47 protein-coding genes (1 of these 47 only partly in view) are annotated in these 43,760 nt (G+C 54.8%); 30 read left to right on the top strand and 17 right to left on the bottom strand.

Annotated features, from left to right (window positions below; translation table 11 throughout):
- The 8 genes from frlD to nirB all read right to left on the bottom strand — a co-directional run.
- Positions 1 to 291, bottom strand: the 5' end (the start) of a protein-coding gene (frlD, locus tag KXR87_RS13775) for a fructoselysine 6-kinase (RefSeq protein WP_437432809.1). Its footprint begins 495 nt before the window's first position; the window shows 291 of its 786 coding nt (coding positions 1-291); it begins with the start codon at positions 289 to 291; its stop codon lies off the left edge, out of view.
- Entirely contained in the window at positions 288 to 1,118 is an 831-nt protein-coding gene (gene frlC, locus KXR87_RS13780) for a fructoselysine 3-epimerase (RefSeq protein ID WP_437432810.1), read from the bottom strand. Before frlC ends, frlD begins: the two co-directional genes overlap by 4 nt.
- Positions 1,119 to 1,170: 52 nt before the next feature.
- Entirely contained in the window at positions 1,171 to 2,193 is a 1,023-nt protein-coding gene (gene frlB / locus KXR87_RS13785; RefSeq protein ID WP_437432811.1) for a fructoselysine 6-phosphate deglycase, read from the bottom strand.
- Positions 2,194 to 2,214: 21 nt separating this feature from the next.
- A complete protein-coding gene (frlA, locus tag KXR87_RS13790) occupies positions 2,215 to 3,555 on the bottom strand; it encodes a fructoselysine/psicoselysine transporter FrlA (protein WP_437432812.1) in 1,341 nt (446 codons plus the stop codon).
- A gap of 238 nt (positions 3,556 to 3,793) precedes the next feature.
- A complete protein-coding gene (gene cysG, locus KXR87_RS13795) occupies positions 3,794 to 5,158 on the bottom strand; it encodes a siroheme synthase CysG (RefSeq protein ID WP_437432813.1) in 1,365 nt (454 codons plus the stop codon).
- A gap of 73 nt (positions 5,159 to 5,231) precedes the next feature.
- On the bottom strand, positions 5,232 to 6,041 hold the full coding sequence (nirC, locus tag KXR87_RS13800; RefSeq protein WP_437432814.1) for a nitrite transporter NirC: 810 nt from the start codon (positions 6,039 to 6,041) through the stop codon (positions 5,232 to 5,234).
- 67 nt (positions 6,042 to 6,108) lie between these two features.
- The gene (gene nirD, locus KXR87_RS13805) at positions 6,109 to 6,435 is read right to left on the bottom strand and encodes a nitrite reductase small subunit NirD (RefSeq protein ID WP_437432815.1); all 327 of its coding nucleotides are present in this window, start codon (positions 6,433 to 6,435) and stop codon (positions 6,109 to 6,111) included.
- Complete coding sequence (nirB, locus tag KXR87_RS13810; RefSeq protein ID WP_437432816.1) at positions 6,432 to 8,975, bottom strand: nitrite reductase large subunit NirB; 2,544 nt, start codon at positions 8,973 to 8,975, stop codon at positions 6,432 to 6,434. Before nirB ends, nirD begins: the two co-directional genes overlap by 4 nt.
- A gap of 242 nt (positions 8,976 to 9,217) precedes the next feature.
- Between nirB and KXR87_RS13815 the strand changes: the two genes are divergently transcribed.
- From KXR87_RS13815 to argD, 6 genes are all read left to right on the top strand, one after another.
- Positions 9,218 to 10,513: a cytosine deaminase gene (locus KXR87_RS13815; protein ID WP_437432817.1), complete on the top strand. Its 1,296-nt coding sequence runs from the start codon at positions 9,218 to 9,220 to the stop codon at positions 10,511 to 10,513.
- A gap of 152 nt (positions 10,514 to 10,665) precedes the next feature.
- Entirely contained in the window at positions 10,666 to 11,238 is a 573-nt protein-coding gene (gene ppiA / locus KXR87_RS13820; RefSeq protein ID WP_437432818.1) for a peptidylprolyl isomerase A, read from the top strand.
- Positions 11,239 to 11,345: 107 nt separating this feature from the next.
- Positions 11,346 to 11,510 carry a YhfG family protein gene (locus tag KXR87_RS13825; protein ID WP_437432819.1) on the top strand — a complete coding sequence of 55 codons (165 nt, stop codon included), beginning with the start codon at positions 11,346 to 11,348 and terminating at the stop codon, positions 11,508 to 11,510.
- The gene (locus KXR87_RS13830) at positions 11,507 to 12,109 is read left to right on the top strand and encodes a putative adenosine monophosphate-protein transferase Fic (RefSeq protein ID WP_437432820.1); all 603 of its coding nucleotides are present in this window, start codon (positions 11,507 to 11,509) and stop codon (positions 12,107 to 12,109) included. Before KXR87_RS13825 ends, KXR87_RS13830 begins: the two co-directional genes overlap by 4 nt.
- A gap of 30 nt (positions 12,110 to 12,139) precedes the next feature.
- Entirely contained in the window at positions 12,140 to 12,712 is a 573-nt protein-coding gene (pabA, locus tag KXR87_RS13835; RefSeq protein ID WP_437432821.1) for an aminodeoxychorismate synthase component 2, read from the top strand.
- A gap of 79 nt (positions 12,713 to 12,791) precedes the next feature.
- Entirely contained in the window at positions 12,792 to 14,012 is a 1,221-nt protein-coding gene (gene argD, locus KXR87_RS13840) for a bifunctional acetylornithine/succinyldiaminopimelate transaminase (RefSeq protein WP_437432822.1), read from the top strand.
- On the opposite strand, the gene KXR87_RS13845 is transcribed toward argD, so the two are convergent.
- Positions 14,009 to 16,087 carry a YccS/YhfK family putative transporter gene (locus tag KXR87_RS13845; protein WP_437432849.1) on the bottom strand — a complete coding sequence of 693 codons (2,079 nt, stop codon included), beginning with the start codon at positions 16,085 to 16,087 and terminating at the stop codon, positions 14,009 to 14,011. The two genes, argD and KXR87_RS13845, sit on opposite strands and share 4 nt — an antisense overlap.
- Positions 16,088 to 16,135: 48 nt before the next feature.
- The gene (gene crp, locus KXR87_RS13850) at positions 16,136 to 16,768 is read right to left on the bottom strand and encodes a cAMP-activated global transcriptional regulator CRP (protein ID WP_000242758.1); all 633 of its coding nucleotides are present in this window, start codon (positions 16,766 to 16,768) and stop codon (positions 16,136 to 16,138) included.
- Between the two features lie 308 nt (positions 16,769 to 17,076).
- Here crp and KXR87_RS13855 point away from each other — a divergent pair, with 308 nt between their 5' ends.
- Complete coding sequence (locus tag KXR87_RS13855; RefSeq protein ID WP_437432823.1) at positions 17,077 to 17,481, top strand: OsmC family protein; 405 nt, start codon at positions 17,077 to 17,079, stop codon at positions 17,479 to 17,481.
- A gap of 345 nt (positions 17,482 to 17,826) precedes the next feature.
- Here the strand turns inward: KXR87_RS13855 and KXR87_RS13860 are convergent, their stop codons facing one another.
- From KXR87_RS13860 to KXR87_RS13875, 4 genes are all read right to left on the bottom strand, one after another.
- Positions 17,827 to 18,696: a phosphoribulokinase gene (locus KXR87_RS13860; RefSeq protein ID WP_437432824.1), complete on the bottom strand. Its 870-nt coding sequence runs from the start codon at positions 18,694 to 18,696 to the stop codon at positions 17,827 to 17,829.
- 40 nt (positions 18,697 to 18,736) lie between these two features.
- Positions 18,737 to 18,955 carry a YheU family protein gene (locus KXR87_RS13865; protein ID WP_437432825.1) on the bottom strand — a complete coding sequence of 73 codons (219 nt, stop codon included), beginning with the start codon at positions 18,953 to 18,955 and terminating at the stop codon, positions 18,737 to 18,739.
- Between the two features lies 1 nt (position 18,956).
- Positions 18,957 to 19,973 carry a hydrolase gene (locus tag KXR87_RS13870; RefSeq protein WP_437432826.1) on the bottom strand — a complete coding sequence of 339 codons (1,017 nt, stop codon included), beginning with the start codon at positions 19,971 to 19,973 and terminating at the stop codon, positions 18,957 to 18,959.
- 91 nt (positions 19,974 to 20,064) lie between these two features.
- Entirely contained in the window at positions 20,065 to 20,784 is a 720-nt protein-coding gene (locus KXR87_RS13875; protein ID WP_437432827.1) for an NUDIX hydrolase, read from the bottom strand.
- Positions 20,785 to 20,976: 192 nt separating this feature from the next.
- On the opposite strand from KXR87_RS13875, the gene prs reads away from it, so the two are divergent.
- From prs to mdcH, 10 genes are all read left to right on the top strand, one after another.
- Positions 20,977 to 21,837: a ribose-phosphate diphosphokinase gene (gene prs / locus KXR87_RS13880; RefSeq protein WP_437432828.1), complete on the top strand. Its 861-nt coding sequence runs from the start codon at positions 20,977 to 20,979 to the stop codon at positions 21,835 to 21,837.
- Between the two features lie 13 nt (positions 21,838 to 21,850).
- Positions 21,851 to 23,341, top strand: coding sequence for a nicotinate phosphoribosyltransferase (locus KXR87_RS13885; protein WP_437432829.1), 1,491 nt, complete (start codon positions 21,851 to 21,853; stop codon positions 23,339 to 23,341).
- A 215-nt stretch (positions 23,342 to 23,556) separates the two neighbouring features.
- Entirely contained in the window at positions 23,557 to 25,212 is a 1,656-nt protein-coding gene (gene mdcA, locus KXR87_RS13890; protein WP_437432830.1) for a malonate decarboxylase subunit alpha, read from the top strand.
- On the top strand, positions 25,212 to 26,069 hold the full coding sequence (locus tag KXR87_RS13895) for a triphosphoribosyl-dephospho-CoA synthase (RefSeq protein WP_437432831.1): 858 nt from the start codon (positions 25,212 to 25,214) through the stop codon (positions 26,067 to 26,069). Before mdcA ends, KXR87_RS13895 begins: the two co-directional genes overlap by 1 nt.
- Positions 26,070 to 26,078: 9 nt before the next feature.
- The gene (gene mdcC, locus KXR87_RS13900) at positions 26,079 to 26,378 is read left to right on the top strand and encodes a malonate decarboxylase acyl carrier protein (RefSeq protein ID WP_006177845.1); all 300 of its coding nucleotides are present in this window, start codon (positions 26,079 to 26,081) and stop codon (positions 26,376 to 26,378) included.
- Positions 26,371 to 27,204, top strand: a complete 834-nt coding sequence (locus KXR87_RS13905; RefSeq protein ID WP_395304826.1) for a biotin-independent malonate decarboxylase subunit beta — start codon at positions 26,371 to 26,373, stop codon at positions 27,202 to 27,204. Before mdcC ends, KXR87_RS13905 begins: the two co-directional genes overlap by 8 nt.
- Positions 27,204 to 28,004, top strand: a complete 801-nt coding sequence (gene mdcE / locus KXR87_RS13910) for a biotin-independent malonate decarboxylase subunit gamma (RefSeq protein ID WP_437432850.1) — start codon at positions 27,204 to 27,206, stop codon at positions 28,002 to 28,004. The genes KXR87_RS13905 and mdcE overlap by 1 nt, the downstream gene beginning before the upstream one ends.
- 123 nt (positions 28,005 to 28,127) lie before the next feature.
- Positions 28,128 to 29,087: an AEC family transporter gene (locus tag KXR87_RS13915; protein WP_437432832.1), complete on the top strand. Its 960-nt coding sequence runs from the start codon at positions 28,128 to 28,130 to the stop codon at positions 29,085 to 29,087.
- A gap of 2 nt (positions 29,088 to 29,089) precedes the next feature.
- On the top strand, positions 29,090 to 29,707 hold the full coding sequence (locus KXR87_RS13920; protein ID WP_437432833.1) for a malonate decarboxylase holo-ACP synthase: 618 nt from the start codon (positions 29,090 to 29,092) through the stop codon (positions 29,705 to 29,707).
- An 11-nt stretch (positions 29,708 to 29,718) separates the two neighbouring features.
- Positions 29,719 to 30,615, top strand: a complete 897-nt coding sequence (gene mdcH, locus KXR87_RS13925; RefSeq protein ID WP_437432834.1) for a malonate decarboxylase subunit epsilon — start codon at positions 29,719 to 29,721, stop codon at positions 30,613 to 30,615.
- Between the two features lie 5 nt (positions 30,616 to 30,620).
- Here the strand turns inward: mdcH and KXR87_RS13930 are convergent, their stop codons facing one another.
- Positions 30,621 to 31,553 (bottom strand): LysR family transcriptional regulator, encoded by a 933-nt coding sequence (locus KXR87_RS13930; protein WP_437432835.1) that lies wholly within the window; start codon positions 31,551 to 31,553, stop codon positions 30,621 to 30,623.
- A 17-nt stretch (positions 31,554 to 31,570) separates the two neighbouring features.
- Positions 31,571 to 33,475, bottom strand: coding sequence for an ABC transporter ATP-binding protein (locus tag KXR87_RS13935; protein WP_437432836.1), 1,905 nt, complete (start codon positions 33,473 to 33,475; stop codon positions 31,571 to 31,573).
- 173 nt (positions 33,476 to 33,648) lie between these two features.
- On the opposite strand from KXR87_RS13935, the gene kefG reads away from it, so the two are divergent.
- From kefG to slyD, 4 genes are all read left to right on the top strand, one after another.
- Positions 33,649 to 34,200, top strand: coding sequence for a glutathione-regulated potassium-efflux system ancillary protein KefG (gene kefG, locus KXR87_RS13940; RefSeq protein ID WP_437432851.1), 552 nt, complete (start codon positions 33,649 to 33,651; stop codon positions 34,198 to 34,200).
- Positions 34,200 to 36,005 carry a glutathione-regulated potassium-efflux system protein KefB gene (kefB, locus tag KXR87_RS13945; RefSeq protein ID WP_437432837.1) on the top strand — a complete coding sequence of 602 codons (1,806 nt, stop codon included), beginning with the start codon at positions 34,200 to 34,202 and terminating at the stop codon, positions 36,003 to 36,005. Before kefG ends, kefB begins: the two co-directional genes overlap by 1 nt.
- 10 nt (positions 36,006 to 36,015) lie before the next feature.
- On the top strand, positions 36,016 to 36,216 hold the full coding sequence (locus tag KXR87_RS13950) for a YheV family putative zinc ribbon protein (protein WP_437432838.1): 201 nt from the start codon (positions 36,016 to 36,018) through the stop codon (positions 36,214 to 36,216).
- A gap of 94 nt (positions 36,217 to 36,310) precedes the next feature.
- Positions 36,311 to 36,910 carry a peptidylprolyl isomerase gene (gene slyD / locus KXR87_RS13955; RefSeq protein WP_437432839.1) on the top strand — a complete coding sequence of 200 codons (600 nt, stop codon included), beginning with the start codon at positions 36,311 to 36,313 and terminating at the stop codon, positions 36,908 to 36,910.
- Between the two features lie 60 nt (positions 36,911 to 36,970).
- Here slyD and KXR87_RS13960 read toward each other — a convergent pair whose 3' ends face one another.
- Positions 36,971 to 37,189: a protein SlyX gene (locus tag KXR87_RS13960; protein ID WP_437432840.1), complete on the bottom strand. Its 219-nt coding sequence runs from the start codon at positions 37,187 to 37,189 to the stop codon at positions 36,971 to 36,973.
- Between the two features lie 234 nt (positions 37,190 to 37,423).
- Between KXR87_RS13960 and fkpA the strand changes: the two genes are divergently transcribed.
- The 9 genes from fkpA to KXR87_RS14005 form a co-directional block, all read left to right on the top strand.
- Positions 37,424 to 38,260 carry an FKBP-type peptidyl-prolyl cis-trans isomerase gene (gene fkpA / locus KXR87_RS13965; RefSeq protein WP_437432841.1) on the top strand — a complete coding sequence of 279 codons (837 nt, stop codon included), beginning with the start codon at positions 37,424 to 37,426 and terminating at the stop codon, positions 38,258 to 38,260.
- Between the two features lie 163 nt (positions 38,261 to 38,423).
- Positions 38,424 to 39,146, top strand: a complete 723-nt coding sequence (locus KXR87_RS13970; protein WP_437432842.1) for a helix-turn-helix transcriptional regulator — start codon at positions 38,424 to 38,426, stop codon at positions 39,144 to 39,146.
- A complete protein-coding gene (gene tusD, locus KXR87_RS13975) occupies positions 39,146 to 39,532 on the top strand; it encodes a sulfurtransferase complex subunit TusD (RefSeq protein ID WP_437432843.1) in 387 nt (128 codons plus the stop codon). Before KXR87_RS13970 ends, tusD begins: the two co-directional genes overlap by 1 nt.
- On the top strand, positions 39,532 to 39,891 hold the full coding sequence (gene tusC, locus KXR87_RS13980; protein ID WP_437432844.1) for a sulfurtransferase complex subunit TusC: 360 nt from the start codon (positions 39,532 to 39,534) through the stop codon (positions 39,889 to 39,891). The genes tusD and tusC overlap by 1 nt, the downstream gene beginning before the upstream one ends.
- Positions 39,892 to 39,898: 7 nt before the next feature.
- On the top strand, positions 39,899 to 40,186 hold the full coding sequence (tusB, locus tag KXR87_RS13985; RefSeq protein ID WP_437432845.1) for a sulfurtransferase complex subunit TusB: 288 nt from the start codon (positions 39,899 to 39,901) through the stop codon (positions 40,184 to 40,186).
- Between the two features lie 124 nt (positions 40,187 to 40,310).
- Positions 40,311 to 40,685: a 30S ribosomal protein S12 gene (gene rpsL / locus KXR87_RS13990; protein ID WP_003023654.1), complete on the top strand. Its 375-nt coding sequence runs from the start codon at positions 40,311 to 40,313 to the stop codon at positions 40,683 to 40,685.
- Between the two features lie 95 nt (positions 40,686 to 40,780).
- A complete protein-coding gene (rpsG, locus tag KXR87_RS13995; protein WP_004106370.1) occupies positions 40,781 to 41,251 on the top strand; it encodes a 30S ribosomal protein S7 in 471 nt (156 codons plus the stop codon).
- A gap of 96 nt (positions 41,252 to 41,347) precedes the next feature.
- Positions 41,348 to 43,462, top strand: coding sequence for an elongation factor G (gene fusA / locus KXR87_RS14000; protein WP_437432846.1), 2,115 nt, complete (start codon positions 41,348 to 41,350; stop codon positions 43,460 to 43,462).
- Between the two features lie 68 nt (positions 43,463 to 43,530).
- Positions 43,531 to 43,760: GTP-binding protein (locus KXR87_RS14005; protein ID WP_437432847.1), on the top strand; the 230-nt coding region annotated here is incomplete at its 3' end.

The raw sequence follows: 43,760 nt of genomic DNA on the forward strand, positions 1-43,760 counted from the left end.
GCCTTCAGTGTAATCACCAAGCACCCGATCGTTACCTTTCATCTCCACCTGCGTTTGTGCCGTGATGCCGCATTTGACGTGCACGTGGCTGGTGTCGATACCTGTTCTGACCAAATCCGCTTTCAGCATCCGCCCGTACTCATCTTCCCCTACCCAGGTAATACAGCCGGGTTGCATACCGTAGCGGGTGCTGTAAACCGCTACGTTTACCGCATTGCCGCCGGAAAACGCTTTGCCCAGGTGAGGATAGATATCGACGCAGTTATCGCCGAGGGTTACCAGCCTTTTCATGCGACGGCCTCCGGTAGTAAGGCGCGAAAGCGTTCCAGCGCCTGGCGGGCGAACAGCCGCGGCTCATTCATGTACATAGTCACCAGCTCTATCGTGCAATAACCTTTGTAGCCGCTGGCAATAACATCGCGCATCAGCTCCGTTAGCGGCATCTTTCCTTCCCCAGGAATGTAGTGGCTATCGCTTGCCCCATCGCTGTCGACGATATGCAGGTGGCGGAGCTTATCGCCAAGCTTGGTGAAATAGCTCATGACCGGCTCGCCCTGCACCCAGGGGGCGCAGATATCTATCATGCTGTACAGATGGGGTGACGGAACAAGGGAGAAGGCGCGCAGTACGTCATTGGCGTTGCAGACCACGTTTGATTCATACGGCGTAAGCGGTTCAAGCACCAAATCCATATCAATCTCCTGCGCATAGTCGCACAGCTCGCGCAGATTATCGGCGAGGCGCTGCCAGATAATATCCGGTGTCGTCAGATACCCTGCGTGCGCGGCAGAAATGAGCGTAAAGCCTGCGTTCATCTCTTTGGCCATGTCCATTGCCAGTTTAATCATGTCGAGACTCTCGCGGCGCATCCTCTCGTCACCCAGCATCATGTTCCACGGATAGCCGTTGGTTTCCGGGGTATAGCCAATGATCGGTAAATCATAAGTTCGGGCGAGGGCTTTGATGTGCTTAATCCCGCCCGCTTTCAGATCGGGTGCGAAGGCGTGCGGACGCCCGCCCCACAGCTCAATACCGTCATAGCCCAGTTCATGCGCGTCGCGAAAGGCGTCTTCAATCGGTAAACGCTGGTGACCGCAGGTAAACATGCCTGTTTTCATTGCTGTTCTCCTTTTAAAGAAAGCCGGTCTCTGACGGACCGGCCAGATAAAATCAATATTCAACCAGACCGCCGTAATAGCGGCGTTCATCCGGGTTGTGATCTTTGTAGATGGACAGGTAGTAGCAGAGCCACTCCATAGGCACGAACATCAGGAACGGCGCCAGCCACGGGTGCAGCCCCCGGGCAATGTCGGCGTAATCAATGACGATGACGTTATCGGTACGCGCTTTCACGAAGCGAATGGCGCGTTCGGTGGTGTGGCGACTTTCGTCGTTACCCAGCAGGAAGAGGAAGGGAACGCCGGGTTCAACGACTTCGAGCGGACCATGACGGAATTCGCCGCTCTCGATGACTGAACCGTGGGTCCAGGTAAACTCCATCAGGGTGACAATCCCCTCTTTGTAGCCCAATGGACGCAGCGGCCCGGCAGACACGGTGTAGATCATCGGCCATGCGCTTGCCTGCTCACCCAACTGACGGCCTTTCTCTTCCCAGTTGCGCACCAAATGGCCCAGCGCCTGGGGCAGTTTTTGCAGGTCGGTTTTGATCTTGCCGATTTCGGCGTGCGGTGCGCGGCGGGTAATCATCTCCAGCACCACGCTATAGCAGAGCAGCAAGTGAATTTCCCAGATGCAGTCGGCCTGGTAATCCACCACATACTCCACCGGCTCGGTGATAGGGCTATCCGCTTTTTTGGTGAAAGCAGCGGTGAGTGCGCCACAGGCCCGGCCCAGTTCCAGCGCTTTAATGACCTCTTCGGTTTTGCCGTAATCCGACACGCCGATCACGGCACAGCGGCTATCCAGACGGTACGGCGTGTTATCGCAGAACTCCCAGCCGGAGAGAGCATAAACCTGAAGATCTGAAAAACGATCTGCAAGGTGCTTCGCCGTTTGCGCCGCATTTAGCGGCGATCCGCAGGCAACGAAGTAGATTCGGTCGATATCACGACGGATCATCTCATCGACAATGCCATGAACGCGAGGAACGTCCTGCTGCAGAACTTTCTCTACTTCTGCCACCATATTTTCAGTGACCAGGAAGTCCACGGTGCTTTTATCAATATTCAACATGTAACGTTTCTCCAGATGGGTTTACGAAAGTGCGGCCAGACGACGATTGCGCCTTTCCCAGAAGGCGTAGGCGGGCAAGCCGGTGGCGATAACAATCAGGGCGCAGACCAGACCAGGAATGGGCGCCCAGACAAAAGTGGAGGCGACAAGGATCAGGCTTGAGCAGATGGCAAGGAACGTCATCAGGCCAAACATGGGTGTCCGCCAGAGCGGTTTGTAGTCGTCGCGTTTGCGACACCAGATGATTGAGCCGAAGGTGAGGGTATTTTTAAAGCACATTACCAGCGTGAAGTAGCCGAGCAGGCTGGTCAGGTCGGAAACAAAGATAAAGAAGATCCCGAGCGCGCACTGGAGAACAATTGAGACATCCGGGGTGTTGTATTTGGGATGGACGTGGGCGAAGCATTTGAAAAAGAGCTTATCTTTCGCCATCGCGTACTCCAGACGCGGCTGGTACATCACGCAGCTTGAAAGGGAGCCCAGGATGACGATCATCGCGGTGACCGCTACAAAGATGCCCGCCATACTGCCCAGCGCAGGGATATAAGTCAGTGCATCAGAGATGGGGGTTCCCGAGGCGGCCAGTTTCTCAAACGGCATCAGACCGGAGATAACAAGCGCCAGCAGCGAATAGAGCACCAGTACCAGTAAGCAGGAGCCAATCAGGGCGCGCGGCATGGTCTTGCCAGGGTCTTTGATTTCGCCGGTCATATAGCAAATTGACGCCATGCCGGTATAAGACCAACTGGTTGCTGAGACACCTGCCAGCAGCGCCATGATGCCGGAGGCGGCAGTCACGGTCGCGGCGCCGGACGGGGCCGTGAAATTGTCTGTTTTGAACCAGAAAATGCCGATGCCGATAACAATGGTAAACGGAATGATCTTGGCGATGGTAATCAGGGTCTGAAACGCGGCACCGCCCTCAACGGAACGCAGGTGCAACAGCATAAACATAATGATGAGCGCGGTTGCCACCAGCTTGCCGGTCAGCGGGTCGAGCGGCATCAGGAAGCCGAGGTTGCTGACAACCGCCAGCGCCATAATGGACAGTGAAGGAGCATCATTCGCCCAGAAGCTGGCCCAGCCGGACAAAAATGCCAGCGGGCGACTGCCGGCATTTTTTAAATAGACATAATCCGCACCGTTTTCGGGGTAGGCCGTGGACAGCTCCGCATACACGCACATCTGCGGAATGACAATCAGCCCACCCACAATGAACGCCAGCACGGTTAACCACGGGGTGCCCGCCGCCTTTGCAACTTCACCTACTGAAACGAAAATACCGGAGCCGACGGTGGTTCCGACAGCGATAGCAAGCACGGCCCAAAAGCCCAGCTTGCGTTGGAGTTCCTGGCTTTCCATATCAATACCTTTTTTAGAATGTGTTGTAGGGTCAAAAGGTCGCCGTAGCCATCAGGAGGTAAAACGATGCTTTGCTATATGACGACACATAATCAATATAACAACACATGATGAATTGTATTGTGGAGAGAGATCACAAAATCAGCAGCTGGAGGGCGGGCTGGCAGAGTGTTTTTATTAACTTACTGATTAATAGATATAAAAAAGGACCGCCGGGGCGATCCTTTATCTGGATGGGTCAGAACCACTTAAGCTTGTCGCGAAGGCCGACTACCCGACCGACAATAATCAGCGCCGGGCTCTCCACCTGTTGCGCCAGTTCTCCGAGCTGCGTCAACGCGCCGCTCACCACGCGCTGTTTCACGGACGTCCCGTTTTCCACCAGCGCCACCGGCATATCGACCTGCATACCGTGCTCAATCAGTTTTTCCTGAATGGTGGCTGCCTGATTCAGGCCCATATAGAACACTAGCGTCTGTTTCTCTGCGGCCAGATTCGCCCAGTCCAGCTCGCCACCGGTTTTCAGATGACCCGTTACCAGCCGCACGCTCTGCGCATAATCGCGATGGGTAAGAGGGATACCCGAATAGGCGGAGCAGCCGGAGGCGGCAGTGATACCGGGGACCACCGAGAAGGGAATTCCCGCATGACAGAGGGTTTCCAGCTCTTCACCACCGCGACCGAAAATAAACGGATCACCGCCCTTGAGGCGCACCACGCGTCTGCCCTGTTGCGCTTCGTGCAGCAGGATCTGGTTTATCTCTTCCTGGGGAACGCAGTGGTATCCGGCACGTTTGCCAACAAAGACGCGATCCGCGTCCCGGCGCACCAGATTCATGATTTCATCGGAGACCAGGCGGTCATAGACCACCACATCAGCCTGCTGGATCTGCTGCAAACCTTTGAGCGTCAGCAGACCCGGATCGCCAGGACCGGCTCCCACCAGCACCACTTCCCCACGATTATCCAGTGGCTCGGCAATCAATTGTTCGGTAATGGCTTCAACGGCAACGCTGTCCTGGTTCGCCAGTGACTGCGCAAGGCGGTCATTAACAAACAGCTTTTCCCAGAAACGACGACGTTCAGGGACGCTGGCAAAATGCGTTTTCACGCGCCGGCGCAGTTTACCGGCGTAGCGGGCAACGTGCCCCAGGTGTTGCGGAAGAATCGATTCCAGCTTTTCGCGCAGCAGGCGGGCCAGGACAGGCGAGGTGCCGCCCGAGGAGACCGCGACCATCAAAGGGGAGCGATCAATAATTGAGGGCATGATGAAGCTTGCCTGCTTCGGCGCATCGACCACGTTACAAAAGATACGACGGGATTCAGCCGCATCGCTGACGTGCTGGTTAACCGCTTCGTCATCCGTTGCGGCAATGACCAGCCAGCATGGATCGAGCAGACTTTCATCGAAATCGCCTTCCACCAGCCTTAGCATGCCTTCCTTCGCCCAGACATGGAACTGCGGAACGAAGGCGCGTGAGTTCACGGTAAGTCGTGCACCAGCATCCATCAAAAGTCGGGCTTTACGTTCTGCGACATCGCCACCGCCGACCAACAGGCAATCGCGTTCGCGTAGTTGACAAAAAATGGGTAAATGGTCCACGACATCACCTCAAATACACGTCATTTTTCGGGCCGCAGTTTTATTGGCTGCAACCCGATTACTGGTGTCTTTATTAGTTGGTTGTAATTGGTTGGCTCTTCGCTGCCTTCTCTACGGAAGGGCGTTCGGCTTTTGGCGTAGCATACCAGTAACCCAGACCCATAAACACGGCGCCGGAGAAAGTATTCCCGAGTGTGACCCACAACAGGTTATGACCAATACCGGAGAGGGTATAAGCGTCGCTGTGATGACCAAACCAGGAGAGGGCGAACAGGGTCATATTGGCAACGGAGTGCTCATAGCCGGAAGCGATAAATGCCAGCAGACACCACCAGATTGCGAGGAATTTGGCCGCGCCTTCAGTACGAATGGCCATCCAGATAGCGAGGCATACCAGCCAGTTACACAGCGCCCCTTTAAAGAACAGCACCCCGGCCGGAGCACTGGTTTTGGCCAGCGCAGCGGTATGGACAAGACTGGTATCCAGCGGCAGCAGGCTGCCACCACCCCAGTTGTAAAGCAGCGCAACCAGAACTGAACCCAGCAGATTGCCCAGCCAGGTTTGTGGCAGGATGGTCCACATCTGGCCCTGGCTGATAGTGCCCGCTTTCACACCGAGCGTCAGGAACATGGTATGACCGGTAAAGAGTTCAGAGCCGGCGATAATGACCAGGGTTAAGGCGATGCCGAAAGTGGCTCCCATGACCAGCGGGCGCACGGACGGATCGAGCAGGTTTCCAAGGGTGAAAATTAAAATAATCCCTAAGCCCACATAAGCCCCCGCCATGGCAGAGCTTATCCAGAAAGAGAGCGGATTATTGGCTGAGAGTCGTGCAATGCGCGCAGCGTTAGCCGCACACTTATTAATAGTGTCTGTAAACATAGTGTTGATTACCCAAAGTTAAAAAAGAAAATGTTAAAAAGCGGGGGCATTGCGCCCCCACTAAAAATTACGCTTTAAGTTGCACGACGCCGTCTTTCACGCGGGCATCGAAATGGGCTACAGAACGGCTTTCATCTTCCATACAGAGCCCGTCACGTAAGCGGAAACGCTGTTTTTTCAGCGGGCTGGCGACCCACAAGTCACCGTTGTGCTCGCCAATCAGACCACGAGAAAGCACGCTCGCCTGGAAGAACGGGTCAATGTTGCTGATGGCAAAAACCTGGTCGTCATGACGAGGGCGGAAAATGGCCACCTGCTGGTCATTCAGCAGCGCACAGACGCCTGTTGCCGGGACGATATCGTCGATTTTGCAGATAGTGTTCCACTGGCTCATACGGTTTCCTCCACTAACATAACCGGAATACGTTCATACGGGGTGGCCGGACGATGTTGTTCACGCTCTGGCACCACCTGCACCGCCGGGTCGCGTTTGTCGCTGTTGATAAAGTGTCTGAAGCGAACCTGCGCCTGCGGATTGTTCACAGTCTCCGTCCACTCGCAGATAACCGCGTTGCGCAGACGGGCCATTTCGGCTTCAAGCTGATCGTTGAGACCCAGTTTGTTGTCGATGATGACGCTTTTCAGGTAATCGATGCCGCCTTCCAGGTTATCCAGCCAGGAGGCGGTACGAGTCAGTTTGTCTGCGGTACGGATGTAGAACATCATAAAGCGGTCAAGGTAGTTGAGCAGGGTTTCACGGTCCAGGTCTGCTGCCAGCAGATCCGCGTGACGCGGTTTCATACCGCCGTTACCGCACACATACAGGTTCCAGCCTTTTTCCGTAGCGATGATGCCCACGTCCTTACCCTGCGCTTCCGCACATTCACGGGTACAGCCGGAGACCCCAAACTTCATTTTGTGCGGGGTACGAATGCCTTTGTAGCGGTTTTCCAGCTCGACGCCAAAGCCCACGCTGTCGCCTACACCGTAGCGGCACCAGGTGCTGCCGACGCAGGTTTTCGCCATGCGCAGCGCTTTAGCGTAGGCGTGGCCGGTTTCGAAGCCCGCGTTAATCAGCTGACGCCAGATTTCCGGCAGGTCATCTTTCTGCGCACCGAACAGGCCGATACGCTGAGAACCGGTGATTTTGGTATAAAGGTTAAATTCGCGGGCAATACGGCCCACTTCCATCAACCCTTCCGGGGTAATTTCGCCACCCGCAGAACGTGGGATAACGGAATAGGTCCCGTCTTTCTGGATGTTTGCCAGGAAGTTGTCGTTGGTATCCTGCAGCGGCGTGTGTTCGGGTTTCAGAACATAGTCGTTCCAGCAGGAGGCCAGCAGCGAACCCACGGTCGGTTTACAGACCTCACAACCGTAGCCTTTACCGTATTTTGCCAGTAATTCGTCGAAGGACTTAATGCCTTCCACGCGAATCAGGTGGTAGAGCTCCTGACGGGAGTAGGCGAAGTGTTCACACAGGTTGTTGGTGACTTCAATGCCCTGTTTTGCCAGTTCCGCATTCAGCACCTGAGTGACCAGCGGGATACAACCGCCGCAGCCAGTACCGGCTTTAGTTTCGGCTTTCAGCGCCGCAACGGTGTGACAGCCTTTATTGATGGCCGCAACCAGCATGCCTTTGGTAACGTCGAAGCAGGAGCAGATTTGCGCGCTGTCCGGCAGTTTGTCCACACCGATGGACGGTTTGCCGCTACCGGCATGCGCCGGCAGGATCAGCGAGTCCGGGTTTTCCGGCAGTTCAATGGCGTTCAGCACCAGCTGCAGCAGGTTACCGAAGTCGCTGGTATCACCCACCAGCACGGCACCGAGCAGGGTTTTGTTATCCGGGCTGACGATAAGACGTTTGTAGACCTCTTTGCTTTCATCGAGGTAAACATAACTGCGAGCACCAGGTGTGCGACCGTGCGCATCGCCAATGCCGCCGACGTCCACGCCCAGCAGTTTCAGCTTGGCGCTCATGTCTGCGCCGGCGAAGGCGTTCGCGTTACCCAGGATATGGTCAACAGCAACCTGCGCCATTTTGTAGCCAGGAGCCACCAGGCCATAGACGTGATTATCCCAGCTGGCGCACTCGCCAATGGCGTAGATATCCGGGTCAGAGGTCTGGCAGGTATCGTTAATTTTGATGCCGCCACGCTGAGCCACCTCAAGACCACACTGGGTAGCCAGTTTGTCGCGTGGGCGAATACCGGTCGAGAAGACGATAAAGTCAACTTCAAGGTCAGAGCCGTCAGCAAAGCGCATGGTTTTGCGTGCGCTCGTCCCTTCCTGAACGATCTCTTTGGTGTTTTTGCTGGTGTGCACGCGCACGCCCATGCTTTCGATCTTACGTTTGAGCTGTTCGCCACCCATCTGATCGAGCTGTTCCGCCATCAGCATAGGGGCAAATTCGATAACGTGGGTTTCTACGCCCAGGTTTTTCAGTGCGCCAGCCGCTTCAAGGCCGAGCAGACCACCGCCGACCACTGCGCCGCGTTTGCTGCGACGTGCGCAGGACTCGATGGCATTCAGATCTTCGATGGTGCGGTAAACAAAACAGTCCTGGGTTTCGGAACCCTTGATCGGTGGGATCCACGGGTAAGAACCTGTCGCCATAATCAGTTTGTCATAGTAGACAGTACGACCGGCGCTGGAGTGGATCACTTTCTCCTGACGGTTAATGGTGATGGCACGTTCGCCCACCAGGACGTTAACGCCATGTTTTTCATAAAACCCATCACGTACCAGCGACAGTTCTTCCGCAGTGTGGTGCGAAAAGTAGGAAGACAGGTGAACGCGATCGTAGGCTTTACGGGGTTCTTCACAAAAAACGGTAATATCGAACTGACTGGCGTCGGCTTTGTCGAGAAGATCCTCAACAAAACGGTGGCCGACCATGCCGTTACCGATTATAGCGAGTTTGAGTTTGCTCATTTTTGCCTCGATTTCTTTTCTATTACTGCCTACCTTAACGATTCAGCAGGGGTAGTTATTGATGTACATCAATTACACCTTCACCTACCACTTAATGGGTAGATGTTTGATTTTTCATGGTTTTTCTAAGTGCCGGATCTGTCAGGCTTTTCAGATTTGCGGAAATTGTGTACAAAAAAGAACGTGGATTTATGGCAATTGCCTGAAACATCGTTTCAGTCTTAACCCCAGGGGGTAGAGGTATGTCAGCAGCACCGCTTTGGTTGGTCCAGAACGTTCATCTGCCGGGACGAGAAGGGTTATGGCAGATAGCCATTGAGAAGGGTCGCTTCGGTGACATCTCGCCGATGGGGGCGGTACAGAACGAAAGCTATGAAGTGTTAAATGCGCGTGGTGGCCTTGCACTACCGCCGTTCATTGAACCGCATATCCACCTCGATACCACCCAGACGGCCGGTGAGCCCGCCTGGAACCAGTCGGGTACGCTGTTTGAAGGTATTGAACGCTGGGCCGAACGCAAGGCACTGCTGACGCATGAAGATGTTAAGCAGCGCGCGTGGCAAACCCTGAAGTGGCAGATGGCGAACGGTATCCAGTATGTGCGCACCCATGTGGATGTCTCCGATCCCAGTCTGACCGCGCTGAAAGCGATGCTGGAGGTCAGACAGGAGGTGGCGCCCTGGATAACGCTGCAGATAGTCGCCTTCCCCCAGGAGGGAATACTCTCTTACCCCAATGGTGCAGCCTTACTGGAAGAAGCCCTGGTACTGGGAGCAGATGTAGTGGGTGCCATCCCGCATTTTGAGTTTACCCGCGAGTACGGCATTGAGTCGCTACACATCGCCTTTGAACTGGCAAAGAAATACGATCGTCCGCTGGACATCCACTGCGATGAAATTGACGATGAGCAGTCGCGCTTTGTGGAAACCGTGGCAGCCCTGGCGCTGAAAATGGCGATGGGCGAGCGCGTCACTGCCAGCCATACCACGGCCATGCACTCCTACAGCGGCGCCTATACGTCTCGTCTGTTCCGCCTTCTCAAACTCTCCGGCATTAACATTGTTGCTAACCCTCTGGTCAATATCCACCTGCAGGGGCGCTTTGATGACTATCCTAAACGCCGTGGCGTGACGCGCGTGAAGGAGTTGCTTGAGGCCGGGATCAACGTCTGTTTCGGTCACGATGATGTGTTTGATCCCTGGTACCCGCTCGGCACCGGCAATATGCTGCAGGTGCTGCATATGGGGCTTCACGTCTGCCAGCTGATGGGCTACCAGCAAATTGATGCCGGGCTGAACCTTATCACCCACCACAGCGCCCGTACCTTCGGCGTGAAAGAGTACGGCATAGCCACTGGCAACCCGGCCAATTTGATTATTCTGCCGGTGAGCAGTGGTTTTGATGCGGTACGCTGCCAGTCACCGGTACGCTGGTCTATTCGTCAGGGCAGAATTATTGCTACTACCCAGTTACCGCAGAGTTGGGTACAAATGGACAGCGGGGGAGAAGAAGTGCTGTTCAGCCGCCCGGCAAAGTGAAGGAGGTAACAGAATGACCATGCGGTGCGTGGTCAGTTCAGTTTACATCTGTTTCAATTGCGTAAAATTAAGTAAAAGGCTGGCCTGCTGGCGGACTGCTCTTTAGAATCAAGCCACTTGCTTTCTTACCTGCATTTCGTTAAGGAAACCTCATGGTTAAATCGACTCTGGCGGCTTTTGCGGCTGTATGTGCCCTTTCGGCGATCTCCCCTTCCGCGCTCGCGGCAAAAGGCGATCCTCATGTTCTGCTCACCACCTCCGCTGGCAACATTGAACTGGAGCTGGATAAACAGAAAGCCCCCATTTCGGTGAAAAACTTTGTCGATTATGTCAACAGCGGGTTTTACAACAACACCACCTTCCACCGCGTCATACCGGGCTTTATGATTCAGGGGGGAGGCTTTAACGAGCAAATGCAGCAGAAACAGCCTAACGCGCCAATTAAAAACGAAGCCGATAATGGGCTGAGAAACACGCGTGGCACTATCTCTATGGCCCGCACGGCGGATAAAGACAGCGCGACCAGCCAGTTCTTCCTTAACGTTGCGGATAACGCCTTCCTCGACCACGGTCAGCGTGATTTCGGTTATGCGGTGTTTGGTAAAGTTGTAAAGGGTATGGATGTCGCCGATAAAATCTCTCAGGTGCCAACCCATGACGTTGGCCCCTACCAGAATGTGCCGTCTAAACCAGTGGTTATCCTCTCTGCGAAAGTCCTGCCTTAATCCTTTTCAACACGGGTGATGCTGACCCGTGTTGCTGCTTCCTCCCTGCGTAACGCGAAAATGCTGCTTATACTTGTGGCAAATGAACGAGATATCAGGGAGGCGCAATGACCAAAAAACTCACCGACCGACAAAAATCCCGACTCTGGGAGCAGCAACGCAACGTCAATTTTCAGGCCAGCCGACGCCTTGAAGGGGTGGACAGTCCACTGGTCACGCTAACGGCCGAAGAGATTGAAACCCGACTGGCAGAGATTAAGGGGGCGCAATGAGCGATAAAGTAGGTGATGACCGCGACCCGTATCTTTACGCTGGCATTAACGTGATGCGTAATGTATTGGGAATTCGCCAGGCGCAGCGTCTTGAGAAGGCGGCATGGGAGCTGACCGCACTGCGTGCCGCTACGCTGGAACTGGGGCCACAGGCGCGTGGTTTGCCACATTTATGTGCGATCCATCGCCACATCTACCAGGATGTCTTTGACTGGGCGGGTGAAATCCGTGAAGTGGATATTTACCAGGGCGATACCCGCTTTTGCCATTTCGCTTACATCGAAAAAGAGGGCAATGCGCTGATGCGCAGTCTGGAAAGTGAGGACTGGCTACAGGGGCTTGAAAAGGAAGCCTTTGTTGAACGGCTGGCACACTATTATTGCGAAATCAATGTGTTACATCCTTTCCGTATTGGCAATGGTATTACGCAGCGGATCTTCTTCGAGCAGCTGGCACTGCACGCCGGTTATCAGCTCGACTGGCGTGGAATCGACCCACAGGCGTGGGCGGAGGCGAATCAGGCTGGCGCGATGGGCGATCTCGTTGGGCTGGTGGCCATCTTTGGCAAAGTGGTAAGCGAAGCAGGCGAAACGGAGTAGAATAGGGCGGCACAGAGTAACGAGGCCGCCATGATCCTGCTTATCGACAATTACGACTCCTTTACCTGGAACCTGTATCAATACTTTTGCGAGCTGGGCGCGCAGGTCGACGTCAGACGTAACGACGACATTACCCTGGCGGACATCGCGCTGCTCGCTCCCGAAAAAATCGTTATCTCCCCTGGTCCCTGTACGCCGGATGAAGCCGGCGTTTCCCTTGAGGTTATCCGCCACTACGCGGGTGTGCTACCTGTCCTTGGCGTTTGTCTGGGGCATCAGGCCATTGCGCAGGCCTTTGGCGCGCGCATTGTCCGTGCAAAGCAGGTGATGCATGGCAAGACCTCACCCATTACGCATACGGGAGAGGGGGTGTTTCGGGGACTTAACAATCCGCTCACGGTAACCCGCTACCACTCGTTACTCATCGACCCCGCCACATTGCCAGCGTGCTTTGAAATCACGGCTTTCAGTGAGACACAGGAAATTATGGGCATTCGCCATCGCCAGTGGGATCTGGAAGGGGTGCAGTTCCACCCGGAAAGTATCCTCAGTGAACAGGGGCATGCGCTACTGAATAACTTTTTGCATCGCACCGATTTTTAGTTGCCATTAAGTGATTTTTTATGCATATTTCGTGATTATATTTTCACTTCTGCTTCTTATTTAACAAGGGTGGGGTCACATGGCAACTCAGCACGACGCAATCACGCGCGCAACCTTCGACGACGTAATTTTACCTATCTTCGCGCCAGCCGAGTTTATCCCGGTCAAGGGAAAGGGCAGCCGCGTCTGGGATCAGCAGGGTAAAGAGTACGTGGATTTTGCAGGCGGTATCGCCGTGACGGCGCTGGGGCATTGCCATCCGGCACTGGTGGAGACGTTAAAAACTCAGGGTGAAACCCTCTGGCATATCAGCAATGTGTTCACCAACGAACCGGCGCTGCGGCTGGCGCGTAAAATAATTGATGCGACCTTTGCTGAGCGCGTGGTGTTTATGAACTCCGGCACCGAAGCCAACGAAACCGCCTTCAAGCTGGCCCGTTTTTATGCCTCTACCCGCCATAGTCCGCACAAAACCAAAATCATCGCTTTTCACAACGCGTTTCATGGCCGCTCACTGTTCACCGTCACCGTAGGGGGGCAGCCAAAATACTCCGACGGCTTTGGCCCAAAACCAGCCGATATTATTCATGTGCCGTTTAACGATCTGCATGCTGTCAAAGCAGTGATGGATGACCATACCTGTGCGGTGGTGGTAGAGCCGATTCAGGGTGAAGGGGGCGTGACCGCGGCTACGCCTGAGTTCCTGCAGGGGCTGCGTGACCTGTGCGATGAGCACAAGGCGCTGCTGGTGTTTGATGAAGTGCAGTGCGGGATGGGACGCTGCGGCGAGCTCTTTGCCTATATGCACTATGGCGTAACACCGGACATCCTCACCAGCGCGAAGGCGCTCGGCGGCGGGTTCCCTGTCAGCGCCATGCTGACCACGCAGGAGATAGCCAGCGCGTTCCATCCTGGCTCTCACGGTTCCACCTACGGCGGCAACCCGCTGGCCTGTGCGGTGGCCGGTACCGCGTTCGATATTATCAATACGCCAGACGTGTTAAACGGGGTAATGGAGAAACGCGCGCTGTTTGTGAAGCATCTGGAAAACATCAATGCTCAATACGATGTGTTCAGTGATATTCGCGGCATGGGCCTGCTGATTGGTGCCGGGCTTAAACCACAGTTTAAAGGCCGTGCGCGTGATTTCCTGCTGGCCGCAGCGGATGCGGGCGTCATGGTACTGAACGCTGGCCCTGACGTGATGCGTTTTGCGCCTGCGCTTATCGTTGAAGAGAGTGATATCGAAGAGGGCATGAGCCGTTTTGCCCGGGCGGTCGCGAAAGTGGTTAACGGTTAACGTCGTAACCGGCGAACCAGCCAGATACCGTGATGGGGGCGCTGACGCCAGGCTACCGAAGAGATGGTGTGCATGGTACTCAGGTGTCCCAGAATACGCTGGAGATGCTGCTCCAGCGTGCTCATCGGACCCTGGGTCATGGTCTCCGGTGCCTCCAGAATGTTCACATCCCCTGATTCTCCCGGCCCGTCATACTCCAGCCGTTGCTGGCAGCGTTGTAAGGCAATTTCACATGACTGCAAATAACGTTGGGCCAGGTCCGGCGTAAGCATGGTGTGTTCGCGCGCCAGCGTCGTCATGGCATTAATATGCTCAACGATAAACTGGCTGTGGGTAACCCACAGTTTCATGTCGGAGAGGTAGCGCGTATCGAAGCCGGGCTCCTGCATCGCCTGATTAAGCGAGTTGAATAACGCGTTATGTGCCTGATTAACGCGCATACGCTGGTATGCCAGCGGCGAAGCCTTGGGGTCATTGCTGAGAATAAGCTGGATGGCGTCCTGATAGGTTTCCAGCGCGTCATGGGCGTTACGACGCAGCAGTCCACTTTGCCACTGCGGCCAGAGCCAGACGACGCCGCCGAAGGCAATGAGACAGCCAATCAGCGTATCAATAAGCCGGGCAACGATAAATTGTTCGCCGTTAAGGGTCAGTAGCTGAAGCGTGTACACCGCCGTCAGGGTAAAGCCTACCATCGCCCAGCCGTAGCTTTTGCGAATGATAAGATAACTAACCAGCGTGACGATAAGCATGGTGGTGAGCGTGTAGCCTTCCGGCACGTGGTAGTGCAGCGTGGCACCGGCGATAATAAGCCCCGCCATGGTCCCCGCCGCCCGGTGCAGGATGCGCACCCGTGTTGCGCCATAGCCATTCTGGGTGACAAACATCACCGTCATCATTATCCAGTAGGGTTTAGGCAGATTCAGCGCACTGCCCATCAGACTGGCCACGCTCAGCATAACGCTGAGGCGTGCAGCATTACGCAATGCAGCAGATTTGAAGGAGAGATAACTTTTCAGCGCCGGAATGAGTGGCAGGCGTCGCTGCTTTTCCTCCATCAAATCACGAATATAGAGTGGACGCTGGGTGCGCAGGACACGGGCAATCTGACTGAAGTGCCAGGCGCAGAACTGACCTACCGGGTTGTCCGGATGCTGACGGGCAATTTTTTCCAGTGCGCCTGTCTGCTTGTCCATATTGAAGCGTTGGGGATAACGATGATAGAGGATGTCGTCTGCAATGACCCGTAGCCGTGCCGCCACGGTTTGCGCATTCCAGCGAATCACCTCTTCTGCATGGCTACGCTCTACCAGCTCCTGGACTTCCTTTGGCTGGTGCAGGCTAACGGCTATGTGCTCCTGCAGATCCAGCGCCACCTGAAACACGCGGCGCAGGCGCTTGTAATCACTGTTATGATTTGCCGCCAGCATATGCAGTTGCTGGTAGCACTGGCTTATCATATCTACCGCTTTTTGCTGGCGGGCGAGCAGCGGCGGCAGGGCCTTTTCCGGGTCCGCATGCTGAGTCAGCAGGCTGTATTTAGCCTCGCAATAATCGGCCAGTTGTCGATACAACAAACTCAGCGACTCGCGCAGTGGCTGCTCCCGCCACAGCCAGAACCAGAAGGCGTTAAACGCGCCATACCACAACGTGCCAAGGCTGTAGATGAGCAGTGGCTCCCAGACCGGCATATTTCCCGCAAGGCTCAGGGTGAAGATGGCGGCAATCAGTGAGGCGGGGAGCAACCTGCCATGCAGGGCGCTTATCTCAGCCGTCACCCCCAGCACCAGCGCCAGCAGGGTCAGAATGAGCGGTAGCGGGACGTTTTCGAAAAGGAGGAATTGCACCGCGAGACTGCTACCGGCGAAAAGCGAACCGCCAATGATCACCCGCTTGAAGAAGCGCTTATGCAGCGTGTCGAGACCGGCAATATTGCAACAGGCAGGTACTAACGAGAAGAGCAGCCCTAAATCCAGTCGACCGGCAATCAGGCCAACGGTCACAGGCAGACATAACACCAGCGTTTGTCGCAGTGCGTAGTTGATTTCGGGGTGGTAAATCAGCCTGCGCCACATCGGAAAACAAAAACGGCGCACTGCCTTGAGCAGCGCGCCGTTCGGGGATTAACGTGTTCCGTACACGACGATAGTTTTACCATGCGCGGAGATCAGATTCTGATCTTCCAGCATCTTCAGGATGCGACCAACGGTTTCACGCGAGCAGCCCACGATCTGACCAATCTCCTGACGGGTTATTTTAATTTGCATACCGTCCGGGTGGGTCATGGCGTCGGGTTGTTTCGCCAGATTCAGTAACGTCTGAGCAATACGGCCTGTTACGTCGAGGAAGGCGAGGTTGCCCACTTTTTCCGACGTGACCTGCAGGCGACGCGCCATCTGCGAAGAGAGACGCATCAGAATATCCGGGTTTACCTGGATCAACTGACGGAATTTTTTGTAGGAAATTTCAGCCACTTCACAAGCGGTCTTGGCGCGTACCCAGGCACTGCGCTCCTGACCTTCTTCGAACAGACCCAGTTCACCAATAAAATCGCCCTGGTTCAGGTAAGAGAGGATCATCTCTTTTCCTTCTTCATCCTTGATGAGCACAGCCACTGAGCCTTTGACGATGTAGTACAACGTCTCCGCTTTTTCACCCTGGTGAATCAGCGTGCTCTTCGACGGGTACTTATGAATATGGCAATGAGACAAGAACCATTCGAGAGTCGGGTCTGTTTGCGGTTTGCCAAGCACCATGCGCGGTTATCCTCTGTTATAAGCTGGCTCCAGCCTCAGGATCTGCGCCCTGTGACTGGGGTTGCAATCTGTCTTCCCGATACCTGGGAAGTGCACCGTCAGACGTGTCTGCGGCCTCTAAGATGTGATGTCCTCTGCGTACATGCAGTACATCAATATATCACTGTAGCATCCAGACTGTTTTAGCATAGGTTTTGCCGCCTGTCTCCTGGTGTCTCGCTTCAGCTTGATGCAGGTCGCCTTCCGTTGCGAGTTTTCTTATGTACGCGTAATCTGTAGAGAAAGTTGCTACTGCGGAGTGAAGAAAAATGCATGCGCGTGTGAAATGGGTTGAAGGGTTAACGTTCCTGGGGGAGTCTGCTTCCGGGCACCAGATCCTGATGGATGGTAATGCGGGCGATAAAGCGCCAAGCCCTATGGAAATGGTGCTGATGGCCGCGGGCGGATGCAGCGCGATTGATGTGGTCTCTATTCTGCAAAAAGGCCGTCACGATGTGACAGACTGCGAAGTCAAGCTGACCTCCGAACGTCGGGAAGAGGCGCCGCGTTTATTCACCCACATCAATCTGCACTTCATTGTGACAGGAAAAGCGTTGAAGGATGCGGCAGTATCACGTGCGGTAGATCTCTCTGCAGAGAAGTACTGTTCAGTGGCGCTGATGCTGGAAAAAGCGGTGAATATCACCCATTCGTATGAAGTGATTGAAGCCTGATTGGTGGTGGATATTCTTTCCTGCCCCCGCCGGGCTGAGGGATTTCCCACAAAATAATGCGAGCACGGACAGTCCCCTCTCCTCTTTGGGGAGGGGAAACATGCGGCTCTGGTAGTCATTCCGCTCACCTCAGGTTCCTGGTTTCTCCAGAGATCCAGAACCCGTGACCGAGCCAGGGTTGGCTCATCGCCACAGCCCTGCCCCCCGGCCTTACGGATACACGTCGGTGATTTTCAGCCGGACCCTGTTATCGCGGTGGCTGTATTATTCTCATCACGCAATGTTATCGCTGCAAGATGTACTATTACCGGGGATTTTTCAGCTCAAGGGGATAGGGAACTGAACTCACTCGATCTTCTTACCTTCCATTAATCGCTCTACCAGCGGCGTCATAATAAGCTCCATCGCCAGTCCCATCTTGCCGCCCGGCACTACCAGCGTATTCATATGTGAAATAAATGAACCCTGTAGCATGGCCAGTAGCCAGGGGTAATCAATGCCTTCCAGATTACGAAAGTGAATAACCACAAAGCTTTCGTCGAGAGAGGGGATAACTTTTGCGGCGAACGGGTTTGAGGTGTCAACGGTAGGAACGCGCTGGAAGTTAATATGGGTACGGGAAAACTGCGGCGTAATGAAGTTGATGTAATCCTCCATCGAGCGCACCACCGAATCCATCACGGCTTCACGTGAATGGCCCCGTTCACCCGTATCGCGCACCAGCTTTTGCATCCACTCAAGGTTAACAATGGGAACCACGCCCACCAGCAGATCAACGTGACGCGCCACATCATGCTGCGGGGTGACTACGCCGCCGTGCAAACCTTCATAAAACAGGACATCAGTGGGTTCAGGCAGCGGCTGCCAGGGTGTGAAAGTACCGGGAACCTGGTTCCAGGGAACCGCTTCATCATAGGTATGAAGATATTTTCTCGCCTGACCGGTGCCCGTATGACCGTAATCGACAAACGTCTGCTCAAGCAGACTAAAGTCGTTGGCCTCCGGGCCAAAATAGCTGATATGACGGCCCAGATCGCGTGCTTTGCGGATAGCCATGTCCATCTCTGGGCGCGTGTAACGATGAAAGCTATCGCCTTCAACTTCTGCCGCGTGCAACTCCAGCTGAGCGAAAATTTTACGAAACGCGAGGCTGGTGGTGGTGGTTCCTGCACCGCTGGAGCCTGTTACAGCGATTACGGGATGTTTTGCAGACATAGCGACTCCAGAAATTAGCGATGACTATCGCAGTGAGCTTTTAATCACGAAACTGGGTGCGGGGCATGATATTGACGCTTTCATGTAATTCCGACCACACCAGCACGGCTTCGCCACTGACTAATTGACGTTTCACGTCGGCCACTTTTTGTGCGAACGCGCGCTCATGTTCACCATAATCAGTGCCTTCGCGCAAGACAAAGCTTTCAATAAGATTATCCAGCGTTTCAGGTGCCAGATCCTGCCAGGGAATAATCATCTTAAGACTCCAGCCAGGTGTTAAGCCAGTCAGGGATGCGTTTTTCAAGCCACATCTCTGGTCGCAGCAAGGTGCCGCCCACAAAACCGACGTGACCACCATGTTCGGTCAGTTGATACTCTACGCAGGGTGGCAGCGTCGCCGGATCCGGTATGACGTGGTGATCCATAAAGGGGTCGTCTTTTGCGTGAATAATAAGCGCAGGACGAGCAATTTTATTTAATAACGGCATGGCACTGCACTGACGATAGTAGTCGATGGCATCGGCAAAGCCATGAATACGGGCAGTAATTAAATCATCAAATTCGCGCAGCCGACGGACCCGTTTTAACTGCAACAGATCAATCGGCAGCGTGCCCGGGTAGGCCCGCAGTTTTCTCGACGCGTTGGCTTTCAGTAAATTGAGCAAATAGTGCTGATAAACCCGGGAGAAACCCTTCTCAATATGCGCGCTGCACGCTTCCAGCACCAGAGGAGCGGAAACAATAACGGCGGCATCCAGCGGTGCGCGGTTTCCCTCTTTTGCCAGCAAGCAGGCAAGCATGTTGCCGCCCAGTGAATAACCGACGGCAGCGGTACGGGCCTCACCGAACTCGCGTTTCAGCCAGTGCAGGAACCAGGTGCCGTCTTCGGTTTCACCGGAATGGTAAATGCGGTTCAGACGATTAGGCTCACCGCTGCAGCCGCGAAAATGCATGACCACTCCCAGCCACCCCCGCGCTTTGGCCGCTTCAATCATGCCGTGCGCATACGGGCTGTGCAGACTGCCTTCCAGACCGTGAAAGACGACCAGACGGGGTTTATGTTTTGCCTGATGAGGGTCTTCGCTCCACGCGAGATCCACAAAATCGCCATCCGGGAGTTCGAGGCGCTGCCAGACAGGCGTAAAACCCAGCTTGCGGCGAATCACACGCGGCAGCATGGTCTGGAAGTGCGGATTACGGCCACCGCGCATCGGGCGGAAGTCGCGCCGGTTGTCTTCATGTTCCGAAAGTCGTGAAGGTGTAATGTCAGCCATTGTACTTAACTATCAATCAATGAGGGGGAGAGGCTATATCGACACGCGGCGGTTTGGTTTGTTCAGTTCAGGGCCGCGTGAGGATAACAGGCTATTCCGCCAGTAAATTTCGGGAAAAGAGATGGATGTCAACGCCCGGCTTGCGTCGCCACAGGCGCGCTTTTCGCGCCCCTGTCGCCACGCTCTCGCCTGTCTCTTCAAACATACCTGACGCCTCAAAGCGACGAATCAGGCTTTTTCGCTGGATAGGCTGGCCGAGGATAATCTCCGTCGCCTCGTGCAATTGTGTCTGGGTAAAGGTATCAGGCAGACAATAAACAGGCAGTAAAGAGTACATGGTTTTCTGCCGTAACCGTTGCAGGGCTGTCTGAATAATCTCCCGGTGATCGAAAGCGAGGTCGTTTTCGTCAAGCGCGGAGACCGGAACCCATCTGGCATCACTGACGCTCGCAATATGCGGTGCGCAGGCCACCCACGAAATGAGAGCATACCAGGCGATAGTCAGGCTCCAGCCGCGAGGGTCACGCGCGGCCCCGGAAAAGGTATCGAGCTGCTCCAGCCAGGAGGGAGAAACGCCGGTCTTCTCCGTCAGCTTGCGCAGTGCCGTTGCGCGGGTTGATTCATCCTGTTCCATATCGATAAATCCCCCCGGCAGACCCCATCGTCCTTGCTGAGGGTGACTCGCTCGCTTTACCAGTAAAACGCAAAGCGCTTTCTCATGCAGCGTAAACAGTACGCTATCCACCGTTACCAGCGGCGAAGGAAACCGGGTGGCGTCATAAGAGTCCAGATATTCTGCTTCGCTGATCATCGCTTACTCGCCGTAATAAACACGCCACAAGTTTATCAGTCCACCAGAGGGCGGCAAGATAACTTTTATTTCTTTAATAATCAGTTCGTTGAAAGCATTTTCGCAGGATTAATGAAAAAGATCTTGCCAGTAAGTGTCTTATGGACAATATTATAAGTGTCTTAAGGACATTAATTAACGGCGAGGTAACACATGACCAGCAAAATTGAACTAACCCTTGATAATCAGCACATTGAAATTGAGCGCGGTGTTTTTCCTGACGGGGCAGTATGGCTGAAAGTGGTCGATACCTTACCTCGCTTTGCACAAGTGATGCGGGTTCGCATAGCGGCCATGCGCGATATGAACGATTTTATGCTGCTCGCGCAACTGGTTGATGCCGTCCGCCATGTCACGGATGTTACGGTCAGCCATCTTGAACTGGCCTGGCTGCCCTGGGCTCGTCAGGACAGACACATGGTTTACGGTGACAGCTTTGCGTTAAAAGTCTTTGCCAGCCAGTTGAATACGCTGCACTTCAGTAAAGTCTTTCTGCTGGATCCACACAGCGATGCCGCGGCCGCAGCCATCAATAACAGCGTAGTGATTGCCCAGGAAACCTGCCTGATGCAAAGCGATACCCTGCGCGAAGCCATTGGTACGGGAAACTTGATGCTGGTGGCTCCCGATGCGGGGGCATTAAAGAAAATTCATAACGTGGCGAAAGCCAGCGGGGCGCAGGGCTATGCCATTCTGACCAAAGAGCGGGATGTCGCCAGCGGTAACCTGACAGGCTTTGCGCTGGTCTCTGGTGAGGTGGCTGGAAAAGATCTGCTGATTGTCGATGACCTGTGCGATGCCGGCGGCACCTTTATCGGCTCCGCCCAGGTGTTACGTGATGCCGGTGCGCGCAGCGTGAGCCTGTACGTGACTCATGGTGTGTTTTCCAAAGGGGTGGAAAACCTGCTCAATAATGGCATTGACGCTATTTATACCACCACCTCTTTTGCTTCAGCCACGCTGCGTGAACCGCGTGTTGAGCTTATCGATATCGATACCATTTTTAACGCATAAGGGAGATAACACCATGAAAATGAATCCAGTTCTGGCCATCGACGGTTACAAAGTTTCCCATCGTGCGCAGTATCCTGAGGGCACCACGCAGGTCTATTCCAACTTTACACCGCGCAGTGACCGCTTTTTCTCCTCACCCGTCGCCGATGGCAAACTGGTGTTCTTTGGTCTGCAGGGATTTTTAAAGTGGTTTATGGTCGATCTGTTCAACGACGCTTTTTTTGCCCGTCCGGAAGATGAAGTAGCCAATGAATATAAAACCGTGATGGACAGCTACCTCGGTAAGGATGCCGTGCCGGTGGATCACATCCGCGCGCTGCACCGTCTGGGCTATCTGCCGCTGCACATTAAATCACTTGATGAAGGCAGCACGGTGCCGATGAAAGTCCCGGTGCTGACCATCACCAATACCCGTGATGAATTTTTCTGGCTGGTGAACTACCTCGAAACCGTGCTCTCTGCTGAATTGTGGAAGGCGTCCACCAACGCCACCATCGCACACCACTATCGCAAGGTCTGCGAACAGTGGGCGACAAAAACCTGTAGCGATATGTCGCACCTGGATTTTCAGTGCCATGATTTTTCCTTCCGTGGCATGGCAGGGCTGCAGGATACGATGCAGGCCGGGGCCGGGCACTTACTGAGCTTTAAAGGTACCGACAGCATTCCCTCACTGCTCTATGCCCGCGATTATTACACCGGTGGTGAAGACTATTTTATCGGTGCCAGCATCCCGGCGACCGAACACAGCGTGATGTGTATGGGCGAAAAAGAGCATGAAATCGACACCTTCCGTCGCCTGATTGCCGAGCTCTACCCGCAGGGTTTTGTCTCTATCGTCTCAGATACCTGGGATTACTGGCGGGTGATAACGGAATATACCCGTGAGCTGAAACAGATAATCCTCGGTCGCGAAGGGCGCGTGGTGTTCCGCCCGGACAGCGGTGACCCGGTTGAGATCCTCTGCGGTACCGGCGCGGACGATGATACCCGCGACACGCGCACCCCGGAGGAGAAAGGTTCAGTGGAAGTGTTATGGGAGATCTTCGGCGGCACCGTGAATGAAAAGGGCTACAAGGTACTCGACCCACATGTTGGCCTGATTTATGGTGATTCCATTACCCTGGCGCGCGCCGATGAAATCCTGCGTCGCCTGGAGGCAAAAGGTTTCGCCAGCTCAAACGTGGTCTTCGGGGTAGGTTCATTTACCTACCAGTACAATACCCGTGACACCTTCGGTTTTGCCATGAAAGCAACCTGGGGCGCGGTTAACGGTGAAGGCCGCATGATCTTCAAAGAGCCGAAAACTGATAATGGCCTTAAACGTTCAGCGCGCGGCCTGCTGCGGGTGGAGAGGGACGCCCGGGGTGAACTGGTGTTACATGATGAACAAACCCAGGAGCAGGAAAAAACAGGGGAACTGAAAACCCGCTTCCTCGACGGAAAACTGCTCAACGCTGACCATTTTGAAGAGATTCGCCAGCGACTGGCCGCGCAACGCTAATCTTCCGCTCTACTCCATGCAGGGGGCGCACTGTGCCCCCTTCGTGCTACATCCCATCCCCCTTTAAAATGATCTTCATCACAGATTGTCGCTTTGATTATTACCCTCAGGCTAACGATTCTTCTCTACGCTTAATTGATGACTTTCTCATCAGCGTGCACACTTTGTTCAGCGTTAAGCAAATCAAAATGATTAGCTGAATCAGGAGGTTAATAATGTTATCTGGGCAAACGCCACCACGGGTATGGAACACAAGACGCAGCGAGAAGCAGCGCCGTCTGGCCTCTGTACCGGTGCAGGGCAAAGTGCTGCCGACCGACGACCTGGTCGCCATGCTGGAAAAACTCATCGCACCCGGTGACCGCGTGGTTCTCGAAGGGAACAACCAAAAGCAGGCTGATTTCCTCTCTCGTGCGCTGGCGCAGGTGGATCCGCAACGGGTGCATGATCTGCACATGATCATGCCAAGCGTCGGGCGCAGTGAGCATCTCGACATCTTCGAAAAAGGCATCGCCCGCAAGCTGGATTTTTCGTTCTCCGGCACCCAAAGCCTGCGCATTTCGCAGTTGCTGGAAGATGGCTTACTGGAAATTGGTGCCATTCATACCTACATCGAACTTTACTCCCGGCTCTACGTTGACCTCTCGCCAAACGTGGCACTGATTGCCGGTTATAAAGCTGACCGCAAGGGCAATCTCTATACCGGTCCGAGTACGGAAGATACGCCGGCGCTGGTGGAAGCTGCGGCGTTTCGCGACGGCATCGTGATAGCTCAGGTCAACGAACTGGTGGACGACGAGTGTGATTTACCGCGTGTGGACATCCCCGGCTCGTGGATAGACTACGTGGTGGTGGCAGACAAGCCGTTCTTTATCGAACCGCTGTTTACCCGCGACCCGCGCCTGATCAAACAGGAACATATCCTGATGGCGATGATGGCCATCAAAGGGATTTACGCTGAACACCAGGTACAGTCGTTAAACCACGGCATCGGCTTTAACACCGCCGCTATCGAACTGCTGCTACCGACTTACGGTGAACAGCTCGGCCTGAAAGGCAAAATCTGTAAACACTGGACGCTGAACCCGCACCCGACGCTGATCCCGGCAATTGAAAGCGGTTGGGTCGAAAGCGTGCACTGCTTCGGCGGTGAACTGGGGATGGAAGAGTACATTCGCGCCCGTCCGGATATTTTCTTTACCGGCGCTGACGGCTCCATGCGTTCTAACCGTGCCTTCTGCCAGCTGGCAGGGCAGTACGCGGTAGATATGTTCATCGGCTCCACGCTGCAAATTGATGGCCTGGCCAACTCCTCTACGGTAACCCGTGGCCGCCTGTCCGGCTTCGGCGGTGCGCCCAACATGGGCCATGACCCACACGGTCGCCGCCATGCTACCCCGGCCTGGCTCAATATGATCACCGAACCAGACCCGATGCAGCGCGGTAAAAAACTGGTGGTGCAGATGGTCGAAACCTTCCAGGCGGGTGCAAAACCCAGCTTTGTTGAAACCCTCGATGCTGTTGAAGTCGCAAAATCCTCAGGGATGCCGCTGGCACCGGTCATGATTTACGGCGATGACGTGACCCATGTACTGACCGAAGAGGGGATTGCTTACCTCTATCGCGCCAACGATCTGGAAGAGCGGCGGGCAATGGTTGCCGCCGTGGCGGGGATAACCGATATCGGTCTGGGCGTTGACGCTAAACGTGTCGCAGAACTTCGGCGTAGCGGAAAAGTGGTCTACCCGGAAGATATAGGTATTCGCCGTACCGATGCGACCCGCTCTCTGCTGGCGGCAAGCAGCGTGGCAGACCTGGTGGAGTGGTCTGACGGTCTCTACAACCCACCTGCGAAATTCCGGAGCTGGTAATGAAACTTCTGCCCCGGATCCAGGTTGAAGGCGGTGCCGAATGGCTGGCGCGAACCGCCACGCAGTGTCTGATTGACGAAGCGCGACTGAGCCCGAAACCCGGTCTGGTGGACAGCCGGGGGAGCGGCGCACATCACGACTTAACGCTCGCTTTAATGGAGCGGTCTGCTCATAGCCTGACCCCCACGTTTCAGGCGCTGGCGCTGCAAAGCTGGCAGCGTCCGGCTGATATCGCGCTCAGACAAACCATCGGGCGACTCGGTCGTGAAGGCGAACAGCAGATGATGGCGGCAACCGGCGGCGTCAATACCCACCGGGGTGCGATTTGGGCGCTGGGATTGCTGGTGAGCGCGGTGGCGATGCAGGGCGGCGGCGCCTCTGCGCAAACCATCGCAGACACCGCCGCCCGGCTGGCAACACTGCCGGATGACGCCGCACCGAAAGTGTTCAGCAAAGGGCTGCGCGCCACGCATCGCTATCGTGTACCCGGCGCGCGTGAAGAGGCGCAGCAGGCTTTCCCGCATATTTTGCACTGTGCGCTGCCGCAGCTTCGCCTGAGCCGCCTTAGCGGCAGCAGCGAAGCGCAGGCGAGACTTGATGCGCTGATGGCCATCATGACGTCGCTCACCGATACCTGCGTGCTGTCGCGCGCCGGAATGGAGGGACTCGAGGCCATGCAGCACGGTGCTCGCGCAGTCTTAAACGCGGGAGGCAGTGCAACGCCAGAAGGTGAGCAGGCGCTGGCGATGTTGGACCGTCAGATGCTGGCACTCAACGCTTCACCGGGCGGTGCCGCCGACCTGCTGGCCGCCACGCTGTTTCTCGACCGCGTCGCAACGCCTTATTCAAAGCATTAAGAGGATGTTATGGAAAAAATCACATTAACCATGCCCGCCAGCCGCGCGTTAAGCGGTAAGGCGCTGGCAGGGGTTGTCGGTTCCGGGGATATGGAGGTGCTTTTCGCCGCCGAACCGGGCCAGACCTTAACCATTGATATCACCACTTCCGTTGACAACAGCCGCGGTCGCTGGGAAGCCCTGTTTACCCGCCTGCAAACCGTCAGCAGCCTGCCCGCAGGCAAACTGACCATTCACGACTTCGGCGCGACGCCGGGCGTGGCGCGCATTCGTATCGAACAGGTTTTTGAGGGGGTGAGCCATGCGTGATGACAGCAGCTTTATCGAACTAAAAGCACGCCAGCGTGCGCAGGCGCTGCTGGATGACGGCAGCTACCGTGAACTGCTGGATCCGTTTGAAGGCATTATTTCTCCGTGGCTGGGGCCGCAGGGTATCGTGCCGCAGGCCGATGACGGCATGGTAGTGGCGAAAGGGACCATTAACGGTCAGCCTGCCGTGGTGGTTGCCATCGAAGGCGCGTTCCAGGGCGGCAGTATGGGTGAAGTCTCCGGGGCCAAAATGGCGGCGGCGCTGGAGCTGGCGGCAGAAGATAACCGTAACGGCATCCCGACTCAGGCGGTGCTGTGCCTCGAAACCGGTGGCGTGCGCTTGCAGGAAGCCAACCTTGGCCTGGCGGCGATTGCCGATATCCACGCGGCGATTGTCGATCTGCGTCGCTACACCCCGGTGATTGGCATTGTGGCCGGGACCGTGGGCTGCTTCGGCGGGATGTCCATCGCCGCAGCGCTGTGCAGTTATCTGATTGTGACCCGCGAAGCGCGTCTTGGCCTGAACGGTCCGCAGGTTATCGAGCAGGAGGCGGGGATTGAAGAGTACGACTCCCGCGACCGTCCGTTTATCTGGAGCATGACCGGCGGCGAAGTGCGCTATCAAAGCGGGCTGGTGGATGCGTTAGTCGGCGACGGCGTGAACGCAGTGAAAGCGGCAATGAACGACGCAATAGCGAAAGGCGTGCCGGCGAAACACCGTACTGATAACTACGACGATTACCTGAACCGTCTGACGCATTTCGACACCCGCAAACAGGCGGATGCCGAACAGATTAACGCGCTTTTTGCCCGGGAGGTGAAATGATGAGTAATGCAATGAGCCGTGGCGAACGCTGGCTGGAAATCCTCGCCCCGAACGTCAAACGTCTGGAAGGGCTGTGCCCGTCCGTGCAGGCGGCAGAGGGTGAGATCAACGGTGAAGCGGTGCATTTCATCGCTGTGGTCCCGGATGCCAACAACCACTATCCGCGCGCAGCAAAAGGCGAAGTTGGCCTGCTTGAAGGCTGGACGCTGGCAAAAGTGGTCAGCGAAACCGTTGCCGCCGATGCCGATAACGCCGTTAAGCGTCCGATTGTGGCGGTGATTGATGTCCCCAGTCAGGCCTATGGTCGTCGTGAAGAGGCGTTTGGTATCCACCAGGCGCTGGCTGGTGCCGCTGCGGCTTACGCTAATGCGCGCCTGGCCGGTCATCCGGTGATTGGCCTGATTGTCGGCAAGGCGATGTCCGGCGCGTTTCTGGCGCACGGCTACCAGGCTAACCGCCTGATCGCCTTCAACGACAACGGGGTGCTGATCCACGCGATGGGTAAAGAATCTGCGGCGCGTATCACCCTGCGTACCGTAGAGGCGCTGGAAAAACTGGCGGCGACCATTCCGCCGATGGCATATGACATCAGTAACTATGCCACCCTGGGGCTGCTGGAAAACCTGCTGGATATCAGCAACCCGGATGCGCCATCCGCTAACGATCTGACGCTGGTGAACACCACGCTGCACCAGGCCATCAATGACGCTCGTCAGGATACCTCACTCAAAAACCGTCTGGGTGCTGACAACCGCCGCAGTTCTGCTCTTGTGCGCGAACGCATGAAAGCAAGCTGGTAAGAAAAAAGAGACCTGCCAGATGTAACACCCCGTGGGCGCACCTGCTGCGCCCGCGCGGGTGACTGCATCTGAAAAATAATAATCATCGCGACAGTGCTTAAACTTCTTATTACAGGTGATTTTATGACTTATGTAATCGTTCATGCCCTCGCACCGATCTTCATCATCATGCTGCTGGGCTTCTGGGCAGGCAAAGCCAAAATGGTTGATAACAAAAATGTCTCACTGCTGAACATTTTTGTTATGGATTTCGCTTTACCGGCGACGCTGTTCAGCGCCACTGTGCAAACTCCCTGGGCGGGCATTGTTGCCCAGTCACCGCTGATTCTGGTACTGACGCTGGCGATGTGGGTGACCTATGCCGCCATCTACTTTCTTGCGACAAAAGTCTTCAGGAAGTCGCCGCAGGATGCTGCCGTGCTGACACTGACCGTGGCGCTGCCTAACTATGCTGCTCTCGGCTTGCCGATTCTGGGCAGCGTACTGGGTGAAGGGGCTTCAACGTCGCTCTCCGTGGCGGTCTCCATCGCCTGTGGTTCCGTGCTGATGACCCCGTTCTGCCTGTTGATCCTTGAACGTGAAAAAGCCCGCGCCGAAGGGGCAGACACCGGCTCCACTCTGGCAATGCTGCCGGTACTGATGTGGCGTTCGCTGAAAAAACCGATTGTGATGGGGCCGCTGCTGGGTGTCATTCTCTCAGCGATTGGCATCAACATGCCGGAACTGCTGCTGGCAGCCATTAAACCACTGGGGCTGTCCGCTACCGCAGCGGCGCTGTTCCTGACCGGGGTGATTCTGTCGGCCCGTAAGCTGCAAATCAACACTATGGTGATGACCTCCACCATCGCTAAACTACTGATTCAGCCGCTGATTGCCTGGGGCATTGTGCTGGTCTTCGGTCTGCACGGTAGCGTTGCGATCACCGCTATTCTGATGATTGCGCTGTCTGCGGGTTTCTTTGGCGTGGTGTTTGGTAACCGTTTTGGCGTGCAGTCGCCGGATGCGGAAGCGGTGCTGCTGTTAAGTTCGGTACTGTGTATTCTGTCGCTGCCGCTGTTTATCTCGCTGACTTCAGGAATGTAATCATGACCTCAACACCACGCCCACACGATCTGCTCTGGCTGACCACCCCCGATGCACTGGAAGACATTAGCGACCCCTGGGTGGCAAAGGCATGGCATATCGGGCTACCGGTGGTGGTGCGGCGTGATGTTGATGCTAACGGGCGCATCCCCGTGGGGGTGCGCGGCCTGAAACGCGACCAGCGTGCGGCGGGGTGGGTTCACCCTGGAAATGTCGCACGTGTGGTCTCCCCTGAGCAACTGGCGGTTGAAGATGACCTGCTGCGCTCACCCTTTATCACCCAGCCGCCGGTTCAGGTGGCAGTACAGCTTTCCCGTCAGGCCTGGCCGTGGTCATGGGGCATTACCGGCAGCACGGGCTATGCGCTGGCAACCGGTATTCCGGTGATTCATGCCGACAGCGATCTGGATTTGATTATCCGTGCGCCGCTTCCGCTCTCGGTTACCGATGTGCTGTTCTGGCAGTCGCAGCTCAACCGCGTCCTGTGCCGTGTAGATACCCAGGTGGATACCCCTGAGGGTGGTTTTGCGCTGGCAGAGTGGCTGCGCGACGGGAAAACCTTGCTGAAAACAGCCCAGGGGCCACGGCTGGTGAGCGACCCCTGGTGCCAGGAAACATAAGGGAGGCATCAATGAAAATTCTGTTTACCTTTCCGGGACAGGGCACCCAGCACCCCGGAATGTTACACAACCTGCCGGGTACGGAACTGACGCAGGCATGTGAAGTGTTAGGGGTAAAAGCGGAGGCCCTGGATTCAGCAGAGGCCCTGCACCACACCCGCGCCGTGCAGTTGTCTCTGCTCATTGCCGGTGTGGCCTGGGCGCGTGAGCTGATGCGTCGCGGCGTGTCGCCGGATATCGTCAGCGGCCTGTCGATTGGGGCATACCCGGCGGCGGTGATTGCCGGTGCGCTTGATTTCGCCGATGCGCTGAAACTGGTGGCCCTGCGTGGTGATCTGATGGAGCAGGCCTACCCCCACGGTTATGGGCTGACGGCAATCATGGGTCTGACGCTGACGCAGGTGGAAACGCTGCTGGAAGGAAGCGGGGCTTATGTGGCTAATCTCAATGCCGAAACGCAGATTGTGATTGCAGGCCGCGATGAGGATATGGCGCGCGTGGGTGATAAGGCGCTGGCGAAAGGGGCAAACAAAGTCCGCCGTCTCGACGTGAGCGTCCCTTCCCACTGCGAGCTGCTGACTGAACCGGCGCAGAAACTGGCGGCGGCGTTTGCAAACGTGAACCTTAATCGACCGACCCGGGCCTATCTCAGCGGCAGTACCGGGCGCGTATTGTGGCAACCGGAAAAGATTGCCGAGGATCTGGCGATGAACATGGCGCGCACGGTTCGCTGGCAGGAGGCGGTGGTGGCCGCGAACGAGCGTGAGGCCAGACTCGCCATTGAGATGCCTCCCGGTGGCGTGCTGACCTGTCTGACACGGCAGGCGCAGTGGGTCGGCGAGTCAATTGCGCTGGAGCGTAGCGGCGTGGAGGTGGCGCTGCACCTGGCGCAGCGGCTTACCGCGTAACGCCATCAGGTCGCTGAATGAAACCTGCGGGCGTACATGCGTCCTTCTGCGGCGAGCGCCAGCAGGTTCGGGTCATGTTCGCGATTGCGGGCGAAGACAATCGCTATCTGCTGCTGCATCTGGTAAGGCGTGGCGAGGGTTAATAGCTGCACTGAATTTTCATAGGCTCTCTTCATGCGCCCCGGCATCAGTGAAAAACCAATGCCTGCCTGTACCAGACTCAGCATCGAGAAGATATCGTTAACCCGGGTGACGATTTCCGGTTCAAAACCGGCAATATGAAAAGCGTCCTGAAAACCGGCGTACGTGGCAAAACCTTCCGCAAGCGAGACGAACTTCTCGTGGCGATAATCGCGCAGGTCGGCGGGCTTTGCGGTGTCCAGCGAGGCAGACGCGGGGGCGGCTAAATAAATTTCATCATGGAACAGCGGCAGCACTTCAAGATTTGACCTGTCGATCTCGGTTTCAGAAACAGAGATCAAAATCGCGTCCAGCGATCCTTCATCAAGCTTGTGCAGCAGGGTGTCGTTGGACCCCATCGTCAAATCCATCTCCAGGTCCGGACGGCGCAGCTTCATACCCATAATGAGCTGCGGGACGGTTTCCAGCGTCAGGGAGTAGAGGGTGCCAACCCGTAATCGCCCCTGCCCGATACCCGCCATTTTCCGCGCTTCCGTCAGGCCCCGCTCCATGATTTGCGTGGCTTCCTGGCAATATTCCAGCAGCGTCCAGGCGGCAGGCAGAGGCAACAAATTCCGTCCTTTATGGGTAAATAATGGACAGCGGACATTCTCTTCCAGGGTGTGCAATGCACGGTGTACGCTTACGCCGCTCAGGTTGAGCGCTTCCGCGGCTCGCGCAATATTACCTTTCTCCATAAAGGCCATGAAAATCGCGAGCTTGCGAAAGGTAATGTCACTGGTGATGTCGGGGTTCATCTCAGCCTGCCTTAAGGTTAGTCGGCTTGCAGCATCGCCTCAAGCTGTTCCTGTGCTTCCAGCCAGGCCATTTCGCACTCTTCCAGACCGGCTTTGGCTTTCGCCTGCTGTTGCAGACACTCGGTGAGTTCAGCTTTGCGGCTTTGATCGTACAGGCCGCTGTCGCCCAGTTTCTCTTCGGCCTGCGCGAGCTGTGCGTTAAGTTTCTCCATCTCTTTTTCAAGACGGGTTATCTCTTTACGCAATGGCTGCGTTTGGGTGCGAAGCTCTGCTTCACGCCGCTTCTGATCTTTACGTGACTGGGCGCTGTTGGCGTTATCTTTTACGGCATCGGTAGGCTGGTTTTCGTGCTTTTGCAGGTCGCTCAGCCACTGCTGGTAGTCTTCCAGGTCGCCATCAAAGGCTTCAACTTTGCCGTCATGCACGAGGTAGAGATCGTCAGTGGTGGAGCGCAGCAGATGACGATCGTGCGACACCACAACCAGCGCGCCTTCAAATTCAATCAATGCTTCGGTCAATGCCTGACGCATATCAAGATCGAGGTGGTTGGTAGGTTCATCCAGCAGCAGCAGGTTCGGACGCTGCCAGACGATGAGCGCCAGCACCAGACGCGCTTTTTCGCCACCGGAGAAGCGACGGGTCTCTTCCGTGACTTTATCGCCCCTGAAGCCAAAACCACCGAGATAATCGCGCAGCTTCTGCTCGAGCTCCTGCGGGGCCATGCGTGCTAAATGTTGCAGTGGAGACTCATCGGCACGTAAAAATTCAAGCTGATGCTGGGCGAAATAGCCCAGTTTGATCCCTTTGGCTAACCCGATATCGCCGCTAAACGGCGCCAGTTCACCCGCCAACAGTTTAATCAGCGTCGATTTACCCGCGCCGTTACGTCCCAGCAGGCCGATACGTGAACCGGGGACCAGGTTGAGTTTGATGGAATCCAGAATGACGCGATCGCCATAGCCCGCGCTGATTTTTTCCATCTTCAGCAGTGGGTTCGGCAGGCTTTCCGGCGCACGGAAGCTAAAATGGAACGGATTATCCACGTGCGCGGGGGCAATCATCTCCATACGTTCCAGCATCTTGATACGGCTCTGGGCCTGCTTCGCTTTGCTGGCTTTGGCTTTGAAGCGGTCAATAAAGCTTTGCAGATGCGCCACGCGCTCCTGCTGACTTTCAAACATTGCCTGCTGTTGGGCCAGCCGCGTCGAGCGTTGACGCTCAAAGGAGCTGTAATTGCCGGTGTACTCGAACATCGTTTCCTGTTCGATGTGAATGATTTTGTCCACTACCGGGTCAAGGAAGTCGCGGTCATGGGAGATAAGAATCAGCGTTCCCTGATAGCTTTTCAGCCATTTTTCCAGCCAGATAACCGCGTCAAGGTCGAGGTGGTTCGTGGGTTCATCGAGCAGCAGTAAGTCTGAGCGGCAGACGAGCGCCTGCGCCAGGTTAAGGCGCATGCGCCAGCCACCGGAAAAGTCGCTGACCGGACGCTCCAGTTGTTCATTGGAGAACCCCAGTCCGTGCAGCAGGCTGGAGGCGCGGGAGCGTATCGTCCAGGCATCAATAGCGTCGAGTTTGCCGTGGACGGTGGCAATGGCGTGACCATCGTTACGTTCGTTGGCGGCGTTCAGTTCGGCCTCAAGGCGGCGATACTCACGGTCGCCGTCTATGACGTAATCCAGCGCAGGCAGGGGCAGGGCAGGCGTTTCCTGATTCACCCAGGCCAGTTGCCAGTTATTAGGGAAAGTGAAACTGCCGCCGTCGGCGCTCAGCTCGTTCTTCAAAAGCGCCAGCAGCGTGGATTTGCCGCAGCCGTTTTTGCCGACCAGGCCGACTTTTTGCCCTGGGTTAATGGTGGCTGTGGCGTTATCCAGCAGGACACGTACACCGCGACGAATTTGTAACGAGGAGAAAACAATCATAAGGCGCCGTATGTTCAGACTATGTTAATTTGTCATTATGATAATGTAAGGTATGGGCGAATTGCCCCACCGGGCCCGCAATGGTAGCCCAAAACAAAGAATTTACACAAAATCATTCTGGCGGCATTACCCACGCCACGAAAATGATCTGTTTTATACCCGGGAGGGGGATGATGTCCCAGACAGCGAAGGTACTGCTGCTGTATGCCCATCCGGAATCACAGGACTCGGTGGCTAACCGGGTTTTGCTTAAGCCGGCAACGCAACTGCACAATGTCACCGTGCATGACCTCTATGCACAGTATCCAGACTTTTTTATTGACATCCCACGGGAGCAAGCCTTACTGCGGGAGCACGAGGTCATCGTGTTTCAGCATCCGCTTTATACTTACAGTTGCCCGGCACTGCTGAAAGAGTGGCTCGATCGCGTGCTTACCCGTGAATTCGCCAGTGGCCCCGGAGGGAGTCAACTCGCGGGAAAGTACTGGCGAAGTGTTATTACGACCGGCGAGCCTGAAACAGCGTACCGCTATGACGGGCTTAACCGCTATCCGCTGAGTGACATACTGCGTCCCTTTGAGCTCACCGCCGCCATGTGCCGTATGCACTGGATGAGTCCGATTGTGGTCTACTGGGCACGCAGACAGTCACCACCGGAGCTGGCCAATCATGCCAGGGCTTACGCCGACTGGCTGGCCTCACCCGTAATGACGGGAGGCCTTTAATGGAAGGTTCAGATTTACTGCTGGCCGGCGTCCTGTTTCTCTTCGCCGCCGTGGTGGCAGTCCCGCTTGCGGCCCGGCTCGGTATTGGTGCGGTGCTTGGCTACCTGCTGGCAGGGATTGCTATTGGTCCCTGGGGCTTAGGTTTTATCAGTGATGTAGATGAGATCCTGCACTTCTCTGAACTGGGTGTCGTCTTTCTGATGTTTATCATCGGGCTGGAGCTGAATCCTTCCAAACTCTGGTCGTTAAGACGTTCTATCTTTGGCGTCGGGGCAGCACAGGTTTTACTCAGTGCCGCTATTCTGGCGGGGCTGTTGATGCTGACGCAGTTCTCCTGGCAAGCGGCGGTGATTGGCGGTATTGGGCTGGCGATGTCCTCTACGGCGATGGCGTTGCAACTGATGCGGGATAAAGGCATGAACCGCAATGAGTCCGGGCAATTGGGCTTCTCGGTGCTCCTGTTCCAGGATCTGGCGGTGATCCCGGCACTGGCGCTGGTGCCATTGCTTGCCGGTAATGGCGACGAGCATCCTGACTGGATCAAAATCGGTATGAAGGTGCTGGCCTTTGCCGTGATGCTCGTGGGCGGCCGTTATCTGCTGCGCCCGGTGTTTCGCTATATTGCAGGATCCGGCGTGCGGGAAGTCTTTACCGCTGCAACGCTGCTGCTGGTGCTGGGCTCTGCGTTGTTTATGGATGCGCTGGGGCTGTCGATGGCGCTGGGCACTTTCATCGCCGGTATTCTGCTGGCGGAAAGTGAGTATCGGCACGAGCTTGAAACCGCCATCGATCCTTTTAAAGGGCTGCTGCTCGGCCTCTTTTTCATCTCGGTAGGCATGGCGCTTAACCTGGGCGTGCTCTATACCCATTTATTGTGGGTGCTGATGAGCGTGGCGGTGCTGGTGGTGGTGAAAACAGGGGTGCTGTATGTACTGGCTCGCCTGTACGGCCTTCGTAGCGCTGAGCGAATGCAGTTTGCCGGGGTGTTGAGCCAGGGGGGAGAGTTTGCTTTCGTGCTTTTCTCTTCGGCCTCTTCACAGCGCCTGTTTCATGACGATCAGATGGCACTGCTGCTGGTGACGGTCACCTTGTCGATGATGACCACTCCCCTCCTGATGAAGCTGATTGACCGGCTGCTTTCACGCCAGTTCAACACCGCCGAAGATGAAGATGAAGCGCCGTGGGTGGAGGACGATCAACCGCAGGTGATTGTGGTGGGGTTTGGTCGATTCGGGCAGGTCATCAGTCGCTTACTGATGGCCAATAAGATGCGCATCACTGTACTGGAGCGCGACATCAGTGCCGTTAATCTGATGCGTAAGTATGGTTATAAGGTCTATTACGGGGATGCCACGCAGCTGGAGCTTCTGCGTTCAGCCGGTGCGCAGGCGGCTCAGTCCATTGTCATCACCTGTAATGAGCCTGAGGATACGATGAGGGTGGTGGAGCTCTGTCAGCAGCATTTTCCTCATCTTAACATCATGGCGCGTGCCCGGGGGCGTGTAGAAGCTCACGAGCTATTACAACGGGGCGTCACTCAGTTCTCGCGCGAAACCTTCTCGAGTGCGCTGGAACTTGGACGCAAGACGCTGATTTCGCTGGGAGTCCATCCCCATCAGGCGCATCGTGCGCAGTTGCATTTCCGCCGTCTGGATATGCGTATGCTGCGTGAGTTGATGCCGGTACATACCGATACGTCGCAGATTTCCCGCGTCAGGGAAGCACGACGCGAGCTGGAAGAGATTTTCCAGCGTGAAATGCAACAGGAACGTCGTCAGCTGGATGGGTGGGACGAGTTCGAGTAAGGGGAAATGTATGGCAATTCGTAAACGTTTTATTGCCGGGGCGGTCTGTCCGTCCTGCAACGCGCAAGACACAATGGCGATGTGGCGCGAAAATAATGTTGATATTGTTGAGTGTGTTAAGTGTGGTCATCAGATGCGTGAAGCGGATAAAAATGCACGCGATCATGTTCGCAAAGAGGAACAAGTTATCGGGATCTTTCATCCCGACTAGCGATATACCCAGAGTTTTTTTAAGCTAAAGGGTACACGGGTGCGGATTTCCGATACAATCTGCGCCAGCAATTTTCCCACGCTCAGGAGATATCATGAAAGTAGCAAAAGACCTGGTGGTCAGCCTGGCCTATCAGGTACGTACAGAAGACGGTGTATTGGTTGATGAGTCTCCGGTGAGTGCGCCGCTGGACTATCTGCACGGTCACGGTTCCCTGATTTCCGGCCTGGAAAACGCGCTGGATGGTCATGAAGTTGGCGACAAATTTGACGTTGCTGTAGGTGCAAACGACGCTTACGGTCAATATGACGAGAACCTGGTGCAGCGCGTTCCTAAAGACGTGTTCATGGGCGTTGACGAACTGCAGGTTGGCATGCGCTTCCTGGCAGAAACCGACCAGGGCCCGGTACCGGTAGAAATCACCGAAGTTGAAGATGATCACGTTGTGGTTGATGGTAACCACATGCTGGCGGGCCAGAACCTGAAATTCAACGTTGAAGTCGTGGCAATCCGCGAAGCAACGGAAGAAGAGCTGGCTCACGGTCACGTGCATGGCGCTCATGGCCACGATCACGATCATGACCACGGTCACGATGGTTGCTGCGGTGGACACGGTCATGACCACGATCACGACCACGGCCATAGCCACGGTAAAGGTGGTTGCGGCGGCAACGGCGGCTGCGGTTGCCACTAATCTTCCGGTCTGTCTGACGGTTGATAATAAAAAAGCGGGATATCCCGCTTTTTTTACGTCTCAATAATGGGGCGGTGGGGTCTCTTCAGACGGCGAGGCAAGATGTGACGGCTGACTGGCTTGCAATTTTTCTGTCACCAGGCGCATGAGATCGCGCAGTTTCGCCATCTCAAGCTCGTGGGCGATAACCGTCTGATTAAGCTCTTCAATGGTCATTTCCTGAAAGGCCAGTCGACTTTCCAGTTCTGCCAGACGCGCTTCCAGTGTTAAATCTTGCATACTTCACCTCATTCAATTTCTGGCGCGATTACCGCTGGAGCGGCGGATTTTACTGAACTTTCTCATCATCTGCAGCATTAAGCGGGGTGGGCGAAACTAATTTAAACAAAAATAGTCTGAAAACTGTCGAATTCAGGGGGCGTCCTTATGTTGATTTGTCCCGCAACGTTTTATAGTACGTTCCTCATTTACGTTTAAAACCTGGGGCGAGAGGCCCCGGCCCTGGAGAAATGGATGAAATCACTGTTTAAAGTCACGCTGTTGGCGACCACAATGGCCGTTGCACTGAATGCGCCGCTTGCCTTTGCTGCTGAAACGGCAACTAAAGAGGCTCCAGCAGCCGCCGCTGACGCCAAATCGACCTTTAAAAATGACGACCAGAAATCAGCATATGCACTGGGTGCGTCTTTGGGCCGTTACATGGAAAACTCTCTTAAAGAACAAGAAAAGCTCGGTATCAAACTGGATAAAGCTCAGCTGATCGCAGGTGTTCAGGATGCCTTTGCTGATAAGAGCAAACTCACTGACCAGGAAATTGAGCAGACACTGCAAGCTTTTGAAACCCGCGTGAAGACCTCTGCGCAGGAAAAAATGGAAAAAGATGCAGTTGAGAACGAAACCAAAGGGAAAGCCTACCGTGAAGCCTTTGCCAAAGAAAAAGGCGCGAAAACCTCTTCTACTGGCCTGGTCTATCAGGTAGAGAAAGAGGGAACGGGTGAAGCACCGAAAGATAGCGATACCGTGGTAGTTAACTACAAAGGTACGCTGATCGACGGTAAAGAGTTTGATAACTCTTACACCCGTGGTGAGCCGCTCTCCTTCCGTCTTGATGGTGTTATCCCGGGCTGGACTGAAGGCCTGAAAAACATCAAGAAAGGCGGAAAAATCAAGCTGGCTATCCCGCCAGACCTGGCTTACGGTAAAAACGGCGTTCCGGGCATTCCGGCCAACTCTACGCTGGTCTTTGACGTAGAACTGCTGGATATTAAGCCGGCACCAAAAGCCGATGCGGCGCCAGCCGCGCCAGCCGCCCCGGCGGGTGATAAAGCTGCCGATGCGGCCAAAAAATAACAGTGATGAAAACCGCCGCCTTAAGGGCGGCGGTTTTTTTATTGCAGTAAGGATATAATTCTGGAAAGCGTCACCTACGCTGTATTAATTTAGTTCTTCGTGTTTATGTCGAGCCTGCCCTGAAAACTTAACGACAGGCTCCTGAAAAGGAGTGTTTTTTTTCATGTCCAGGTCGCTTTTAACCAACGAAACCAGTGAACTTGATTTACTGGATCAACGTCCTTTCGATCAGACTGACTTCGATATTTTGAAATCTTACGAAGCAGTGGTGGACGGGTTAGCGATGCTCATTGGTTCTCACTGTGAAATCGTTTTGCACTCCCTGCAGGATCTGAAATGTTCCGCCATTCGTATTGCCAACGGCGAACACACCGGGCGTAAAATCGGCTCGCCGATTACCGACCTTGCATTGCGTATGCTGCATGATATGACCGGTGCGGACAGTAGCGTCTCAAAATGTTACTTCACGCGCGCGAAAAGCGGCGTCTTAATGAAATCCGTGACTATTGCTATCCGCAATCGTGATCATCGTGTCATTGGGCTGTTGTGTATCAACATGAACCTTGACGTGCCATTCTCACAAATCATGAATACGTTTATTCCGCCAGAAACTCCGGACCCCGGCTCAGCCGTTAACTTTGCCTCCTCAGTTGAGGATCTGGTGACGCAGACGCTGGAATTTACCATTGAAGAAGTCAATGCCGACCGCAACGTATCTAACAATGCGAAAAATCGTCAAATCGTTCTGAACCTGTATGAGAAAGGGATTTTCGACATTAAAGATGCAATAAACCAGGTTGCGGATCGGTTGAACATTTCTAAACACACGGTGTATCTCTATATCCGTCAGTTCAAAAGCGGTGATTTTTCCGGGCAGGAGCGTTAATGCGTTTTGCTCTTATGGTCACCGGTCCGGCTTATGGCAGCCAGCAGGCCAGTAGCGCTTATCAGTTTGCCCGCGCGGTGCTGGATAGCGGCCATGAGCTGGAGAGTATCTTTTTCTATCAGGAGGGCGTCAGCAATGCTAATGCGCTGACCTCCCCTGCCAGCGATGAGTTTGATTTGGTTCGCGCCTGGCAACGCCTGAACCACGACCACCAGGTTGCCTTGCATATCTGCGTGGCCGCTGCGCTGCGCAGAGGTGTGACCGACGAGAATGAGGCGAAGCAACAGGGCCTTCCGGCAGCTAACCTGCAGGCGGGGTTTTTGCTCTCCGGGCTGGGGGCATTGGCTGAGGCTGCGTTAACCTGCGATCGCATGGTGCAATTCTAATGAAACGTATTGCGTTTATCTTTACTTCTGCGCCGCACGGAACGACTGCCGGACGAGAGGGCCTGGATGCCTTAATGGCAACGTCTGCCTTCACCGAGGATATCGGCGTATTTTTCATGGGTGATGGTGTTTTTCAGGTGGTTGCGGGTCAGCAACCCGGCGCCATTCTGGCGCGCGATTACATCGCTACCTTTAAAGTTCTTCCTCTGTATGACATCGAAGCGTGCTGGGTTTGTCAGGCATCCATGCGTGAGCGCGGCCTGAATGAGGCGACGCCGTTTGTGTTACCAGTGCAGCGCCTGGAACCTGACGCACTGCGTAACAAACTGAACGATTACGATGTCGTGATGACGTTTTGAGGCGTTTATGTTGCACACTCTGGCTCATTCGCCCTGGCAATGTGATATGACGACATTGCTGCGCACCCTGCGAGAAGGGGATGATCTCTTATTGCTCTCTGACGGCGTGATCGCAGCACTGGAAGGAGGGCGCTACCTTGAGTTACTGCGTAATGCCCCCATAACGGTGCATGTACTTGGTGAAGATGTTGACGCGCGCGGCCTGTCTGGTCAAATTTCGAGCAGCGCCGTCAGGGTTAGCTATACTGACTTCGTTGGTTTGACGCTAAAACATGAGACCCAGATGCGTTGGTGACCCGGGATCGCTGTATATTTCTTGACACCTTTTGAGCACAGCCATAAAATTCTGCGTCCTCATATTATATGAGGTCGTTTTATTACGTGTTTACGAAGCAAAAGCTAAAACCAGGAGCTATTTAATGGCAACAGTTAACCAGCTGGTACGCAAACCACGTGCACGCAAAGTTGCGAAAAGCAACGTGCCTGCGCTGGAAGCATGCCCGCAAAAACGTGGCGTATGTACTCGTGTATATACTACCACTCCTAAAAAACCGAACTCCGCACTGCGTAAAGTATGTCGTGTTCGTTTGACCAACGGTTTTGAAGTGACTTCCTACATCGGTGGTGAAGGTCACAACCTGCAGGAGCACTCCGTGATCCTGATCCGTGGCGGTCGTGTAAAAGACCTCCCGGGTGTTCGTTACCACACCGTTCGTGGTGCGCTTGACTGCTCCGGTGTTAAAGACCGTAAGCAATCACGCTCCAAGTATGGCGTGAAACGTCCTAAGGCTTAATGGTTCTCCGTTAAGTAAGGCCAAACGTTTTATATTAATGTCAAACTAAACTCTTTGAGTTTTGGACAATCCTGAATTAACAACGGAGTATTTCCATGCCACGTCGTCGCGTCATTGGTCAGCGTAAAATTCTGCCGGATCCTAAGTTCGGATCAGAACTGCTGGCTAAATTTGTAAATATCCTGATGGTAGATGGTAAAAAATCTACTGCAGAAGCAATCGTATACAGCGCGCTGGAGACCCTGGCTCAGCGTTCTGGAAAAAATGAACTGGAAGCGTTCGAAGTTGCTCTCGACAACGTTCGCCCGACTGTAGAAGTTAAATCCCGCCGTGTAGGTGGTTCTACTTATCAGGTTCCAGTTGAAGTTCGTCCGGTTCGTCGTAATGCCCTGGCAATGCGTTGGATCGTTGAAGCTGCTCGTAAACGCGGTGATAAATCCATGGCTCTGCGCCTGGCGAACGAACTTTCTGACGCTGCAGATAACAAAGGTACTGCAGTTAAGAAACGTGAAGACGTTCACCGTATGGCAGAAGCCAACAAGGCGTTCGCACACTACCGTTGGTAATCCCTTCGGAGTCATAGTCACCAGGCGGGCGCTTCAGATGAGGCGCCCGTTCTGGGTAACTTAACTGAACGCCTAATGCAATAAACGAGGAATAAAATGGCTCGTACAACACCTATCGCACGCTACCGTAACATCGGTATCAGTGCGCACATCGACGCCGGTAAAACCACGACTACCGAACGTATTCTGTTCTACACCGGTGTTAACCACAAAATCGGTGAAGTTCACGACGGCGCCGCTACCATGGACTGGATGGAACAGGAGCAGGAACGTGGTATTACCATCACTTCCGCTGCGACTACTGCCTTCTGGTCTGGTATGGCCAAACAGTATGAACCGCATCGCGTAAACATCATCGACACCCCAGGGCACGTTGACTTCACCATCGAAGTTGAACGTTCCATGCGTGTTCTTGACGGCGCGGTAATGGTTTACTGCGCAGTTGGTGGTGTTCAGCCGCAGTCTGAGACCGTATGGCGTCAGGCAAACAAATATAAAGTTCCACGTATCGCGTTCGTTAACAAAATGGACCGTATGGGTGCGAACTTCCTGAAAGTTGTTGGTCAGATCAAATCCCGTCTGGGCGCGAACCCTGTTCCGCTGCAGCTGGCAATTGGTGCTGAAGAAGGTTTCACCGGTGTTATCGACCTGGTGAAAATGAAAGCCATCAACTGGAACGAAGCCGATCAGGGCGTTACCTTCGAATACGAAGATATCCCGGCTGACATGCAGGACCTGGCTGACGAATGGCACCAGAACCTGATCGAGTCCGCTGCTGAAGCCTCTGAAGAGCTGATGGAAAAATACCTGGGCGGCGAAGAGCTGACCGAGGAAGAAATCAAGAAAGCGCTGCGTCAGCGCGTTCTGAACAACGAAATCATTCTGGTTACCTGTGGTTCTGCGTTTAAAAACAAAGGCGTACAGGCAATGCTGGATGCGGTAATTGATTACCTGCCAGCACCGACCGACGTACCGGCAATCAACGGTATGCTGGATGATGGTAAAGATACTCCGGCTGAGCGTCATGCCAGCGATGATGAACCTTTCTCTGCACTGGCGTTCAAAATCGCAACTGACCCGTTCGTGGGTAACCTGACCTTCTTCCGCGTTTACTCCGGTGTGGTTAACTCTGGTGATACCGTACTGAACTCCGTGAAAGCTGCACGTGAGCGTTTCGGTCGTATCGTTCAGATGCACGCTAACAAACGTGAAGAGATCAAAGAAGTTCGTGCGGGCGACATCGCTGCTGCAATCGGTCTGAAAGACGTGACTACTGGTGACACCCTGTGTAACCCGGATCACCCGATCATTCTGGAGCGTATGGAATTCCCTGAGCCGGTAATCTCCATCGCAGTAGAACCGAAAACCAAAGCTGACCAGGAAAAAATGGGTCTGGCTCTGGGCCGTCTGGCGAAAGAAGACCCGTCATTCCGCGTATGGACTGATGAAGAATCTAACCAGACTATCATCGCTGGTATGGGTGAACTTCACCTGGATATCATCGTTGACCGTATGAAACGTGAATTCAACGTCGAAGCTAACGTAGGTAAACCGCAGGTTGCTTACCGTGAAGCGATTCGTCAGAAAGTTACCGATGTTGAAGGTAAACACGCTAAGCAGTCTGGTGGTCGTGGTCAGTATGGTCACGTTGTGATCGACATGTACCCGCTGGAGCCGGGCTCAAATCCGAAAGGTTACGAGTTCGTCAACGACATCAAAGGTGGTGTAATTCCTGGCGAATACATCCCTGCCGTTGATAAAGGTATCCAGGAGCAGCTGAAGTCTGGTCCGCTGGCTGGTTATCCGGTTGTAGACATGGGTATTCGTCTGCACTTCGGTTCTTACCATGACGTTGACTCCTCTGAACTGGCGTTTAAACTGGCCGCTTCTATCGCCTTTAAAGAAGGCTTTAAGAAAGCGAAACCAGTTCTGCTTGAGCCGATCATGAAGGTTGAAGTAGAGACTCCGGAAGAGAACACCGGTGACGTGATTGGTGACTTGAGCCGTCGTCGCGGTATGCTGCGCGGTCAGGAATCCGAAGTAACTGGCGTTAAGATCCACGCTGAAGTTCCGCTGTCTGAAATGTTCGGATATGCAACTCAGCTGCGTTCTCTGACCAAAGGTCGTGCATCCTATACTATGGAATTCCTGAAGTATGATGATGCGCCGAACAACGTTGCTCAGGCCGTAATCGAAGCCCGTGGTAAATAAGCCGCAGGGTTAAAACCAAAAGTCCCGTGTCCCCTCAGAGAGGGGGCACTATAGTAAGGAATATAGCCGTGTCTAAAGAAAAATTTGAACGTACAAAACCGCACGTCAACGTCGGTACTATCGGCCACGTTGACCATGGTAAAACTACCCTGACTGCTGCAATCACTACCGTTCTGTCCAAAACCTACGGTGGCCAGGCTCGTGCATTCGATCAGATCGATAACGCGCCGGAAGAAAAAGCACGTGGTATCACCATCAACACCTCTCACGTTGAATACGATACCGAAATCCGTCACTA

It is taken from the genome of Yokenella regensburgei (assembly GCF_051486985.1).
In the GTDB taxonomy this organism is placed as follows: Bacteria; Pseudomonadota; Gammaproteobacteria; order Enterobacterales; family Enterobacteriaceae; genus CBFFRJ01.

Excerpts from the sequence above, each read along its gene's own strand:
- frlC (WP_437432810.1), bottom strand. The coding sequence starts at position 1,118 with ATGAAAACAGGCATGTTTACCTGCGGTCACCAGCGTTTACCGATTGAA.
- frlB (WP_437432811.1), bottom strand. The coding sequence starts at position 2,193 with ATGTTGAATATTGATAAAAGCACCGTGGACTTCCTGGTCACTGAAAAT.
- frlA (WP_437432812.1), bottom strand. The coding sequence starts at position 3,555 with ATGGAAAGCCAGGAACTCCAACGCAAGCTGGGCTTTTGGGCCGTGCTT.
- nirC (WP_437432814.1), bottom strand. The coding sequence starts at position 6,041 with ATGTTTACAGACACTATTAATAAGTGTGCGGCTAACGCTGCGCGCATT.
- nirD (WP_437432815.1), bottom strand. The coding sequence starts at position 6,435 with ATGAGCCAGTGGAACACTATCTGCAAAATCGACGATATCGTCCCGGCA.
- nirB (WP_437432816.1), bottom strand. The coding sequence starts at position 8,975 with ATGAGCAAACTCAAACTCGCTATAATCGGTAACGGCATGGTCGGCCAC.
- KXR87_RS13815 (WP_437432817.1), top strand. The coding sequence starts at position 9,218 with ATGTCAGCAGCACCGCTTTGGTTGGTCCAGAACGTTCATCTGCCGGGA.
- ppiA (WP_437432818.1), top strand. The coding sequence starts at position 10,666 with ATGGTTAAATCGACTCTGGCGGCTTTTGCGGCTGTATGTGCCCTTTCG.
- KXR87_RS13825 (WP_437432819.1), top strand. The coding sequence starts at position 11,346 with ATGACCAAAAAACTCACCGACCGACAAAAATCCCGACTCTGGGAGCAG.
- KXR87_RS13830 (WP_437432820.1), top strand. The coding sequence starts at position 11,507 with ATGAGCGATAAAGTAGGTGATGACCGCGACCCGTATCTTTACGCTGGC.
- pabA (WP_437432821.1), top strand. The coding sequence starts at position 12,140 with ATGATCCTGCTTATCGACAATTACGACTCCTTTACCTGGAACCTGTAT.
- argD (WP_437432822.1), top strand. The coding sequence starts at position 12,792 with ATGGCAACTCAGCACGACGCAATCACGCGCGCAACCTTCGACGACGTA.
- KXR87_RS13845 (WP_437432849.1), bottom strand. The coding sequence starts at position 16,087 with ATGTGGCGCAGGCTGATTTACCACCCCGAAATCAACTACGCACTGCGA.
- crp (WP_000242758.1), bottom strand. The coding sequence starts at position 16,768 with ATGGTGCTTGGCAAACCGCAAACAGACCCGACTCTCGAATGGTTCTTG.
- KXR87_RS13855 (WP_437432823.1), top strand. The coding sequence starts at position 17,077 with ATGCATGCGCGTGTGAAATGGGTTGAAGGGTTAACGTTCCTGGGGGAG.
- KXR87_RS13860 (WP_437432824.1), bottom strand. The coding sequence starts at position 18,696 with ATGTCTGCAAAACATCCCGTAATCGCTGTAACAGGCTCCAGCGGTGCA.
- KXR87_RS13865 (WP_437432825.1), bottom strand. The coding sequence starts at position 18,955 with ATGATTATTCCCTGGCAGGATCTGGCACCTGAAACGCTGGATAATCTT.
- KXR87_RS13870 (WP_437432826.1), bottom strand. The coding sequence starts at position 19,973 with ATGGCTGACATTACACCTTCACGACTTTCGGAACATGAAGACAACCGG.
- KXR87_RS13875 (WP_437432827.1), bottom strand. The coding sequence starts at position 20,784 with ATGATCAGCGAAGCAGAATATCTGGACTCTTATGACGCCACCCGGTTT.
- prs (WP_437432828.1), top strand. The coding sequence starts at position 20,977 with ATGACCAGCAAAATTGAACTAACCCTTGATAATCAGCACATTGAAATT.
- KXR87_RS13885 (WP_437432829.1), top strand. The coding sequence starts at position 21,851 with ATGAAAATGAATCCAGTTCTGGCCATCGACGGTTACAAAGTTTCCCAT.
- mdcA (WP_437432830.1), top strand. The coding sequence starts at position 23,557 with ATGTTATCTGGGCAAACGCCACCACGGGTATGGAACACAAGACGCAGC.
- KXR87_RS13895 (WP_437432831.1), top strand. The coding sequence starts at position 25,212 with ATGAAACTTCTGCCCCGGATCCAGGTTGAAGGCGGTGCCGAATGGCTG.
- mdcC (WP_006177845.1), top strand. The coding sequence starts at position 26,079 with ATGGAAAAAATCACATTAACCATGCCCGCCAGCCGCGCGTTAAGCGGT.
- KXR87_RS13905 (WP_395304826.1), top strand. The coding sequence starts at position 26,371 with ATGCGTGATGACAGCAGCTTTATCGAACTAAAAGCACGCCAGCGTGCG.
- mdcE (WP_437432850.1), top strand. The coding sequence starts at position 27,204 with ATGAGTAATGCAATGAGCCGTGGCGAACGCTGGCTGGAAATCCTCGCC.
- KXR87_RS13915 (WP_437432832.1), top strand. The coding sequence starts at position 28,128 with ATGACTTATGTAATCGTTCATGCCCTCGCACCGATCTTCATCATCATG.
- KXR87_RS13920 (WP_437432833.1), top strand. The coding sequence starts at position 29,090 with ATGACCTCAACACCACGCCCACACGATCTGCTCTGGCTGACCACCCCC.
- mdcH (WP_437432834.1), top strand. The coding sequence starts at position 29,719 with ATGAAAATTCTGTTTACCTTTCCGGGACAGGGCACCCAGCACCCCGGA.
- KXR87_RS13930 (WP_437432835.1), bottom strand. The coding sequence starts at position 31,553 with ATGAACCCCGACATCACCAGTGACATTACCTTTCGCAAGCTCGCGATT.
- KXR87_RS13935 (WP_437432836.1), bottom strand. The coding sequence starts at position 33,475 with ATGATTGTTTTCTCCTCGTTACAAATTCGTCGCGGTGTACGTGTCCTG.
- kefG (WP_437432851.1), top strand. The coding sequence starts at position 33,649 with ATGTCCCAGACAGCGAAGGTACTGCTGCTGTATGCCCATCCGGAATCA.
- kefB (WP_437432837.1), top strand. The coding sequence starts at position 34,200 with ATGGAAGGTTCAGATTTACTGCTGGCCGGCGTCCTGTTTCTCTTCGCC.
- KXR87_RS13950 (WP_437432838.1), top strand. The coding sequence starts at position 36,016 with ATGGCAATTCGTAAACGTTTTATTGCCGGGGCGGTCTGTCCGTCCTGC.
- slyD (WP_437432839.1), top strand. The coding sequence starts at position 36,311 with ATGAAAGTAGCAAAAGACCTGGTGGTCAGCCTGGCCTATCAGGTACGT.
- KXR87_RS13960 (WP_437432840.1), bottom strand. The coding sequence starts at position 37,189 with ATGCAAGATTTAACACTGGAAGCGCGTCTGGCAGAACTGGAAAGTCGA.
- fkpA (WP_437432841.1), top strand. The coding sequence starts at position 37,424 with ATGAAATCACTGTTTAAAGTCACGCTGTTGGCGACCACAATGGCCGTT.
- KXR87_RS13970 (WP_437432842.1), top strand. The coding sequence starts at position 38,424 with ATGTCCAGGTCGCTTTTAACCAACGAAACCAGTGAACTTGATTTACTG.
- tusD (WP_437432843.1), top strand. The coding sequence starts at position 39,146 with ATGCGTTTTGCTCTTATGGTCACCGGTCCGGCTTATGGCAGCCAGCAG.
- tusC (WP_437432844.1), top strand. The coding sequence starts at position 39,532 with ATGAAACGTATTGCGTTTATCTTTACTTCTGCGCCGCACGGAACGACT.
- tusB (WP_437432845.1), top strand. The coding sequence starts at position 39,899 with ATGTTGCACACTCTGGCTCATTCGCCCTGGCAATGTGATATGACGACA.
- rpsL (WP_003023654.1), top strand. The coding sequence starts at position 40,311 with ATGGCAACAGTTAACCAGCTGGTACGCAAACCACGTGCACGCAAAGTT.
- rpsG (WP_004106370.1), top strand. The coding sequence starts at position 40,781 with ATGCCACGTCGTCGCGTCATTGGTCAGCGTAAAATTCTGCCGGATCCT.
- fusA (WP_437432846.1), top strand. The coding sequence starts at position 41,348 with ATGGCTCGTACAACACCTATCGCACGCTACCGTAACATCGGTATCAGT.